Consider the following 57,671-nt stretch of genomic DNA (forward strand, 5'->3'; position numbering starts at 1 on the left):
CCGCATCACCGGCTGAACGGCTCAGGCCCTTGCCCGGTACGCTCGGCTGGCGGGGCCCAGTGCCCCGGCAGCCGTACATACCGCACGGGTGGGGAGCGAGGAACTGAGCAGCAACCGGCAGACGCCCGACACGACAGGAAGCCGGCGGCGCAGCGACGCCCAGCGCAACCGTAAGCGGCTCCTGGACGCGACCGGAGAGATGCTGCGCAGCGAGCCGGACAACGTGTCCGTCCCCGTGGTCGCCAAGCGCGCAGGGCTGTCTTCGGCCACCGCCTACCGCTACTTCCCCTCCCTGGACGAACTCCTCACCGCATACCTCCACGAGGTCATCGTGGCCCTGCGTGACTACAGCCACGACTGTCCCAAGACCGGCACCGCCCTCTTCGAGGACGTCGTCCGTGAATGGGGGCGGCTGCTGACCGTCTACGGCACCGCGATGATCCAGCTCCGTTCACGCGAGGGTTTCCTTCAGCGCCTGCGGTCCAATGACGCCGTGATCGGCGCGGTCCGGGATGCCTGGGAGCGTCCCGTACGCAGCGTTATGCGCAAACTCGGCATCCCCGACGAGCAGTTCGATCACGCCCTGTTCCTCTACAACGTCCTCTTCGATCCCCGCGAGGTCCTTGACCTCGTCGCCGAGGGGCTACCACTCGACGAGGCCCTCGACCGGCTCGTCGGCGCCTACTACGGAGCTCTGCGCGGATGGTCCCCGAACTGAGCCCTCGCATCTTGCGCGGCGACGGTCCGATGCGGGCGGCGGGGGCGATAGCTTGTAGGAGGCGCCGCTCGATGAGGCTTCTCGTTCCCGTGTTCCCGCCCCCCCGGAATGGCGACCTGGGGCGGCCTGACACGCGCTGGCTCAGTTGCCGATGCAGCCGTGGCAGCCAGCCACGACGTCACGTTCTGTGCCTCGAGCTGTCGCAGGCCGCTGGGTGGGAACCCGAGACGGTCAAGTAGCGACTCATTCCTTGGTCAGCCGTTGCGCGTCTTGATCTCCTCGGTGAGCTGCGGGACGACGGCGAACAGGTCGCCCACGACGCCGTAGTCGACCAGGTCGAAGATCGGGGCCTCGGAGTCCTTGTTGACGGCCACGATCGTCTTGGAGGTCTGCATGCCGGCGCGGTGCTGGATCGCGCCGGAGATGCCGTTGGCGATGTAGAGCTGCGGCGAGACGGACTTGCCGGTCTGGCCGACCTGGTTGGTGTGCGGGTACCAGCCGGCGTCGACGGCGGCACGCGAGGCACCCACGGCCGCGCCGAGGGAGTCGGCGAGGGCCTCGATGATCGCGAAGTTCTCGGCGCCGTTGACGCCACGGCCGCCGGAGACCACGATCGCGGCCTCGGTCAGCTCCGGGCGGCCCGTCGACTCACGCGGGGTGCGGGCGGTGACCTTGGTGCCCCTCGCCTTGTCCGAGAAGGTCACGGCGAGCGCCTCGACCGCACCGGCGGCCGGGGCGGCCTCCACGGCGGCCGAGTTCGGCTTGACCGTGATGACCGGGGCGCCCGTGATGACACGGGACTTGGTGGTGAAGGACGCGGCGAACACCGACTGGGTGGCCACCGGGCCCTCGTCGCTGGCCTCCAGGTCGACGGCGTCGGTGATGATGCCGGAGCCGAGGCGCAGCGCCAGACGGGCGGCGATCTCCTTGCCCTCGGCGGAGGACGGGACGAGCACGGCGGCCGGGGACACCGCGGCGACGGCGGCCTGCAGGGCGTCCACCTTCGGCACGACCAGGTACTTGGCGTACTCGGAGGCGTCGTGGGTGAGGACCTTCACCGCGCCGTGCTCGGCGAGGGTGGCGGCGGTGTCGGCGGCGCCGTTGCCGAGGGCGACGGCGACCGGCTCGCCGATGCGGCGGGCCAGGGTCAGCAGCTCCAGGGTGGGCTTGCGGACGGCACCGTCCACGTGGTCGACGTAGACGAGGACTTCAGCCATGGTTCCTTGCCCTTTCTCAGATGAACTTCTGGCTCGCGAGGAACTCGGCGAGCTGCTTGCCACCGACGCCCTCGTCCCAGATGATCGTGCCGACCGTGCGGGCCGGGCGCTCGTTCGCGGCCTCGACCTTGGTGAACGCACCGTTCAGGCCGACCTCCTCGGCCTTGATGTCCAGGTCGGACAGGTCCCAGGACTCCACCGGCTTCTTCTTCGCCGCCATGATGCCCTTGAAGGACGGGTAACGCGCCTCACCCGACTGGTCGGTGACGGAGACCACGGCCGGGAGGGACGCCTCCAGCTGCTCGCTCGCCGCGTCGCCGTCACGACGGCCCTTGACCACGCCGTCCTCGACGGAGACCTCGGAGAGCAGGGTGACCTGCGGGACGCCCAGACGCTCGGCGACCAGGGCCGGTACGACGCCCATGGTGCCGTCGGTGGAGGCCATGCCGGAGACGACCAGGTCGAAGCCGGCCTTCTCGATCACCTTGGCCAGCACCAGGGAGGTGCCGATGGCGTCGGTGCCGTGCAGGTCGTCGTCCTCGACGTGGACGGCCTTGTCGGCCCCCATCGACAGGGCCTTGCGGAGCGCGTCCCTGGCGTCCTCGGGGCCCACCGTCAACACGGTGACCTCGGCGTCGCCGTCCCCGTCGTAGTTCTCCGCGATCTGGAGGGCCTGCTCGACCGCGTACTCGTCCAGCTCGGAGAGCAGACCGTCCACGTCGTCGCGGTCGACGGTCAGGTCATCGGCGAAGTGCCGGTCGCCAGTGGCGTCGGGCACGTACTTCACACACACCACGATCTTCATGCGTCGACACCTCCGCGCTTGACGAGCTGGCTCGCGATGACGTTGCGCTGGATCTCGTTGGTGCCCTCACCGACGATCATCAATGGGGCGTCACGGAAGTACCGCTCGACGTCGAACTCGGTGGAGTAGCCGTAACCGCCGTGGATGCGGACCGCGTTGAGGGCGATCTGCATCGCGGTCTCGGAGGCGAACAGCTTCGCCATCCCGGCCTCCATGTCCACGCGACGCCCTGCCTCCGCTTCCCGGGCGGCGTACAGGGTGAGCTGTCGGGCCGCGGTCAGGGATGTCGCCATGTCCGCCAGGTAGTTGCCGATGGACTGGTGCTGCCAGATCGGCTTGCCGAACGACTCCCTGTCCTGCGCGTAGGCGAGCGCGTCCTCCAGCGCGGCACGGCCGACCCCGAGGGCGCGGGCTGCGACCTGCAACCGGCCCGTCTCCAAGCCCTTCATCATCTGCGCGAAGCCCTTGCCCTCGACGCCGCCGAGCACGGCGTCGGCCGGGGCACGGTAGTCCTCGAAGGACAGCTCGCAGCTCTCCACCCCCTTGTAACCGAGCTTGGGCAGATCACGCGAGACGGTCAGGCCGGGGCCGTGCTCGACCAGAAGGATGGAGATGCCCTTGTGCGCCGGGCTTGCCTCCGGGTCCGTCTTGCACAGCAGGGCGATCAGCTGGGAGCGGCGCGAGTTGGTGATCCACGTCTTGGCCCCGTTGATCACGTACCCGTCGGCATGCCCGCGGGCGACGGTCCGCATCGCCTGCAGATCCGAGCCGCCGCCAGGCTCGGTCAGGGCCATGGTCGCCCGGATCTCACCCGTGGCCATCCTCGGCAGGTAGAGGCGCTTCTGTTCCTCGGTGCCGAAGTGCAGCAGCAGCTTGGCGACGACCGTGTGGCCGCCCATCGCGCCGGCCAGGCTCATCCAGCCGCGCGCCAGTTCCTCGGTGACCAGGACGTAGCAGGGAACGGAGACGGGGGTGCCGCCGTACTCCTCGGGGACGGCAAGGCCGAAGATGCCGAGCTGCTTCATCTGCTCGATCAGGGCTTCGGGGTAGGTGTTGGTGTGCTCCAGCTCCTGGACGACGGGCTTGACCTCCTTGTCGACGAAGTCGTGCACGGTGCGGACGATGAACTGTTCGTCCTCGGACAGGATGTCGAGAATGCTCATGCGGTGATGCTCCCTGGGGTGGATCGTGGTCCGGGTGGGCCTGGTGTCACAGGAGGTGGTCGGCTCGGAGAGTGGCGATGTCGTCCCTGCTGTAACCCAGTTCGGTCAGAATCTGTTCGGTGTGTTCCCCGGCTGCGGGGACCGCGTCCATGCGCGGGGTGCTGCCGGTCAGGTCCGCCGGCGGCAGCAGTGCCGGGACCATCGCGCCTGACGGAATGCGGACGTCCCGCCACCGCTCACGCCCGGCGAGCACGGGGTGCGCCAGGAAGTCCTCGATGTCGTTCACACCGGCGTTGGCGATGCCGGTCTCGTCCAGCACCTTCATCACCTCGGCGCTGTCGGAGTCGGCGAACCGCTCGGCCACGATCGCGTTCAGTTCCTCGCGGTGGGCCACGCGGGCGGCGCCGGTGGCGAAGCGCGGGTCGTCGGCCAGGCCGGGGGCGTCGAGGAACCGCTCGCACAGGGCGGCCCATTCGCGTTCGTTCTGGACGGAGAGCAGCACGTCCTTGCCGTCGGCGCAGGTGAAGGCGCCGTAGGGGGCGATGGTGGCGTGCTGGGTGCCGACACGCGGGGGCTGCGTGCCACCGAAGCGGGTGTAGTACGCGGGCTGGCTCAGCCACTCCGCGAGCGCCTCGAACAGGGACACCTCGACGGCTCGTACGGCACCGGTGGTCGCCCGGGTGAGCAGGGCGGTGAGGATGCCCGAGTAGGCGTACATGCCGGCGGCGATGTCGGCGACGGAGATGCCCACCCGGGCGGGCTCGTCCGGACTGCCGGTCAGGGAGACCAGGCCGGTCTGGCACTGCACCAGCAGGTCGTATGCCTTGCGGTCGGCCCAGGGTCCGGTGGTGCCGTAGCCGGAGACGGTGCAGGAGATGAGCGAGGGGAAACGCTCCGCGAGGGAATCGGTACCGAAGCCCAGGCGGGCCGTCGCCCCCGGAGCCAGGTTCTGCACGAACACGTCGGCCTGGGTGAGCAACTGCTCCAGGACCTGCCGGCCGCGCTCGGACTTCAGATCGAGGGTGAGGGACTCCTTGGACCGGTTGAGCCAGACGAAGTAGCTGGACTCTCCGTGCACCGTGGTGTCGTACCTGCGGGCGAAGTCGCCGCCTCCCGGGCGCTCCACCTTGATGACCCTGGCCCCGAGGTCGGCCAGCTGACGGGTGGCGAAGGGGGCGGCCACCGCCTGTTCGAGGCTGACGACCGTGATGCCGGACAGCGGCAGGGCTTGAGGGGACGCGGCCATGGGGTGACCTCCAGGAGGGTTTCTGGTCCCGAACCGGGAGTACCATCATGGAGACTCATGTCATCCAGAGTGAAATAGCAATCTTTGATTCTGCCATGCCGGGTGGGGATGGTGCCGGAGGAAGAGACCGTGGACGTCAAACAGCTCAAGGCGCTCGTCACCGTCGCCGAGGTCGGCAGCGTCACCCGCGCCGCCGAACTGCTGCACCTGGTGCAACCCGCGGTCACCCGGCAGATCCGCACCCTGGAGCAGGAACTCGGCGTCCCCCTCTTCGAGCGCACCCGCCAGGGCATGCGCACCACGGACGCCGGGGCGATCATGGTGGACCGGGCCCGACGCGCCCTGAACGAACTGGAGAGGGCCCGCGCCGAAGTGCGGCCGGCCCCTGGCGCGGTGACCGGCATCGTCACGGTCGGCCTGCTGGAGAGCACCACCGACCTGCTGGCCGCAGCGCTCGTGACCGCCGTGGCCCGCGACCACCCGGGCATCGAACTGCGGCTCATGACGGCCTATTCCGGGCACCTCCAGCAGTGGCTCGACGACGGCGACCTGGACCTGAGCCTGCTGTACAACCTGGACAACACACCCTCGCTCAACGCCCGCCCGCTGGTGCGCGAACACCTGTGGGTGGTCGCTCCCGCCACGGACGGACTGCGCGCCGACCAGCCGGTCCCGTTCGCCGAGGCCGCCACCCGCCCCCTCGTCATGCCCGCCTCCGGTCACGCGCTGCGCGCCCTGATCGACGCGGCCGCGGGCCGCGCCGGGACCGAGCTGCACGTCGCCGTCCAGACCAACTCCATGCCGGTGCAGAAGCAGCTCGTCCTCGCCGGGCACGGCTGGACCGTCCTGCCCGGCGTCGGTATCGCCGAGGACGTCGCCGACGGCACGCTGAGCGCCGCACCGCTGGGCGAACCCGAGGTGCGGCGCTCGATCGTCCTCGCCACCCCCAGATACGGCCGGACACCGCCCGCCGTCGAGGTCGTCGCCCGCGAGCTGGTGCACCAGATCCATTCGGCGGTGGCCCAGGGCAGATGGCTCTCCGCGCAGCTCCTGGGTGCCGACGGCTCCGCCGAAGCCAAGTAACCCATCAGTACGGCCCGAGGAACTCACATGCCCGACACGAACTCACCGCGGCAGGGGTTCGCCCTCGCCGCAGACGGCACCGCACTCGCCTACCAGAGGCAGGGCACCGGCTTTCCGCTCGTGCTCCTCGCCGGGCAGGCCAACAACCACCACTGGTGGGACGGCATACGTGCGGACTTCCACGCCACACACAGCACGATCACCCTGGACTACCGGGGCACGGGTGCCAGCGACAAGCCCCAACACGGCTACTCCACCGAGCAGTTCGGGGACGACGTGATCGCCGTCCTGGACGACCTGGGCGTCGAGCGCGCCGATGTGTACGGCACCTCCATGGGCGGCCGGGTGGCGCAGTGGATCGCCGTACGCCACCCGGAGCGAGTCCGGCGCCTCGTACTCGGCTGCACCACACCGGGCGGACCGCACGCCGTCGAGCGGGACGCCTCGGTACGGCGGGCCCTGGCCCAGACCGACCCGGAAGCCGCCCGACAGGCCCTGATCGACCTCATGTACTCCCCCACCTGGCGCGCCACCCACCCGGCGCCCCTACACCACCCTCGGCGACCCCGGCATGCCACCGCACGCCCGCCACGGCCACCTGCTCGCCAGCAACCGGCACGACGCCTGGGACGCCCTGTCCGCCATCACCGCGCCGACGCTGATCCTCCACGGCGACCAGGACCGCATGGCACCGCCGGACAACCTTCCCCTGCTCGCCGCCCGGATCCCCGACACGCGCACCCACCTCTTCCGCAGAGCCCGGCACGCGTACTTCGAGGAGTGCCGGGATGAGGCGAGCGCGCTGGTCTCGGCGTTCCTCGGAGGTGAGGTGTAGCCATACCGGCACCGCATACCGGGATCACGTCTTTCTATTGTTCAGCATCATCCATCAGCACTCATGATGTGCCGCATGAACGAAACAGCCACTTCCGCGCCGCCCTCCTGGCAGGAGGACGTCTTCTCCGCGTTGAAGAAGCGCGGCGTCCAGCAGATCGCCTACGTACCGGACGCAGGCCACTCCCACACCATCCGCGAGGCCCAGCGCGACCCCGCCATCCATGACGTCGTGCTGACCACCGAGGAGGAGGGCGTCGCCGTCGTCAGCGGCGCCTGGCTGGGCGGGCAGCGCGCCGTGCTGCTGATGCAGAGCAGCGGCGTCGGCAACTGCGTGAACATGTTCTCGCTCCTGCAGATGTGCCAGTTCCCCTTCCTGACGCTGGTCACCATGCGGGGCGAATACGCCGAGTTCAACCCGTGGCAGGGCCCCATGGGCCGGACGACGCAGCAGGCCCTGGAGCTGATGGGGATCACCGTGCTGCGCGCCGACACCCCCGACGAGGTCCAGGAGACGGTCGAGGCCGCCCTGGACTCGGTGTTCGAGGCGGGCGAGCGCGTCGCCGTACTGCTCGGACAGAAGCTGATCGGCCGCAAGAAGTGGGAGCGCCACTGATGACCACCACCACTGAGGTACGTCTCGACCGGCGCCGCTTCGTCGCCGGCCTGATCGCCCGCCTCCCCGAGGACACCCTGGTCGTCACCGGGCTCGGCTCCCCGACCTACGACGTGTTCGCCGCCGGCGACCGCCGCACGAACTTCTACCTGTGGGGAGCGATGGGCGCCGCCGCGCCGCTCGCCCTCGGCCTGGCCCTCGCCCAGCCCGACCGGCCGGTCGTCGCCCTCACCGGGGACGGCGAACACCTCATGGGCATCGGCACGCTGGCCACCATCGGCGCCCAGCTTCCGCCCAACCTCACGCTCATCGTCCTGGACAACGCCCACTTCGGCGAGACCGGCATGCAGCCCAGCCACACCGGCCTCGGCACCGACCTCGTCGCCGTCGCGCAGGGCTTCGGCATCCGCGACGCCGTACGGATCACCGGCCTCGCCGAGACGGACGACCTGGCCGCACGCATCACCGCGCGTACGGCGACGACGTACGCACACGTCCTCATCGCCACCGACGAACCGCCCCGCGCCCTGCCGCCCCGCGATGGTGTGGCCAACAAGAACTCCTTCCGTGCCGCGCTCGGCCTGAGCACCTTCTGAACGGGCGGGATTCCCATGCAGCGCTACGAGTTGTTCATCGACGGCGAGCATCGCAAGGCCGACGGTGGCGCCTGCTTCCCCACCGACAACCCCTACCTCGGCAGCCCCTGGGCCGAGATCGCCCAGGGCACCGCACAGGACGTCGACGACGCCGTCCGGGCCGCCCACCGCGCCCTGCACACCGGACCCTGGGCGGAACTGACCGCCAGCGCCCGCGGCGCCCTGCTGCGCAGGCTCGGCGACACCATCGCCACTAACGCCCGCGAGCTCGCCGAGGTCGAAGTACGCGACAACGGCAAGCTGTTCACCGAGATGCACGGGCAAGTCGCCTACGTCCCCCAATGGTTCCACTACTACGGCGGGCTGGCCGACAAGGTCGAGGGCACCGTTCCACCACTGGACAAGAAGGGCTACTTCGCCTACACGAAGAAGGAGCCCGTCGGAGTCGTCGCCGTCATCACGCCGTGGAACTCCCCGCTGTTGCTGCTGGCCTGGAAACTCGCCCCCGCCCTGGCCGCGGGCTGCACGGTGGTGGTCAAGCCCTCGGAGTTCACCTCCGCCTCCACCCTGGAACTGGCCCGGCTCTTCCACGAGGCGGGTCTGCCGCCCGGCGTGTTCAACGTCGTCACCGGGTTCGGCCAGGACGTCGGTGCCACCCTCGTCGAGCATCCCCTGGTCCGCAAGGTCAGCTTCACCGGCTCGGACACCACCGGCCGGCACATCAACCAGGCAGCCGCCCGCGACTTCAAGCACGTCAGCCTCGAACTCGGCGGCAAGTCCCCCAACATCGTCTTCGCCGACGCCGACCTGGAGGCCGCCGTCAACGGCGCCGTCTCCGGCATCTTCGCCGCCACCGGCCAGACCTGATTGCCGGATCCCGGCTCCTGGTACAGCACGACGTGCACGACGAGGTCGTCAGCCGCCTGACGGACCTCGCGCGCACGGCCCGCATGGGCGATCCGATGGACGAGAACACCCAGGTCGGGCCGATCACCACACCCGCCCAGTACGCCAAGGTCCTCGACTACATCGACATCGCGCAGCAGGAAGGCGCCCGGCTCGCCCTCGGCGGCAAGGCCGCCGAGCGCGGAGGCTGGTTCGTCGAGCCCACCGTCTTCACCGGCGTCCGCAACAGCATGCGCATCGCCCAGGAGGAGGTCTTCGGGCCCGTCCTCGCCGTCATCCCCTTCCAGGACGAGGACGAGGCCGTCGGGATCGCCAACGACAGCCGCTACGGCCTCGGCGCGGGCGTGTGGACCGGCGACATGGGACGGGCCTTCCGCATGGCCGACCGCGTCCGCTCCGGCACCGTCTGGATCAACACCTACCGCGCGGTCAGCTGTCTGACCCCCTTCGGCGGCTTCAAGGACTCCGGCCTCGGCCGCGAGAACGGCATCGACGCCATCAACGACTACCTCGAGAACAAGACCGTCTGGATCAACACCGGCGCACCCACCGGCAACCCCTTCGTCCTGCGCTGAGAGGACCCGCACGACCCATTCCCACCGCGACACGAGCAACGGAGCTTCCCATGTCGCAGAGCCGCACCCCCTCCCTCCCCGCACGCTCCCACGTCACCGCCAACGTCATCCGCGGCTGTCTGGGCAACCTGATCGAGTGGTACGACTGGTTCGCCTACGCCACCTTCAGCATCTACTTCGCGGCCTCGTACTTTCCCGAGGGCAACCAGACAGCCCAACTCCTGTCCACGGCCGTCGTCTTCGCCGTCGGCTTCCTGATGCGCCCCCTCGGCGGCTGGCTGCTCGGCGCCTACGCCGACCGGTACGGCCGCCGCCGCGCCCTCACCCTGTCCGTCACCCTGATGAGCGCGGGCTCCCTCACCATCGCCCTCTCCCCCGGCCACACCACCATCGGCCTGTGGGCCCCCGTCCTCCTGGTCCTGGCCCGGTTGCTCCAAGGACTCTCCGTGGGCGGCGAGTTCGGCTCCAGCGCCTCCTACCTCGCCGAAATCGCGCCACCGGGCCGACGCGGCTTCTACTCCAGCTTCCAGTACGTGTCTATCGTGCTCGGACAACTCGCGGCCCTTCTCGTGGCGATCGTCCTGCAAAACACGCTCACCGACGACCAGCTGCAAAGCTGGGGCTGGCGCGTCCCCTTCGTGATCGGCGCGGTGGCCGGCCTGGCCGTGATGTACCTGCGCCGCAGCATGGAGGAGTCGCAGCACTTCCGGCAGGAGAAGGAAAGAGCGAAGGAGAGGGAGCAGACCGGCACAGCGCACGAACGCCTGGGCATCCACTCCCTGTTCACCGAGTACCCGCGTCAACTGCTGGCCGTCTTCGGGCTCGCCGTCGGCGGCACCGTCGCCTTCTACACGTACACCACCTATCTCCAGAAGTACCTGGTGAACACAGCGGGCATCCCGAAGTCGACCGTCTCCCTCATCGGCTTCGCCGCCCTGTTCGTCTACATGCTGCTCCAACCGGCCGCGGGTGCCCTCTCCGACCGTGTCGGCCGACGCCCGGTCATGTTCGCCTTCTCCATCGGCGGCATGATCCTGACCGTGCCGCTGATGACCGCACTCGGCCACATCAACAGCCCGTGGCTCGCCTTCCTGCTGATGACCCTGGCCCTCACCTTCGTGAGCGGGTACTCGGCACTGGCCGCCGTCATCAAGGCCGAGATGTTCCCCACCAAGGTCCGGGCCCTCGGCGTCGGCCTGCCGCACGCCCTGGTCACCGCCACCTTCGGCGGACTGACCGAACCCATCGCGCTGGCCCTGAAGAAGGGCGGCCACGAAACCGTCTTCTTCTGGTACGTCACCGCCTGCATAGCCCTGACCTTCCTGGCCACCCTCGCCGTACGCGAACCGTCCCGCACCTCCCTGCTGGAGGAGACGGGAACCGTCCCCGCGACACCCGCCTCGACCAAGACCGCTCCCCTGACCTGACCACCCTGCGACAAAGAGACGACGAAGCCCATGCCCTCCTCCCTCGCCTCCTACGTGGAGGCATGGCACCCCGAACCGGACACCTGCGCGGACGACCTGCCACCGGGTCCCACAGCAGCCCTGTCCGCACTACTGGACCTCCCCGGCACCGCCGCCGAGCCCGGCGACCCCCTGCCGCCGCTGTGGCACTGGCTGTACTTCCTGCACTGGGCGCCCCAGCAGGACCTCGGCCCCGACGGACACCCGCGCGACGCCCGCTTCCTACCGCCCATCCCCGCACGCCGGCGGATGTTCGCCGGCGGACGGTGCGAGATCATCCAGCCCCTGCGCCTCGCCGCGACCGCCGAGCGAGTCAGCAGCCTGGCGGCCGTCACACCCAAGCAGGGCCGCACCGGCGAGCTGCTGTTCGTCACCGAACGCCAGGAGTTCCGGCAGCACGGGCGCACCTGCCTGGTCGAAGAGCAGGACATCGTCTACAGGTCGGGCGAGGGCTCCACGCCCCAGCACCCGGGCATGCCCGAAGACTCGTCCGTTCCAAACGCCGAAGGCCCCTGGCAGTTGCGTCTTCAGCCGACCGAGACCCTGCTGTTCCGGTTCAGCGCGCTCACCGCCAACGCCCACCGCATCCACTACGACACCCCGTACTGCCGTGACGTCGAAGGCTATCCCGGCCTCGTCGTGCACGGCCCCCTGCTGGCCCTGCTCATGCTGGAACTGGTCCGCCGAGGCGCCCCCGAGCGGCAGGTGCGCTCGCTGTCCTACCGCCTGCACCGGCCGGCCTTCAAGGGCGAACACCTGCTGGCCGACGGCACACCGTCCGACGGCTGCCGGGCCCGGCTGCGCGTCGCCACCCACCGAGAGGGCCGCCACGCCACCGCCGAGGTGACCTTCGCATGAGCCACCCGGACAACGAGCGCATCGCCGCCGCACACACCCTGCTCTTCGTCCCCGGCGACCGCCCCGACCGCTTCGCCAAGGCAGCCGCCGCCGGCGCCGACCTCGTCATCATCGACCTGGAGGACGCCGTCGCCCCGGCCGACAAGGAAGCGGCCCGTACCCAGACCGGTGCGTGGCTCGCGCGCGGCAACCGCGCCGTCGTACGCGTCAACCCACCCGGCACGCCCTGGCACGAGGCCGACCTCGCGACGGCCGCCGAGCACGGCTGCCCGGTCATGGTGCCCAAGGCCGAGCAGCAGGAGACCCTCGCGAAAATCACTGCCCGCACATCCGGCCGTTGCCCGCTGATCCCGTTGGTCGAAACGGCCCTCGGCATCGAACGCTCCCCCGAACTGTGCGCCGCCCCCGGAACCGTCCGCGCCGCCTTCGGCAACGTCGACCTGGCCGCCCAACTCGGTGTGGCCCCCGACGACCACACGGCCCTGGCCCACGCCCGCTCCCGGCTGGTCCTGGCCTCCGTCGCCATGGGCGCCCACCCGCCGATCGACGGCGTCACCACCGCTGTAAGGGACCCCGACGCCCTGGGCGAAGACGCGGCACACGCACGGCGTCTGGGCTTCACCGGCAAGTTGTGCGTTCATCCGGACCAAGTCGCCCCTGCGGCTGCGGCGTTCGCGCCCGCACCGGGCGAACTGCGCTGGGCGCGCCGCGTCCTCGAAGCCGGTGAGTCGGTCACCACGCTCGACGGACAGATGATCGACCGGCCGGTCCTCGAACGCGCGCGTTCTGTTCTGGCCCGCGCTACAGATCCCCGTACCGCACGCTGACGCCGCTCCGCCGGCCCCGGAACCGCACCCGGGGTCCCGCGGAGCACCTGCGGTGCGGGAACCGGGGGTAGGCGATGGGTTGAGGGCACCGCCTGCCCCCGGACCAGCCGGGAACTCGGTCTTCGTGAACCGGTTCCCAGCCGAATAGGCCGTCGGCCGGTTGGCCGGATCCTCCTGGTGGAACGAGGCGGGACTGCCAGGCGGGTCGGTCAGACCAGGGCAGCGCGTCCGTGGGGCCCTCCCGCCCATCTGTGCCGTCAGGGGCACAGTCCCCTTTGCAGAGACAGATAAGCGGATGCGATCGCAAATCCACGAACCCCCAAAGCACCCCAGGAACCCGGACCGCATGAGGCGCCGACCGCATCGTCCGCGCAAGCGCACCCGATCTCACGACCAAGCCGCACTGGAGCGCTCCAGTGCGGCTTGGTCGTCTCACGGCTCCGTGCGGGTAGCGTCACGATCGGTCCCGCCGGGTCTTCGCCATATCACCGACGCCCCTATAACGCAGGGGTGCGGGAAGCCGGTCTGAACAGGTTGAAGACCTCGCGGGCCGCATATCGCTTGAGGCATCGGATGATCTCGCGTCGGGTCTTGCCTTCCTGGGTGCGGCGTTCGTAGTACGCCTGGGTGCGCGGGTCGTGGCGCAGCCGGGTGAAGACGATGCGGTGCAGGGCGGCGTTGGCCTGTCGGTCGCCGCCGTAGTTGAGCCGACGCGTGCGCCGCCGGCCGGAGGAGTACTCGATGGGGCTGACTCCGCAAAGGGCAGCAAAGGACGCCTCGGTGTTCAGCCGCTCGAGATTGTCCCCCATGGTGATCAGGAGAGTGACGGCGCTGTCCGGACCGATGCCCACTGGTACGAGCAGCTGTGGGGCGTGACGTTCGACGAGCCGGGTCAGGCGCTGGTTCAGCTCATCGATCTGCCCGGTGAGCTGCTCGATGCGCTCAGCGAGCATGCGTAACGTCATGTGGGTGACCTGGGTCACCGCGTCCGCGTCTCCCCCACCATCGGGTGGGCCGAGGCGTGCGCAGGTGCGGAACAGCTCACGGTTACCCAGGCTGGACAGCTGTTCCCGCAGGGCGGGGTCAGCGATGACCAGGACGGCCTTGAGCTGGTTGATCGCCTGGGTGCGGGCCTTGACCGCGGAGTCCTTGGCGAGTTTCAACAACCGGGCACTGTGCACCGGACCGTCGCCGGACTTGGCCCGGGCCCGGGCGCGGCCACTGAGCACCGCTCGAGCGGCGGCCTGTGCGTCGATCGGGTCCGACTTCCCCAGCAACCGACGGGCCGAGCGGTCGGGCCGGTTCACCTCGTATACCTCGACCTGCTGCGCCAGCAGGTAGCGAGACAGGCCCACGCCGAAGGTGCCGGTGCCCTCCACACCGGCCCGACGCACCGTCCCTCGCTTACGGGCCCACACGAGCAGCTGCCGGTAGCCGGCCACTGTCGCCGGAAAGGACTCGGTCCCCAAGATCTTCCCCAGCGAGGAGATCACGGCGGCGACGTGAACCTCGCCGTGCGTGTCCACGCCCAGGACGATCTCGCGCCGAACTGGCGGATCTGTGCTGGAAGAGGTGCTGCGTTGTCTGGTCGTCATGGTGTTCGCCTCCTGCCTGGTGATGTGACGTGTAGATAGCACCGGCCTGCTCGGGCGGTCTGAACCGTGATGGCGCCTGATCGTCGGCAAGGCCCCTGACTTGTTGAATCGACCCCAGACGCGCGGTCTGCAGCCGTAGCGTCCAGGGTGTCGGTCGGCACGGGCCCGCAGTGCTCCTTGCCGCCTTCGGGCTGGCTCACTAATAGCGTGCCGCCGCCGACCGACACCCGAGCGGTGTGGCTCGACAGAGGCATGAAGGTGACGCAGTGACTTCAAGTCAGGGTGCCCACCGCACTCTCCTTCCTGTCTCATCGAGTGCGAGGGCAGCAGCCTGTGATCCTGATCGGTGTCGATCCGCACAAGTCGTCCCACACCGCCGTCGCCGTCGACGCAGCAGGCCACCAGTTGGCCCAGCGCCGGTTCGTCGTCAACGCCGGAACCTTCCGCCAGCTGCTGCGCTGGTGCGAGCAGTGGCCTGAGCGTCGTTTCGCGGTCGAGGGCGCCGGCGGCCTGGGCCGCTCGCTCGCCCAGCAGCTGGCCGCCGCGGGCGAGAACGTGGTCGACGTGCCCTCCACCCTGTCCGCCCGGGCCCGGCTGCTGGCCACCGGCGGAGACCGCAAAACCGATGCCAAGGACGCCCTCCACGTCGCCCAGGTCGCCCTCTTCCGACACGACCTGCGCCCCGTGGTCCAGGAAGACCAGACCACGATCCTGCGGCTGCTGACCGAGCGGCGGGACGACCTGGTCCAGGAACGCACCCGCGTCCTCAACCGACTCCACGCCGTCCTGCGCGATCTCCTGCCCGGCGGAGCACCCACCGGCCTGTCGGCCGACAAGGCCGCCGCCTTGATGAAGGGCGTCCGGCCGATCACGGCCACCGACAACTGCCGCCGGGACATAGCCCGTGACCTGCTGGCCGACCTGCGCAGACTGGACCGGCAGGTCAAGGACAACGAAGCCGAAATGCGCGAGGCCATCGCTGCGACCCGCACCACGCTGACCACCCTGCCGGGCCTCGGCACCGTGCTCGCCGCGAAGGTCCTCGGGCATATCGGGGACATCAACCGCTTCCCCACCGAACATCACTTCGCCAGCTACACCGGCAGCGCACCCCTGGACGCCTCCAGCGGCAACAACGTCCGCCACCGGCTCAACACCGGCGGAAACCGCGCGCTCAACTCGGTCCTGCACACCATCGCCGTCTGCCAGATCCGCGATGGCGGGCGCGGGCAGGACTACTACCTCCGCAAGATCGCTGAGGGGAAGACACCTTCGGAGGCCCGGAGGGCTCTCAAGCGACGGCTGTCCAACGTGGTCTACCGGATCATGAAACGAGACCAACGGACCCGCCTCGCCCATGCCGCTTGACACACAGAGGCGCTATTGGGACACGCCCCGTGGCTCGGTACACAGCAGGCACCGTCCCGCAACGGCAGTCGACAAGCCTGTGACGGGACACTCTGGTCATAAATCTCATGAGTCAGACCCCCGTCCGGGACGGCACTGCGCAACCGTCCCATCGATCCCGGCATAACGGCCTGATCCGACTAGAGTCGGATGACTTCGTCGGAACAGATACTCAACCTGCCCTGAAGGGACCGACAATGAGACAACTTGCTCGTACCTCTTTCACCAGGTGGATGCCCTACGCGGTCCTGGCCGATGACCTGCGAGCACCGACGCGATCTCGTCTACTCGATGTGCGGCGGGATCGCGCCGAGGGGCCTGCCCCAGCAATACGGAATGAGTGCAGTGGACGGCTTGACGCAGGCCGCGTTGCGCGAGCAGCCAACACAGTGAGGCCGGTCAGCCAGCGTGTGCGTCCTCAATGGCCCGGTCGATGTGGTGGACGACGCGGACGAGTTCGACGTCCTGTCACTCGATGCGCAGACCGGCCCCTCCCATGCCTCTCTGATCAGGCAGGTAATGGCGCTAACTCACCCCGGAGCCGTTCCACTGCCCCCAGCCTCATACCAGCGAGGCACCCGCCACCAGGCGATATCACGCTACGTAACGAAGCACTAGCCCGCTGTGAACTGACCTCCGGTTTCCATCTGGTCGGCGGGCAGGAGGCTGTGTGTCGCGCCGGCGAGGGAGCCTTCAGGGAGCAGCGTCACGAAGCGTCGGCTCACCGTCTGCTCGTCCTCACCTTCGGCACCCGCCTTCCGCGCCGTGGCCTTCAGCACGACCTGGCCCTCATCGGACGGCAGATCGATGGCCACCGGGTAGGTCATCTGTCCGTTGGGCCCGACATCGAAGGGGAGCGATGACGACGCGAGCGCCTTCCCGTCCTCGTTCTCGATCGTGACGGTGATCGTCCCCGTGGCCCGCTTCTTCTCGTCGTTGACCAGCGAAACGTCGAACGTGCGGGAACTGTTCACTTCCAGCGCCCGCTGCCACAAGTTGACGTAGACACCCAACGGGTTGAACGCGTCGGCGACGTATTCCTCGTAGTACGGCTGGAAGGTCAGATTCTCGACGTCGCGGAAATTGTCGACGACCCAGCCGGCGGACAGGTAGGAGAGGTAGAGGATGCCCGCGTAGTTCCGGTACGACCTCCAGTATTCGATCTGCCCCGCCAGGAGGTACGCCTGAGTGCGGAAGCGTTCGTCAGCGGTCTCGTGCGGGTACGGCGTCTTCGTCCACAGGTCCTTCGTGTACGGAGTCGGTTCGCCGTCGCGGGTGAGCCAGATCCAGTCGAACTCGGTGATGAGCGCTGGGTGCCCCGTGGGCGGGTCGTACGGTGCGCGGCGGGCACCGCCCCCGGACTCGAGCTGGAGCATGTCGAATTTCGGGTCGCTCGACATGTATTGCTTGTACTCGTGAGGATCATCCGGGCCTTGCGGAGGATTCCAGCTGTTGCCCCACGGACGGTCGGAGAGATCCGCCTTGCGGACGGCCTCGATGATGTCGGTCGACTGCTCCTGCGGGAGCTTCGACTCCAGACTCGCGGCCCAGTAGACGATGCTGGGGTGGTTCCAGTTGTCGCTCAGCCAAGCCTCGTACTCCCGGCGCAGCGTGGCGGTGTCGAACTCCTTGCTCCACCCCTGTCTCACTTCTGGCATCAAGGTCCAGACCGGGAACTCGTAGAGGACGAGCAGCCCCTCCTCGTCCGCGATCTCGAGCCACTTCTCAGGCACCGGGCCGATGGTGAACTTCAGCGTGTTCCAGTTCATCCGTCGAGGGATGAGGCCGAGGAGCTTGCGTACCCAGTCCTCCTGCCACGGCAGCGTCCCGGCCTTCTCGTCGTCGAAGAATCGATGCAGGCATACCGTCGCACCACGGAGGAAGATGACCTCGCCATTGAGGTAGGCGCGCTTGGTCGCGGCATCGAACCTGAACTCGCGTACGCCGAAGCGGGTCGATGTGCTGTCACCGCCAGTGCCGGTGTCGAGCACGTAGAGGTTGGGCGACTCCTGCGACCAGAGTTGGGCATCGGGGAGCGGAATCGTCTCCGTGATCGTGCGTGATTCGCCGGCTTCGAGCGTGACGCTCTGTTCCGTTCGCGCCATCACGTCGTTGCCCTGCCAGGCGCGCACCGACTGGACGAGCGTGGTGGTGACGGATGTCGACGTGGTGTTCGTCAGCTGCGTCTGCACGGTGATCTGTTTCGGATCGATCCGCGGCGCGACCTGGGTCGAGGTGATCGAGACTCCGTCATGGAAGATCACCGCGACGGTGTCCCAGATGCCGGGAGTCCAGTGCGTCTTCTCGAAGTCGACGACCGCCGTGTTGCCGGGTGGCAGGACGCCGGGGTGTGCTCCGATGCGTATGGCGACTTCGTTCTCGGCCGACCAGTGGATGGCGCTCGTGATGTCGTAGCCGGCTGCGGTGAATCCACTGTCGTTGCCGCCGACGCGTACGCCGTTGACCCACGCTTCGGAGCCGAACTGCGCTTTGCTCACCCGCAGTGTGGCGACGTCGCGCGGCGCAGGGGCCTCGAAGGTCGTGCGGTACCAGAAGTAGTTCCGCGGGTGGCCCGGGGTGCCGGCGTCGGTGAAGCGGTGCGGGTCGGACGGGAGACCGATGAATCCCTTGACGACCTCGTATTCGGGGGTCTCGAACTCGTCGATTCCGGGGAACTCCGGCGTCGACGAATGAGTCAGGGCCGGCACGGGGACGCGATGCCGGTACGCAGTCGGCGGTTCGGTCGCGGAGACGGTGTCCGCCACGTCCCACACGCCGTCCAGGACGACGGTATGCCGTGCGGTGCGGTGTGTCATGTGAGTGCCGTTTCTCGGTTGAGTGACCTCAAGGGGCTGGGCCTACAGGGCCGGATCGAAGATGAACTTCAGTCCGGCTCCGGAGCGCGTCTGCTCGAAGACGGACTCCCAGTCGTCAAGTGCGGCGACCCGGCTGATGAGGGGACGGGCTGCGACCCCTCCGTCGGCCAGCAACAGCAGCGCCTTGTCGAGGGCATGCGGTGACGCGCCGTAGTACGTCTTGAGGGAGAGCCCCTTGAGGCAGAACTGGTCCATGTCGATGGGTGCGGGGGCTCCGAAGATGCCGAGCTGGACATAGGTTCCGGCTTTCGCGCAGGCGGCGAGGCACAGATTCGCCGCGACCACCGCGCCGGAACACTCGATGACGACGTCGAACTGCTCGCTGACCGCGCTCGCGTCGAGCGGCGCGGACTCCCCCACGACCGAGAATCCGAGATCCCGCGCCACCGCGAGTCGGCCGGCGTCCCGTGGGGTGCCGGCCACCGTCGGCGTGCCCCCCGCCAGGCGTGCCACCTGCGCGGCCAGCAGACCGACGGTTCCGGGACCGGTGACGAGTACACGGTCACCGGGCGCTACGACGGGTGGGAAGTCGAGCGCACCGAGCACGCAGGCAAGCGGTTCGGCGAGCGCCGCGTCCAGGAGGTCGAGGCCGTCGGGCACCCGGTGCAGGTTCTGCACGGGGATGGTGAGGTGCCTGGTGAACGCTCCATCGGCGAGGCGTCCGATGGCCCGGCGGTTCTCACAGAGGTTGCGCCTGCCTCGCAGGCAATTGCGGCAGGTGCCGTCCGCGATGATGACCTCCGCGACGACGCCCGCACCGAGCCACTCGTCGCCGACCCCGTCGCCGCACTCGACGACCGTGCCGCTCGTCTCATGGCCCATGACCACGGGGGGCTCAGTGGGCCATTCGCCCTCCATGATGTGCAGATCGGTCCCGCACACCCCAGCCGCGGCGACCTCGACCACGACCTCACCCGTCCCCGGCGGGCGCACGCAGACCTCACGGATTTCCACCCCGCCGGCGCCCTGGGTGGTCTTGACTATCGCCTTGGCCTTGTTCATACGCCGTTCCGGCGTGCCCGTGGTCACTTCGGCGGAAGGGGGACGCCGCCGAGGTTCACCGCGAGCTCGGTGACATGCCACCGGCCGAGGTTGCTCGACAACAGGCGATTGCCCTGGAAGGCAAGGTTCGTGGGGTGGGCGAGCGTGTGGGCCGAGTCGTCCTCGCCGACGACGGTGGCGGTGCCGTCCAGCGCGACGTTGAGGACCTTGCTCGGCTCGTAGCAGCCCACGAAGACCGACCCGTCCTCGCCCACAGCGAGCCCGTCGGGATAGATGCCCGGCAGGATGGCGAGGTCGCGCTTGTCGCCCGCCGAACCGTCGGCCTGCACCGTGATCGCGCTGATGGCGTTGCGGAACGTCTCGGCGACGTAGAGCGTCGATCCGTCCGGGCTGAACGCCAGCCCGTTGGCGAAGGTGAACGGCCCCTCGTGCCAGACCTCCCCGGATCCGTCGGGGTTGAAGACGAGGACGCCGGGTCCTGGTTCGTCGAACTTCCAGCTGTCGGAGACGAACAGGCGGCCCTGACGGTCGAAGGCCGGGTAGTTGGGCAGGAGGAACCGATGGCCCTCGACGCCGTCCGCGAAGAGAGTGAGCGTGCGGGTCGCGACCTCGAGGCGGAACACCGCGGCATGCTTCATGTCGCAGATGAAGAGGTCACCGTTGTGGTCGAAGGCCATGCCCAGGCAGAAGCCCTCGGTGTTCGCGACGATCTCCCAGCTGCTTCCGTCGGGGGCGATCCGGTAGATCTCGCCGCGATCTCCACCGCACCAGATGTTGCCCTCCTGGTCGACGGCGATCCCCTCGGGGTGGGAGATACGCACCTCGGTCGTCGCGCCTTCGCACAGGACGTTCATCGGAACGTCCTTGCCCCTGTACTTGTCCATGTTCTTCTTCCTCTGGTGATGTGATGTGTTGCCGACTGCCGTGTTGGACAGGTCAGTTGAAGGTCCAGCCGCCGTCGACGAGGAGCGTCTGGCCGGTGACGAAGGCGGAGGCGTCGCTCGCCAGGTAGATCGCCGTCGCGCCGATGTCGGAGACGGAGCCTCGCCGCTTGACCGACTGCTTCTCGATCACCGAGCGGTCGAACGCCGCCGGGTCCTCGTACAGGCCGAACTCGGCACGCGTGGGGAAAGCACCTGGTGCGAGCACGTTCGCCGTCACGCCGAGCGGGCTGACTTCGCGCGCGAGGGCCCGTGTGAGCCCGGCAACCGCGCCCTTCGTTGCGATGTAGGCGCCCAGGCCGTCCGGATTGCCGAGGAAGAAGGTCACCGACCCGAAGTTGATGATGCGGCCGCGGCCGCTCGCCTTCAGATGGGGGAGCGCGGCCTGAACCGTGCGCAGGTAGCCGACCACGTTGATATCGAGTGCGGTCGCAACGTCGTCGAGATCGATGTCCGCCAGGGGTGCGCTGGGGAAGATCGCGGCGTCGTTGACGAGGATGTCGATCCCGCCGAACTGTGCCGCGATCGCGCGAACCGCGGCCGTCACAGCGGCCGTGTCGCGAACGTCCACTGCGTGGGCGACTGCCTGTCCCCTCTTGTTGAGCATCGCCTCGACGTCGGCAAGCGCGTCGGCGTCGATGTCGATGAGCCCCACCTTCGCGCCCGCCCCGACGAAGGCAGTCGCGATCGCGAGCCCGAGGCCGTGGGCTGCGCCCGTGATGACAGCGGTGCGTCCTTCGATGCTGAAGAGATCAGAAGCGTCGAACGCGGTGGGCTCGGTGTATTGCGCTGAAGTCTGCATGCACTGCACCTTTCATGTGCGGGGAGCACACCCACCCGACCGGCATCGGCAACATGCCGGGGCAGGACAGGGCGGCCGGTCGGATGGGTGTGGGTCAGGTGAACGCTGCGGTACGCGCCGCGTCGTGCGTACCGCAGCCGTTCGAGGTCACGCCTTCGCAACGTCCAGGCGGCAGGCGGCGAGGCTGCCGGCTCGTACGACGTCGAGGTCGGCGCTGCCCATGGCAGGGCCGATGCACAGGAACAGGGTGTCCTCCTGGTCGCCGCCGAGAGCGACGGCGAACACCGCGCTGCCGTCCGGTGCCGGAACGCGGTCCAGGATCTCGCCGCCTTCTGCCACGCGCAGGGCACCCTTGCCGCCGGCGTCGGCGACCCAGAGGGCTCCTTCGCGGTCGATGCAGATGCCGTCGGGAAGGATCCCGCCGCTGCCGAGCGCCTCGGCCTGGTCGTATTCGTTCTTCAGCTCGTGGAACACGGCCCAGTTGCGGCGATTGCTGAGGGATCCGTCTTCCGCGATGTCGAATGCGAGGATCCGACAGCTGAAGGTCTCGGCAACCAGGAGCCTCGTGCCACCGCCGGTCACCACTGTTCCGTTGGGGAAGTTGATCGGCTCCCCCACCTGAGCGGCCACGCCCTCGGCGTTCACGTGCACGAGGCGGGTCGGGGTCATCACCGCTTCCGGTGCCTCGTCGTCGAACCCGAAGTTGCCGACGTAGAGCCCGCCGCGGCCGTCGTCGATCATGTCGTTGACGGGTCCGGGGCACAACTCTCGTAGTTCAGCGAATGTTTCCAGGCCACCGTCGTCGCGGACCCTGACGATCCGGCGGTCCAGCATCGACGAGACCAGCAGCTTCCCACTGGCGTCCCGGGCGAGGCCGGACGGCCGCATGGGGACCGTGGCCACGGACTCCACGCCAGTGCCCTCGCGGTAGCGGAACACCTCTCGCCCGTACATGTCGGAGAAGTACAGGTAGCCGTCGTACCAGCGGGGGCCTTCGGGGAATGCCAGGCCACTCGCGATGGTGGTGAGTTCACGCATGCCGATCACCCCAGGTTCGCGAGCATGCCCGCGTCCACGCCGTAGCACGATCCCGTAACCGCACTCGCGTCATCGCTGAGAAGGAATGCCGCGACCCGGGCGACCTCTTCAGCCTCGATGACACGGAGCATGGGATGCCCCTGCCCGAAGGAGTCGACGGTGGCGTCGATGTCGTCCGCGTCCTGCATCTGGGCCAGCTCGCGTGCCATGGGCGTACGTACTGTGCCCGGGGCGAAGCAGTTGACCCGGATGCGCTCGGCGGCCAGTTCGACCGCGAGCGAGTTGGTCATCGCGACGATCGCGCCCTTCGACGCCGAGTACAGGGCGGCCGTCGGGCTGCTCGCGAAGGCCATCGCCGAAGCCGCGAGCACGATGGATCCGCCTCCGGCGGCCCGCAGGTGCGGCACCGCGGCACGGATGAACTGGAACGGCCCCAGCACGTTGGTCTCGACGACCTCGCGCCATTGGGAGTCGGGGACGTCCGCGATCGGGGCGAGACGGAGTACACCCGCGAGGGCCGCGAGTCCGTCGATCCGCCCGAACTTCTCGACCACCGCGGCGACTGCGGAGCGCACGGTCGCATCGTCGCGCGCGTCGCCCTGGATGGCCAGCGCGCGTCCGCCGCCGGCATTGATCTTGGCTGCCTTCTCGGCCGCCGCGTCACCGTCGATGTCGAACACGGCCACGGCGCCGCCGCCCGCCGCGACTTCGTCCGCGAGCGCGGCGGCGATGCCTTTCCCGCCGCCGGTGATCAGATAGGTCCTGCCTTCGAAACGGCCCATCCCGGGTCCTCCTTGTCTATCTACTCTTGGTGTTGATGAAATGGGCCGCGTGCCTGATCGGCCTTGCACGGACGCCTCATGTCCTGGCACCTTCGATCCCTGGCCGTCCTGCCGGCGGCCTCGCGACAGCTGAGCAGCCGGGGCGACGCGGGCGGTCAGTTCTTTGCGATGGTCCAGGGCTGCACCGAGTAGCCCCAGACCTTCGGGGGCGTGTAGTCGACCGACTTGCTGTGCGCCCACAGGAAGGTGTTCGCGACGACCGGCGCGAACCACGCTTCGTCGACGAAGTACCGGTTGACGTCGGCGAACGCGTTCCCGGCGCCGGTCGCGTTGGCCTTGTCGAGCAGCTTCGTCAGCTCCGGAGTCGACGTCTTGAACGGGTTGAAGACCGGGCCGAGGGCCGACTCGACATCGAGAGCGTCGGAACCCGAGTACGTGGAGGGGAAGTAGAACATCGCGAACTTCTTCGATGAGAGGTTGGGGACGATGTCCTGCAATGACACGTTCTTCCACTTCACCTTGATGCCGATGTCGGCGAGGGACTGGGTCAGGAACGGTTCGTAATCGGTCGAGGCGAGCGTGCTCGGCATCGTCACCGAGAATCCGTTCGCGTAGCCGGCTTCCGCCATCAGCTTGCGAGCGGCCTTGACGTCATGCGGGTAGCGGCCCTTCAGGTCGGACTGGTACGCACCGCCGCCGGCCTGGAAGATCTGGTCGATGCCATGGGTCTGCCCGGGCGTCAGCTTGTCCACGTCGGAGCGGTCCAGGGCCATGTTGATGGCCTGGCGCACTCGCTTGTCGCCGAGTGCCGGCACCACGTCGCCTTCGCGGTCCGCGATCCAGATGTTGCCCCAGGTCGTGGGCTTGTCGACTCCGGTGGTGAACTGGCCCTTGAGGGACTTGGCCTGGTCCTGGCTGATGCCGACCGCATGGTCCAACTGACCGGACTGCAGGCCGTTGGCTGCTGCGGTGAGGTCCGGGATCACGGAGATCTCGATGCGGTCGAACGGGTACTTGTCGGCCCGCCACTCGCCTTTGACCTTGTCGAGCACGTACTTCTCACCGATCTGGGTCTTGGCGAGATTCAACTTGTACGGGCCCGAGCCGACCGGCTTGGTCGCTTCCGCAGCGGTACCGAGCGTGGACGGTGCGGCGACGAATCCCCCGACGCCGGCCAGGCTCGGCACGAGTGAGGCATTGGGCTTCGACAGTGTGATCACCACCCTGCCACCCGACTGCGCCTTGATCGTTTTCACGCCTGCAAAGCCGGCGCTGCTCCCGGATTTGAACGTCACCATCAGGTTGTCGACGACCGCCTTGGCGTCGACGACCTCACCATTGGAGAACTTGGCATCGTCCCGGATGGTCAGGGTGAGGACCGTGCGGTCTTCGTTGTACGCGAACTTCTTCGCGAGGCTCGGGACGATCGCCCCCTGCTGGTCGAAGGCGAGCAGGGTGTCGAAGATCGAGGTCTGGATCATGATTTCGCCACCGCCGTACTTGCCGATGGCGAAGCTCGCGGGCGCCGTCCTGGTGGAGAGGCTGAGAACGCGTTGCTCGCTCTTGGATTCGGAGGGAGCGGCGCCGGAACATCCGCTCAGAACAAGAACGGTGGCCGCTGCGGCGGCTGAAAGGCCGGTCCAGCGATGCCGGGTTGGACTGCGCATGTGCGACTCCTTTGTCATGGTCTGCGTTGCCGTCACCGCGACGGGGATTGCAAAGGGGGAGAGCGGCGTTCGTGCCCGAGTAGGACCAGATGCCCTGCGGTCTCGCAGCGCGTCCCGTCAACGGCCTCAGGCCGAGGCCGAGGCTCGGGTCCGTCCGAGGAATGCCTGCCTGGTCGCGCGGCGTTCGGCCTGCGCGTCCGGGTCGGCGGTCGGAGCGGCGAGCAGGAGTCGTTTGGTGTAGTCGTCCTGCGGGTGTGTCGTGACGGTGGCGGCCGGACCCGTCTCGACGATCTCGCCCTGGTACATCACGGCCACCCGGTGGCTGATGTGGCGTACGACCGCCAGATCGTGGGTGATGAAGAGATACGCGACCCCGGTGCTGCGCTGGAGCTCGATCAGCAGATCCAGCACGCGTGCCTGTGTCGTCAGATCCAGCGCTGAGACCGGCTCGTCGCACACGATGAGCCGAGGCTCGAGCGCCAGGGCTCGAGCGATCGCGATGCGCTGGCGCTGCCCGCCGGAGAACTCCCGGGCGAATCGGTCCGCACTGTCCTTCGGCAGGGCGACGCGGTCGAGGAGCGAGGCCACACGGCGCTCCGCCTCGGAGCGTTCGACGCCCTGGGCGATGAGAGGCTCACTGAGAATGCCCCGCACCTCCATCGCCGGAGTGAGTGAGGTGTAGGGGTCCTGGAACACCACCTGGATGTCTCGCGCACGTTGCCGCTTCCGGCCTGCGGGCAGGTGTGTGATGTCCTGGCCGTCGAAGGTGATCGCACCGCCCGTCGGTTCGGCCAGGCCGAGCACCGCGCGGCCGACGGTTGTCTTGCCCGACCCCGATTCACCTACCAGGCCGAGGGTTTCACCTGGTGCGATGTGCAGGGACACCCCCTTGAGCACCTCGGGCAAGCGCTGCCGGAACCTGGCACCGGGGTAGCGCAGCCTCAGGTCGTCGATCTGCAGGAGGCGGTTCATCTGGCCCCTTCCTTGGCCCTGGGAGCCGGCATGTCGGTGCGGAGGGTCTCCTCGTCGAGGATCGAGTCGATCAACGACTTCGTGTACTCGTGTGCCGGGTTGTGGAAGATCTGTCGCACCTCGCCCGTCTCCACGTCCCGGCCTTGCCGCATGACCACCACGCGGTCGCACAGGTCCGCAACGACACCGAAGTTGTGGGTGACCAGGAGCACGCCCATCTCCAGTTCGCGTTGCAGCTCTCGGAGAAGGTCGAGGATCTCGGCCTGGACGGTCACGTCGAGCGCGGTGGTGGGCTCGTCCGCTATCAGCAGCTTCGGTCGCGTGGCGACGGCTCCGGCTATGAGGACTCGCTGCGCCATGCCGCCGGAGATCTGATGCGGATACGAGGTGAACACGTGCTCGGGGTCGGGGATGCCTACCCGTGCCAGCAGCTCGAGTACGCGCTGTTTCGCCTGCGCCGACGGCATGGTGCGCCGCAAGGGCTCGACCAGTTGGGAGCCGACGGTGAACGAGGGGTCGAGATTCGACATCGGCTCCTGTGGGATGTACGCGATGTCGGGACCGCGCAGCTTGCGAAGCTCCGCCTGAGTCAGCTTCAGCAGGGGGCGGCCACCCAGCGACACCTCTTTGGCGGAAACGTCAGCGTGGCGGTTCAGCAGGCCCAGGATCGCGAACGCCGTCTGGGTCTTGCCGGAACCCGACTCGCCGACGAGGCCCACGACTTCGCCCCTCTTCACGGTCAGCGAGACCTGGTGCACGACATCGTTGAGCGTCCCGTCGGGGCGTGGATATCCGACGCGGAGATCCCGCACCCTCAACAACGCCTCGTCGCATGGTGCCTCCGTCGCGCAGGCGGCCTCATCCGCGTGTTGCGTAAGGTCCTTGACCACACGACGGTTTCGACGGCGCGCCGGAGCGGAACCACCGGCAAGGGCGTCACGGTAGGCGTTCGCGAAGAGGATCAAGGCCCCGGTGAGGACGACCAGACCGAGCGTCGGCCACACCATCTGGACGGGATATCCGTACAGCGTCTTGAAGGCCGCTGAAATCATGGTGCCGAAGCTCGGAGTGCTCGCGCCCACTCCGAGAAAGGCGAGGCCGGCCTGGACGTTGATGCAGACCGTGGCGAGGAACGCGGCCTGGATGACGATCGGACCCCGCACCGCGAAGAAGACGTGCCGTGCCAGGATCCGTCGCGTCGACAGCCCTGCGACCTTCGCGGCGTCGACATACAGCTCGCGACGGATGCCGATCACCATGTTCCGCACGAGGCGGTAGACGCCCGGAGCGAGCATGATGCCGAGGAGCACCATCGTCAGCTGGTACGACCCTCGGGTCACGGGCAGCAGTACGACGAGCATGAGCAGGGTCGGCAGAGCCATGAGCAGGTTGAACACCCACGACGTGACCGAGTCGGTGGTGCGTCCCGCGTAGCCGGCGAGGAGGCCGAAGACGACACCGAGGCCGACGGCGACTGCGGTTCCGATGAACGCTGCTGTGAGGGAGACGCCGATCGAGGCGAGCAGCCGGGACCAGATGTCGAGCCCCTGGGCGTCGCCGCCGAGCAGCCATCCCGGCGTGCCGGCCGGCGCATTGATGTGATCGGTCGAGCTGTACTGGGGGTCGTGGTGGGCGATGAGCGGGGCGAGCAGCCAGAGCAACGTCATGGCGGCCACCACGGCGACGGACCCGATCGCCATCGGGTTGCGCAGCAGCGCGCGCAGGACACGTCCCTTCCGGGGAGGAGGTGCGACGGTCGGCTGGTCTGGCGTGAGTGTTGCCATTTGCTGCGACATCACAGCCTCACCTTCGGGTTCAGCCATCCCTGCGCGATGTCCACGATCAGATTGACGACGACGACGAGCAGGACGCTGACGAGCGTGACGCCGAGAAGTGCGGGGAGGTCGCCTTGCACGGTGGCGTTCATGGCGTAGGCGCCGTAGCCGGGCAGGGCGAATATCCGCTCGATGAAGAGTGATGCCCCGAAGATGCCGATGAACTGGAGCGAGAACACGGTGAGCGCCGGCCCGGCCGCGTTGCGCAGGGCGTGCTTGCAGAGGATCGCAGGCTCGGAAACGCCTCGGCTGCGCAGTGTGCGGATGTAGTCCATGCCGAGTTCGTCCACGAGCGAGCCGCGGATCTGTGCCGCTAGGCCGGCGATTCCGCCGATGGCCAGCGTGATGGAGGGCAGGATGATCGATGCCAGCCATCGCCCCGGTGACTGCGCGATCGGTACGAACCCGATCGCTGGGACCCAGCGCAGCACGATGGCGAAAAGGTAGACGAGCCCGATCGCAAGGATTATGACCGGGAAGACGTACGAGATCGTCCCGATCGACTGCAGCACGCGGTCGACGACGCCGCCTCGTGCCGCCGCCACGACGCCCAACGCGAGGCTCACGCCCACAGTGATCAGCAGTGCGACGATCACCATCGAGAACGTGACCGGGAGGCGACTGGATATCGCCGAGTTGATGGGCTCGGACGTGAAGTAGGAAACGCCCAGGTCCCCGTGCAGGGCGTTCGTGATCCAGTCGAAGTACTGCTCGACCAGGGGCCTGTCCAGGCCGAGCTTCCCGTTGAGGATCTCGACCTGTGCATGGGAGGCGGACGGGCCCAGGATGTTGCGGGCGATGTCGGGGCTCGCGCCGTACGTCAGGAAGAACACCAGGGCGGTGACCACGATGATCACGATGATCCCGCTCACCAGCCGACGCAGCAGGAATGTGATCATCCTCCGGCCTCGCAACTCACTGGGCTCGGGCTGCAGCCACCCGGCATGAACATCACTACCTCCACGTCATCGTGCAGCTGACGTCATGTCAGCAATTGGGTAGGTCTTGGAACTTGGCGACCTGAGCGAGAGTTCGCCGGTGTGGTACTTCGGCACGGACCCGATGGGGGGTCCGGCACGGTGTCGGCAGCGCCGTCCCTCGTAGGGGAGGCGGCTGCCGCGCGGCTCGCGTCAGTTGCGGCGTGGCGGAGCGGTCGTCACGTATGGCGTCGGTGGCGTTCAGCCACCCACCGGTCGATCCGCGTCTTCACGTCGCCCAGGAGCGACGCGATCTGGCCCGAGGACAGCCGCGCTGACCGAGAGGCGACGTCGACGGTGACGAGCCTGCGGACCGCCATGACGTCGTCGCCACCATCGAATGACCTGGCCACGACACGCGGCGCGACGGGGCCGATGTGAATGTCGAGATCGTGGTCGTCGCGCTCGCTGCGGATCTCGACACCGTCGTGGCACCCGGAGTGGGCCAGGCCGATCACGATCGCGTCATCCGATGACCGGCGGGCGTCGGGAAGCACCTGGCCGCTGACGCAGGCGAATTCGGACGACGCGACGCACGTGGCGGGCAACGAGCGCGCGGCGGCACTGATGCACTGCACGATCGCCGGTACGGCGTCCTCGCACTCGCCCGCCGACGTGACATCGACCTCGATGCGTCCTGTGATCCGCTCAACGGTGTCGACATGCCGCCCGGTACTCGCAGCCGCCGGCAGCGCCGTGCGCCGCTCGCCCCGCGTGCGAACCGGCAGCACAGGGAGCGCCGCCAGCTCGGTGCGCCCTCTTGGCACACTGCCACCGCGTGTCCGCGGGCTCAGCGATGGCAGCGGATCGAGCGGAATCCGACCGCGTGCCGGCTTCGCCGTCGTATCGCCCTTGCGCGCGAGCCTGGGATCACTCGGGTGCTCGGCGAGTTGGGCCCACTCGATCCGCATGTACGGCCGCAATGGAAGGCTGTCGAGCTTGTGCAGGAGCGCTTTCTCATCGGGTGCGCGCCAAATCCCCGCGTTCGCCCATCGTCCCTGGATCCGCCAGAGCGCATCGATGCTGCCGTCGGCCGCCAGTTCCTGGGCACGCCGGGCTTCAGCGGCGCGGAGCTGGTCCACCGTGGCGGTGTCGAGATCGCCGGTGTCGATCTCGACATGGACGAGGAACTCGACGAGGCCGGTCATTTTCCCACTGCCTTGCGAGCGGCGGCCGCAATCGACTCCGCGTTGGGCAGGAGAAGCTCCTGCAGGGCGGGGGCGGACGGCATCCGCACATCGGGCGTACCCACGCGTACGACGGGATGCCGCAGCTGATCGAAGTGGTTTTCGGTGATCATCGCCGAGACTTCGGCCCCGAACCCCCCATGAAGGAATGCCTCGTGCGCGACCACGACCCGACCACCGGCCTGGCTGACGGCGCGAGCGATCGCCGCCTCGTCCAGCGGGCGCACCCAGCGCAGGTCCAGGACCGTCGCCTGCACCCCCTCGGCCTGAAGCCGCTCGGCGGCACTGAGCGCCGGCGCGACCATCGAACCCCACGTGATGATGGCGACGTCGTCACCGTCGCGGCGGAACCGGGCCCCTGCGGCGATCTCCGACGGCCCCTCGAACCGTACGGGCCCTGAGTCCTGGTACATCGACCGGTGTTCGATGAGTACGACCGGGTCAGGATCCTCGATCGCCGCGAGCGTCATCGCGTAGGCGTCCTGAGGCGTGGCGGGAAGGCCGACCTTGATGCCCGGCACGTGCGCGAGGATCGCCTCAATGCTCTGGGAGTGCTGCGCACAAGACCCTGGCGTGACCCCCTGCTGCATCCGGATCACCAGCGGCGCCGACACCTTGCCGCGGTTGATGTATCGCACGTTGGACGCCTGGTTGACGATCTGATCGAGCGCGACGAAGACGAAGTCCGCCCACATGATCTCGACCACGGGGCGCATGCCCTCCATGGCCGCACCGACCGCCGAGCCGAGGATGGCTGCCTCGGCGATCGGCGTGTCGAAGACACGTTCTTCACCGAACTCCTTCTGGAGTTTGCGGGTCACCCCGAAGATGCCGCCGGCGACACCGACGTCCTCGCCGTACACCAGCACCTCGGAGCGGCGCGTCATGGCGTCCTTCAACGCCTCGTTGACCGCCCTGTGGTACGGAACTTCCTTGGGTTCGACAGCGGCCCGCGTGGCGGGTTTCGGCAGGTCGGGTGCGTAGAGATGCTCCAGGGCGTCTTCGCCGGTCGGCGCCGGTGCCTTCCGGGTACGCTCGGCCAGCTCGGCGATCTGCTCGGACACTTCGGCCTCGACCTGTCCGACCTCGGCGTCCGAGAGCCCCTCGAGTTCACGGAACCGCTTCAGCGGGTCGGCAGCTTCCGCCGTCTCGATGTCCTGGGCGGGACGGTAGTGCTGCACGTCCTTGTTGTAGTGGCCGGACAGCCTCGCCGTCTTGAACTCGACGAAGACCGGACCGCGACCGTCCCGGCACACGGCTGCGGCTTCCGCCACGGCCTCGCGTACGGCGACGGGGTCGTTGCCGTCCACGATGTGGGCCTCGATGCCGAGCCCCTGAGCCCTGGTCGCGAGGTGCTCGCCGCGCGTCGTAGTGGTGATCGGGGTCATCTCCGACCAGCCGTTGTTCTCGCAGACGAAGATCACCGGAAGGCTCTTCGCCGCCGCGAACACCATCGCCTCGGTGGTCGCGCCTTGGTTCATGGCTCCGTCGCCGAGCGAGGTGAGGACGACCTTTCCGTCGCCGCGGATCTGTGAGGCCATCGCGACACCGTCGGCGATGGGCAGGCCCGCTCCGATGATGGAGTTCTCACCCAGGAAGCCGACCTCGGGTGCGCTCAGCAGTGGCGAACCCGAACGACCGCCGTTGGTGCCCTCGGCCCGCTGGGCGATCTCGGCCATGACCGCGAAGGGGTCGGCCCCCGCTGCGAGCGCCCAGCCGTGTCCGCGGTAGGTCGACAACACGCGGTCGCCCGGCTTCAGCGCCGCCATGGCTCCGACCGGGATCGCCTCCTGCCCCAGGCAGAGGTGGATGGATCCGGCAACGTGCCCTTCCCGCCCCAGCTCGAGGACCTTTTCCTCGAACCTCCGGATGAAGGCCATACGCCGATACAGCTCGAGCGGCTTGGTCACAATCGCCCCTTCTTTCACTTGCTCACGGACGCGGCGTACCGCACGCGATCCGCTTAGATTTCAAGACTATGAACGTGCTCTTCATTTAGTTCAAGTAGCTGGTGTCCGGATTCGCATCCTTTACCGTTCCGCGGTGGCCCGCGTAAGCCGGAACAGGCCAGCTCCGGCACGCTCGATGGCCGTCCCGAGTGCCCTGGCAGCAATGGGGATGCTCCGGGGCCGGCGGGTGCTGCCATCCGCGCCGCGGACGCCACGAGGCATCAGACCTGTTCCGGCACGGCCGGCGAACAGCCCTCGGCCTCAGTCCGAAGTAATGCGGACGTCGCGCACGCTGCGTACCGAGTAGCCCTCGCCGTCGGTGAGTTCAGCGATGATCTGGTGCTCGCCGTCGGGGATCACCGTCGTCAGGCCGAAGTGCTGCCGCTCCTGGCCCAGGGCCGGGATGCGGATGGTGCGCCGTTGCTCGCTGACCAACTCGCCCGAATCAGCGGCCTGCACGCGTACGACCAGGTCGCCGTTCCAGTCGTCGGGCAGGTCGTTGATGGCGGTCACCGGGATCTCGTGGAGGACGCCGCCCCGGAGTTGGCGTTCCCACACATCGACCATGAGAGCGACCGGCGCGAACGCGTCGCGTACGTATCGGAGGAAGTGGGGCTCGTAGTCCAGGGATTCGACGTCGGTGAAGGCATCGGCGGTCGAAACACGGTCATGGGAACTGGTCAGTGCACAGAACAGCAGCAGACCTGCCAGGGTGCGGTTGCACCGGAAGAACTCGGTCTCCGCTGCCGTGAGGCGCGCCCGCGTGTAGCGGCGTTCGTCGGCGGTCGCGGCGGGCCAGCCGTCCAGCGTTTTGTAGATCGGCTCGGTGAGGCGGGTGGGCTTGCCGTCGCGGGTGAGCCACAGCCAGCCGTACTCCTCCAGCAGTACGGCGTTGCCGCCGGTGTTGACCGGGACACCGTCGAAGTCCTTGTTCGGTGTGCGCAGATGCGGCAGCAGCTCCTGCGGTGCGCCGCCGAGCGGATAACCGATCGCGGTCTTGCGCATCCCCGACAGCATGCCGATGCCGGCGGGCTCTCCGCGCATCGCGGCGTTCCATTGCAGGTACCAGTGCGCGACGTAGGGGTCCGCGTCGGTGGGCGGCCCGCTCCACCCGTCGCCCCAGGGCCGATGCTGCGGGTCGAGCTTGCGAATGCGCTCGACGAGGATCGCGGTCTCGGGGGACCTCCCCTCGCAGTTGCTCCCCCACATCACGACCGACGGGTGATTGCAGTGTCCCTCGACCCACTCCGAAAACTCGGCCTCCATCGCGTCAGCGGTCAGCACCTGCGGCCACGGCACCCTCGCCGGTTCGCTCGTACGCGGCTGCCCTTCGGTGATGCTGCGCAGACCATGGCCTCGCACGCTCGGGTCGAGGGCGCGAGCGGCCTCGACCGCAGGCGCGTCGTCGGAGAGGTCGATATAGAAGAGCGGGAACTCGTCGACGACGAGCAGGCCCTCCTCGTCGGCGATGTCGTACCAGAAGGCGGGCGGGAACCCGATGGCGTACCGGATGGTGTTCCAGTGCATGGCCTTGAACTGGCGATGCAGCTTACGCACCCACGCGGGATCCCACGGGCGGCCGGCCCGGTCCGGGTCTTCGAAGAATCGGAACAGCGCGGCTGCCGATCCACGCATGGGGTACCGCTGCCCGTTCAGCAGCGCATAGCCCGAAGCCTTGTCGAAGGCGAACGATCGCATGCCGAACCTGACACTGCACGCATCGGCGGGGGTGCTGAGACCCAGGACGTACAGGAACGGATCCTCGGGACTCCACAGGCGAGGCGACTCCAGCGCCACCTCCAACTCGACCTCGCGGCTCTCGTGCGGTGCGAGGGTGAGTTCATGGCTGTTCGCGGTGCCGCACCTGTCACCGGAGGTCGCCTCTCGGACCACGGCAGCCAGCGTGAACGCGGCCGGCTCGTCGCCGGCGCGGAGCCGGGCGAGCACTCGCACCGACCCGGCGTCCAGGTCCGGCGCGGTCTTGACCACGTCGATGTAGGGGTACTCGGCGAGGACCAGTTCCACCGAGTCGTAGACCCCGGGAACAGCGAGGTACGCCTCGATGTCGCGTCCGTCGGGCACCGATGTCGGTTCCTCGTCGCGCCACGGTCCGAGCCGCACGAGCAGTTCGTTGCGACCCCGCTGAAGCGCGCCACCGAGGTCGAACTCGCCCACGGTGTGGTTGGGGCGGTGTTCGCCGATCTCCACGCCGTTGAGGATGACCTTCGTGCCGTAGCGCGCCTTGCCGATGCGCAGAAGGTTCAGCGGTGCGGGGTCGCGGTCGAGATCGAACTCGCGACGCATCCAGAACGCCTCGCGCAGACTGCTCTGCAGCCCGACCTCCGCGAAGGCGGGGGCGGCCATGTCGAGCAGACCAGGCACCGGCACGGTGTGGTCGAACGCCTCCGGGACCTTCTGGAGGCTGCCTTCGGCCGCCGTCCAGGCGCCGTCAAGATTGATGATGCTGCGCATACCTCACGGACTCCTCTCCGCACGAGCTGGGCGCAGCGATGCTGCGCGCGGTCTCGCGATCTGTCGTTGACGCCATGTGGTTCGCGGTCATACGGCTCGGCCGAGTCCGCAGTCCGGCGCAAGGGCCGGCCGTCGGCGGCGCGGAGACCGCAGGGAGCGTGTGGCTGTGCCGGAAGGTCCGCCTGCACGCTCTCGCCGCACGATCAGTGCCAGCGCTCAAACCATAACCGGTGAAACAAGATAGTGATAGTGCATTTCAAATCTTGAAACACATGTCTTCCGTAGGAAGCGTGGAGGCCCCCGAGCTCATCAGCGGGAACATCCGGTACCACCGACAGCAAAGGGCCGCCCGGGCAGCACGGCCGGGCGGCCCTCAACGAGGCACAGGAGCCTTAGACAGCCGAAACCGCCTCCCGTAGCGCGGCGATCAAATCCCCCTCAGTGGCGTCGAATCGCTGGCTAGGAGCAGACAGTGTGATGCAGGCGGCGACCGTATCGTCGCGCCACAACGGGATGCTGACGCACTTGACGCCCAGCTGGAACTCTTCGCGGTCGTACGCAAGACCCGCCTGCCGGATGGCCTCGAACTCGGCGAGCAGGTCAGCCTTCCTTGTGATCGTGTACTCGGTCACCTGCCGGAGCCGGATCCTGTCGAGCACGGCGGCCCGGACCTCCTCCGGCGCGAACGCGAGGAGCAGTTTGCCGCTCGCTCGGGCATGCACGTCCTTGCTGAACCCGACGTCCAGTCCGACTACTCGAACGGCATGCGCGCCCTCGACCTTGTCGAGCACCTGGACCCCGCCGTGGCGCCAGACGCCCAGGTACGCGGCTTCTCCGGTCTTTTGCGCCACCGAGTGCAGCGCCTTGCGGTACTCCGGCGGCACCCAGCCGGACCTTTGGTAGGCATCGGCGATGACGGCAGCCTTCGGGCCGAGACGGAACACGCGGGACTCATCCTTGGCAAGCATGCCTTCGGCCCACAGCGTGGTGAGCAAATGATGGGTCGTCGCCGGCGACAGTCCGGCGCGGTCGGCCAGGCGCTTGGCCGTCTCGCCGTCCGGGCTCTCGGCGATGGCCAGCAACAGCCCGACCGCCCGGCTGACGGACTGGATACGTGTCTGGCTCCGCGGCTCGTCGAGCGGTCCTTGGTCAGTCATACTCTCAAATCTAGCGTTCACCATTTGACATCGGCGATGTCGGTTCGTGAACTTGGCCGCATCCCTTCACCTGCGATCAGGCGGCTGGGCCGGGGTACGCGGAGGCTGGACCAGCTCGACGATGTGTTCGTCCGGGTCGCGGAGATACACCACGAGGGCGCCGGCGTTGATTCCGCGGTCGAGTTCGACGGGGTCGCTGAATCGCCGTCCGCCGGCGGCTTCGAGTCGCGCGAGGAGAGACGGCAGGTCGTCGCAGGTCACCGCGACGTGGCCGCCGCCGGGATCGCGCGGCAGCAGCTTCTTGGGTTCACCGTACGGGGAAACGTATTGCAGCAGCTCGATGAAGTCGTCGCTGCCGGGGAATCGCAGGTGCGCCTGATGTACGTGGGCGCCAGGTTCCTGCGTGACCACTTCGATGTAGCCGCGGTCCTGTGACTGCCGGGCCACGAGTTCGAGCCCGAGGGCGTCCTGCCAGAACTCGAGCGACCGGCCGATGTCGCTCACGGTGAGCCCGCAGTGGCGGAATGTCGCTGTCATGACCGTGCACTCCCTTCGCGGCTCATGCCGCATCGATACGGACGACGGAGGTGGCATCGCGGCGGAGCCGCTCCCAGTCCAAGTGGATGCCGACACCGGGCCTGGGGTCCACTATCGCCTCGCCTCCTTCGATCTTGATCTCCGCGTCGAAGTAGCGGTCGATGGGGTCCGAGCCGCTCTCCGACGAGATGTGCTCGACACTCGTGACGATCGGGTACGCGGCTGCCAGTTGAGCGGCAACGGCGGTGAACACATGCGGAATGACGTCGACTCCGCGCAGGCTCGCCGCCTCGATCCCGCTGAGCGCCGCGCGGATGCCGCCGCATGTCGTCGGGTCGACACGCAGCACGGAGACGCTCTCCAAAAGATCGCGGAACTGCACCGGATCGACGACATCCTCACCGGCAGCCAACTCGATCCTGGTGCCGCGGTGCAGCTCGCGAAGTCTGCGCCACTGCGTGGGTACGAAGGGGTCCTCGAGCAAGGCAACGCCTACGTCCTCCAGCACCCGGGCGGTCCGGACGGCCTCGGGCAGGGTCGCGAAACTGTAATGCGCATCCACCGCCAGCCGTGTCTGCGGCCCGAGGGCGTCGCGGGCACGACTGAGGAAAGCCATCGCCTTCGGTGAACTCAGATCACCCACCATGAGTTTGATCTGCCGGTGGCCACGCCGTTCCAGCTCGGCCACCTCCTCGATGACGGACTCGTCACCACGGACGTCGCGGAAGTACCCGGCGACCGGCATCACCGGCACCCGATCACGTGTGGCGCCGAGCAGATCGCCCAACGGGGCGCCGGCGTGCTTCGCGGCGAGGTCCCAGAGCGCGATGTCGGCGAGGCTTGCCGCGCGGACGAGCAGCGGCCGCACGGCCGGGCTCGCCGACAGGATGCGTTGGAGGGTTCCCTGCCGGTCACCGACCCTCGTGCCGACCACCGGGCGGAGTACGGACTCCAGCGTGGCCGCGAGGGGTGTGCCTCGCGTGTACCCGAAGGCGAAGCCCTCTGTGCCCATGTCGTCGACAAGCCTCAGGGCTACGTAGTCGCGACTGGCGTAGACGGCGTCACCGAGACGTACTGGCGCGGGGAGCGAAAGTGAGCAGTCGACGATCTCCGCGAGCACCACGCGCTGACCGACGCCCCCATTGATACCCGTTACTTCGCTCTCGCCTCGCGCGGGCTGCAGCGTCATAGCTTGGCTCCATTGTTGAGAGGAAGCGAGGGGGCCAGGACCGGTTCTGGCCCACCCCCTTCAGACCCGAGCCAGCTCAGCCGTTCGAAGCGCCCAGCTTCTGGAACGTCTCGGCGACTCGGTGGAAGGACTCCTTGCGTTCCCAAGGCTGGGTGTCCTGCGCTCGGGGATCTTCGGGCGGAAAGTGCCGCACGAGCGCGTAGGAACCGAGGTCGAGGTCACGTTCCCCTTCGCCGCCGGGGCGGCTGATCTGGGAGAAGAGGAAGACGAACGCGGCGTACACGTCGTGCTCCTCGAAGAAGGTGAGCTGGCGCTCGATGTAGTCGGCCTGCTCGCGCTCGCTGCGCGTCGGCACGGTGCCGTTCTGCCACACGGCGGAGCCGTCGGGGAGCACGTCCTCCACGACCCGCCAGCCCCGGGCGCCCAGGTCCGCCGCGCCGACGTAGGTGCAGCTCCCGAACTCCGGCACGATCACCGGGTTTCCGAAGGAGCGGTAGTACTCGAGCCCGGCGAGGTACTCCTCATCGTTCTGGCGCTCCCGGTAGAAGTTCGGACCGGTGAGATCGAAGATCGTCCAGTCGACGTCTTCGTAGGAAGCGGAGGAGTACGTGACCGGTCCGCGGAACGACTCCCGTACGGTGGCCGCGAGTTCGCGGAGATCGTCGTTGAGTCGACGGTGCGGCTCGCGGAGATCGTCGTGCAGCCCCTGCGGTGTCAGCGGCAGTGCACCGTTCTCGAAGTAGCTCTTCGCCCACGCACTGCGCTCGAAGATGTTCGATCCCGGATACACGCCGTCGCAGAAGATCGAGTACTCGCAGTTGGTGATGAACACGATGTCCGCGCCGTCCTGGCGAAGTTGCTCCGCCAGCGCCGCAGCCTCGGCGATGTACTGCTTGGAGGTTTCGAGGTCCACGTTCATCTTCCACGGCGAGAAGAAGACGGCGAGTCCCGCATCGATCGCCGCCCGGCTCGCGAGCATCAGCCGGTCGAGGTCCTCGCCCTCGATGCGCACCGCGTTGGCGTGCAACTCTTCCGCGATGACTCGCATGTCATTGCGGACCACGTCCGGGACGAAGGGTTCGACGGACGAAGGGCCCTCTCCGAACACCCGAAAGCCGATGTCGTAGACGACTCCGTAGTACTTCATCCTCTGGCCTTTCTCTGTGGTGGACATTCTTTTCAGCTTCGGTGTCCGCGGACGGGAGGCGGGACGACCCCCTGCGGCCACGGACCGCGTACGGTGAGTGCGCCGTCGACGAGCAGCGTGGTGCCGCTGACGTAACTGGCGGCCGGCGAGGCGAGGAAGGCGATCGCCCGCGCGACCTCCACGGGCTCGGCCAACCGCTCGAACGGGCTGAGCTTCTCGAGCGTGCTGGCATCGAGCCGGCCGGCATCGATCGCTGTGGCGATCATGGGCGTCTTCACCCAGCCGGGAGCGACGGCATTGATACGGATCCCGGACGGAGCCCACTCCACTGCCAGGGTCCGCACGACCGACTCGACACCGCCCTTGGCCGCGGCGTAGGAGAGGCGGTGCGGAGTGCCGATGTGCGCTGCCACCGAAGAGATGGCGACGATCGCCGGCTCTGCGGCCTCGCGAAGATATGGAAAGGCCGCACGCAGACAGCGGATCGTGCCGACCAGGTGGATGTCGAGCATCCGGAGCAGCGCATCGTCCTCAAGTGCGTCTGACGGCGACGGGTCGATGACGCCGGCGCACGGGATCACGGCGTCGAGTCGATTCCAGCGCTCGGCCGCGTCGCGCGTCGCGGCCTCCACCGATGAGGTGCTGGTGACATCCACGCCAACCCAATGGGCTGCCGGTCCGGTCTTCCCTATTCGAGTGGCGACACGCTCGGCGCCTTCGGTGTCCCGGTCGGCCACGACCACGCGCCACCCCTGCTGCGCCAGCTCATCGGCGGTCGCTTCACCGATCCCGCTCGCGCCGCCGATGACCAGGGCAACAGGCCCTTCGTCTTCTCCTGCCATGTCTCCGTCCTCTGTTGAAGTTCAAGCTGGGCTTGCAGGCGGATCAGGTGGGGCCGCGGCCCACCGCCTGCTGATGTCGCAGCCGTCGGTGGCGGCTCAGGCCATGACGCCGAGGGAAGCTCCCGCGCCGACGACTTCTGCGGCGTACCGTCCGGCGGTCCAGCCGCCGTCGACGGTGATCTCGGTGCCGGTGAGATAGGAAGCGCGGTCCGAGGCGGCGAACGCGATGGCGTCCGCGATGTCGGAGGCATAGCCGATCCGGCCAAGGGCGAGGACCCGGTTGAAGGGGGCTTCCGGCGCTTCCGGACCACTCATCGGCGTCGCGATGGTGCCGGGCCGTACCACGCACACGCGTACGCCCTTGGGTCCCAGCTCCATCGCCGCGACCTTCGACATCGCCGCGATACCACCCTTGGTCGCCGCGTAGACGCCGAGCGTCTCGACGGGGGTCGTCGCCACGACGGAGCCCACGTTGACGATCACGCCGCCCCCGGTCTCGGGCATCTCGCGGCCTGCCGTACGCATGCCGAGGAATGGGCCGCGGAAGTTGACGTCGACGACACGCTCGAAGTCCTCGTCCGTGGTGTCGGCGATCGACGCGCAGGGCATCACCCCGGCGTTGTTCACCAGAATGTTCACGGGGCCGAAGGCGCTCCGCGCGGCGGCGAAGGCCCCGTTCCACTGCGCTTGCTCGGTCACGTCGAGGTTGATCGCGATGGCCGCGTCGCCGATTTCCGAGGCGACCACCGCTGCCTCAGCGAAGCGGACGTCGGCACAGACGACCTGCGCGCCCAGTGCGGCCAGTCGGCGAGCGGTGGCCTCGCCGATGCCTCCCGCGGCTCCGGTGACGAGAGCGACCCGTCCCGCCAGCTCTCCATCCATGGCTAGCTCCTGTTCCTTGGTTCAGTGGATCAGCCACGGCATCTCCGGGACTCCCTTTGGTGCGTGGCAGTCCCACGGTCGCGGGTGTCCGTGGTGCGGTCAGTTCGCCGGCTCGGCGGTTTGGGCCTCGCGCCTGAAGAACTCGGCGGCCCGGTGAAACGCCTCCTTCGGCTCCCAGGGCGGCATGGCCTTCGACCTCGGGTCGTCCTCCGGGTAGGTCTTGACCAGGGCGAAGTTTGCTCGGTCGAGGTCCCTGTCCCCCTCACCTGTGCGCATCGCGGGGAAGGAGAAGCAGAAGACGAACACGGCGTCGACGCCTGCTGCGTTCAGGAGTTCGAGCTGGCGCCCGACGTAGTCGGCCTGCTCGCGTTCACTGCGTACGGGAGCGACTCCGTCGCGCCAGATGGCAGTGCCGTCGGGGTTCGCTCCTTGCAGAACGGCGAAGCCACCGTCGCCGAAGGCGCCTGCACCCTCGTACGCGCAGCAGCCGACCTCCATGACGGCGAGCGGCTTGCCGTGGCGGTGGAAGTCCAGACCGCCGACGTAGTCCTCATCCGTCTCGCCGCGGCGGTAGTAGTCGACTCCTACGAGGTCGAACAGGCTCCAGTCGACGTCCTCCCACGCCCCTGCGGAATAGGTGACCGGTCCGTGGAAGCCGGCCCGGACCGTCTCAGCGAAGGACTTGAGGGCCTTGTTGAGCAGCTTCGCCTTCTCCGGCATCGGATCGGGGAAGGACGCCGGCGGGCCCGAGGGGGCGCCTCCCAGCTGGGTGGCCATCCACATACCGCGCTCGGCCCACGACGAGCCGGGGTAGATCCCCTCGCTGAAGATCGTGTACTCGCAGCCCGTGACAAAGACGAGGTCGACACCGTCGCTCCTGAGCTGCTCGGCTGCCTTGGCGGCCTCCGCGAGGTATGCGACGGTGGCGTCGACGTTCGCGTTCATCTTCCACGGGTTGAAGAAGACCGTGAGGCCGCACGCGTGCGCAATCTGCGTCGCGGTCACCAGCCGGTCGATGTCCTCCCCTTCGATGCGCACGGCGTTGGCGTGCAGCGTGTCGGCGATCGCACGCATGTCGTGCTCGACAAGCTCACGAGAGAAGGGGTCAACTGACAGCGCCTCCGGGGTGAACCGCAGACCAACGTCGTATACAACACCGCGGTACTTCATGGGACTTACTCCTTGATGGGTTGGGGTGATGGCGCACTCAGCCCTGAGCGTGCGTGGGGATCTCGCTCATAGCTGCAGCCCGGATGCGCGCAGCACGGGGCCTGGGGCATGGATGCGGCGATCGCGGGCGACCGCCGTCGAATGCCGGAGGGCGCCTCACGGCCGGGGCGCCGTGGGCTGGACGCGCGGTTCACGCAGCCCTGCTGCCGTCTCCGCGTGGCTTCGCCGTCCGGTTCACGTGGTCGTTGTCGCCGCGGGGCGCAACGCCGCAGCCCGCTCGGCGCCGTATTCCATGAGTTCGAGCGTGTGACCGTCGGGATCATGCAGGTAGCAGGCCCGGCTCCCGCGGTTGACGCCTGCTGTTACTTCGGTCGGCGGGTTCCGCAGGACTCCACCGGAGGCCGTGATCCGCGCGCAGATGGCTTCGATGTCGTCCACGACGAACGCGAGGTGGCTCGCACCGACATCGTTGGGGAGCGGCGCCACCCGACCGCCGGGCTCCCTGACGTATTCAATGAGCTCGATCGTGTGGCTCGACGGCCACACTGCCCCTTGGTCAGGCATCGCCAGTTGGGCGACCCGCAGCGCGGCCCCGGGGATGCCCACCAGGGTGCGGGTGTAGTCGTTGTCCCCCGTCTGCCGGTGCACTTCCTTCAGACCGAACGCGTGGCAGTACCAGTCAGACGACCGGTCCAGGTCGGACACCGTGAGTCCGACGTGCAGCACTCCGAGAACCGCCATCACTCAGCTCCATTGCTCATGGGAAATCATGCGAAGACCGCGGCCTGGCCGGGTGACGAAACACCGGGAAGGCGGAACCCGCCCCGCCCGGAGTCGATGGCCGCTGTCAGCTGGGTCTTGCGGCGGTTGACGTGTGTCACGACCGCCGCGGCGGCCCGTTCCGCGTCGCGCTCCCGCAGCAGGTCCAGCAGCAGTCGCCGATCCCGGTAGGAGTCAGCGATCTCTCTCTCGTTGGGGTAAGTGCCGGCCAGCTGCACCTGGTTGAGGAGAGCCCACGTCTTGATCCATACGTTCACCAGGAAGGCATGGAGCTGGGGCATCCCGGCGGCCTCGGCCACGATTTCGTGGAAGCGGAAATCGGGGGCCGCGTCGTACTTGCCCGGGTCCGGCGCACCGTGGCGGAGCCTGCCTTCCAGCTCGGCCTGCACTCGCTCCAGGTCGGCGAGTTGCTCATCCGTGATCCGGGAGCACGCGGCGCGGAAGCTCACTGATTCCAGCGCCGCGCGGATCGAATAGATCTCCGTGATGTGCCGCTTTTCGAACACGACGACTGCACGAGCACCGTTGCCGGCCGCCTCCTCGATCAGGCCGTCGCTCTCCAGTTGGCGCAAGGCTTCACGGATCGGCTGCCGGCTGACTCCGACACGCTGTGCGAGGTCCGTCTCCGACAAGGGGACCCCAGGTTTGATGTCACCGCTGAAGATCCACTCGTAGAGCTGACGCAGCACCCAGTCGCGAGTCGCTCGCCGGTCGCGCGGCGCCGAGGCGCCGGTGCCGACTTGTCGAAGCATGCTCACTGCGACAGACATGTCACTCCTGTGGAAATTCCCGGATCCAGGATCCGACTGATCTCTGGCCAGCGTGGATGCCGCCCCACCGAAAGTCAACCCTTCACATAGGGCACCCAGGTTGCACGGGAGGTACACGCAGGCGACGCCCGGGTTACGTTCGGCAGCCGACACGTCAGGAGCCACGCACCTAGAAATCACCTGGTCAGAGCCAATCGCGCTCCGCCAGACCGATGCGCCCCCTCGGCATGCACAGCCCCCGATGCGCCGTTGAAGGCCAGCCTCGAGGCGCACAGGCCAGATCGCACACGGGATCACCTCCCTCCCGGATCCTGGATCCCAAACAGCAGGACTGTGCGCTTGGACGGGTCGGCCCGCAAGCGTTGGCCGACATGCCTCCACCCGCGAACCTCCCCGCCAAGATTTAATTATTTGAAACCCAATCTCACAGTATTGCAATACTCGGTGACGGTTGCTTTGCTAGCGGCCACGGCATCGTCGACCTGCCCGATCCCGGTCCGACAGCGGACGCGACCATGTGGAAGCCCGCCAGACCACTACGGGCACGGCCGAAGCCCTTGCCCGTCACGCCAGCACGTATGTCACGAGCGGAGGCAAGCATGACTTCATCCCCGATCGCCCGAAGAGAACTGCTGCGGTACTCGGCCGGCGGTGTCGCCGCCCTACCGTTTGCGCTCAACGCCATCAGCGGATCGACGCCCGCGCAGAGCCCTGCTCCCAGTCAGGCATCGCAGCGCTCGATCCCACATCGGCCGCGGCACTACGGCGTCGTCTACGACGTCGGCCTGAGGTACGGTCCCGAGGGCCTGTCCGTCGAACCCTTCGATGAGGATCTGGCCCGATACGACATCCACTCGATCGCGAGCGAGCTCCACGCCAATGCCATCCGTATCGAAGGCGAAGTGATCGACCGCCTCGTGACCGCGACGCGAATCGCCCACGCTGCCGGCCTGACCGTCTACTTCAACCCGTGGAAGATGAACGCGGGCCTCGACGAGACGCGGAGCTACGTCGCGCAGGCGGCGCAGGCAGCCGAGCGACTGCGGCGCGAGGGAGTGGACATCGTCTTCCTCGTCGGGTGCGAGCTCACGATCTTCACCGACGGTATCTACCCCGGTGCTTCATACGCGGAGAGGGGTGCGTGGCTGGGCGAACAAGCGCGCCTCGCGTATACGCCGCCGGGCTCGCCCGAGGCGCTGAAGACCCTCGCCGAGAAGGCCGAGTTGCTCAACGAGACTCTCCGCTCCTACGTAGTGGCAGTCCGCAGGAACTTCCACGGCGCCGTGTCGTACGCGGCGGGGCTTTGGGAGGACGTCGACTGGAGCCCCTTCGACATCGTCGGACTCGACGCGTACCGGGACAGCCAGACGGAGAAGGAGTACCGCGCGATATTCAAGCGCCACCACAAGCACGGCAAACGGATCGCCACCACGGAGTTCGGATGCTGCAAGTACGTGGGGGCCGGCGCGCGGGGCGCCGGCGGCTTCGCCGTACTCCAGGGTGCGAACCCTGACGGCACAGGAATATGGGCGGACGGCATGGTCCCGAAGCGAGACGAAGCCGAGCAGGCCGAGTACATCGAAACGCAGATCAACCTGATGACGGACGCGAAGGTTGACGCCCTGTTCGTGTTCGAGTTCTCCAAGCCGGCGCTCCCGACTGGTGAGGGCGCGAAGGATCTGGACATGGCGAGCTTCGCGATCGTCAGCTCCTATCCAGCAAGCGACCCGCGCTCACAGCAGATGCCGCCGTGGAAGCGGACCGAGGGTTTCCGGCGGGTATCGGAGATCTTTGCCCGCTTCGCCGCGGAAACAACCTCTGGGCGATGACCGACGAGGAGAGCTTGGGCGTCACCCCCGCCCCGCCCTCGCATGACCCCGGTCACCTCGGCCGAGGCGAAGTCGAATGGCGTCCCTCGCCGCGTCCTGGGGATCAAATGACTGTGCGGGGTTTTCATCTGCCGCGACCGCAAGGTGAGGGACGAGGACGGTCTCGGCGAGTGCGGTGATGCGGTTGGTGCTGCAGCGCTGTTTGTGCAGGCGGCGGCAGCCTTGAGCCTGGCCATGGACTGTTCGCCGACGCACCGGATATTCGCGTGTGCCGTGTTCTGGCGTCGTTGACATCGCTTGAGGCGGGACCCCCGAACGGGACCCGGACATTGCGGTCGGCGTCGCCACCCGCAGCGCCGCCGCATGGAAGAACGCCCGCGCGGCCGACGTCACTCTCACCGAGACGGACTCGGTGCCCGCTACGCCGCAAAGCACGCCCCCAACGGGGTGTGGCCCCGGCCCAGTTGGCGCACTACCTACCTGGGCGTCGCATCCCCGGCCGTTCGAGCAGGCTGCGGCGCAGGGCCGGATGGCCGCCGACCCATCCGGCTAGCGCGTGTGACCTGACCAGTCAGCAGCAGGCGGTTGGCGGTGGAGTCGAGCGACAGGGCGAGCGCGGCGGCGGCGTGGTCCTCCTTTACTTCCAGGGAACAGCCGGGAGTGGCCCAGTAGCCTCCGCCCTCGTGGTAGCGCAGCAGGAGGACCCGCTGGGTATCGTCAAGGGCGATGACGCGTGCGGCTTCCCGCAGGGGTGAGATCGTCATGCCGCCCATTGTGTCGGTTCAGCCCCGTTCGACGAGGCGGCTCCGACCCAAGCGGTGTCCTGGTCTTATCCCTAGGGTGACGAGTGCGTGGGCTGGGGGGAGTCAGACCGGCCGCTCGGCGGACGTCAACGGCTGGCGCTGCCGCATAGCCGAGGCGGCTGCCCATCTCGGGATTCGGCCCCTGCGTGCTTGCTACGGTCCCGCATATGACGCTGCCTGTGCCTCGTGCTGTTGATCTACGCCGGGAACCGCTTGACAGGGTGCTGGAGCGTGTGGAGCGGTCGCTGCAGGTACGTCTCGACCGCGAGACAGCGGTGCGCAAGCGCCGGACGATTGGGGCACGGACGGACCGCAATACATGGGTGCGCATCGAGCGGCGAGGGTTCGACCGGATCGGCGCCCAGGGGTGGAACGGCCCCGAATCGGCTGCTGTCCTGAGCGGAGTCGTCATGCTCGGGTGGTACACAGGGCTCGCTTGGCGCAAGCCGGGTGAGCCGGTGATGTGGCGGGCGGACGAGATGGAACTGGTCAATGCCGCGCCGGTCGGTCGAGCCGCTCTCGTGATCGAAGACCCTCGTCTTGCGGATGCGTGGTCCGCTCTGAACGCCTCGCTGGACGCGCTCGCTGCCCAGTCCGCACCCCGTGTCGCCACGCCGGACACCGAAACCATCAGGCAGGAGCTGGTGACAGCAAGCCTCGGGGAAGTCTTTCCCGAGACTGGGGCATGGCGCCACGAGGGCTGGACGCGGCAACACTATGGGGCCAGTCCCTCGCCGTCCCGGCCTTGGCGGAGTTACAAGACCCAAAGGAGCGATCCGGTCGCGCGGTGAGGCGGGCAAAGTCCTCCGCCGTGACGCATGGCAGGCTGGCGACCGTCCCCTCCGGCAATGCCGTCGCGAGCGCTCCACGCAGGTCGCGCAACATCGGAGGGAAAGGACAGTGCCGCGGACGCCTCCACAGTGCCGCGGACGCCTCCGCAGGCGCCGACAGGCTGGGCTTTGCAGACGTGAAGGATACGACCCGATTGGGCACGAAGAGTTCCCGGGTCGGATGCTGCGTGTCGGCCGTAAAACACGTGTCGGCACCGCGTCCTTGCTTCGGTGCTCAAGAGAGGAGAACCCGAGTGCAACGGTGCCCGCGACGGACATGGAATCCCGCCTACTCAGCAGCCCCGCAGAGCCGCACCCGCGGGGCTTTTCGTCGCACAGACGCCCCTATAACGCGGGGACGCGAGAAACTGGTCTGACCAGGTTGAAGACCTCGCGGGCCGCATATCGCTTGAGGCATCGGATGATCTCGCGTCGGGTCTTGCCTTCCTGGGTGCGGCGTTCGTAGTACGCCTGGGTACGGGGGTCGTGGCGCAGCCGGGTGAACACGATGCGGTGCAGGGCGGCGTTGGCCTGACGGTCGCCGCCGTAGTTGAGCCGACGCGTTCTCCGACGGCCAGAGGAGTACTCGATGGGGCTAACTCCGCAAAGGGCAGCAAAGGACGCCTCCGTATTCAGCCGCTCGGGGTTGTCCCCCATGGTGATCAGGAGAGTGACGGCGCTGTCCGGACCGATGCCCACCGGTACGAGTAGCTGTGGGCCGTGGGCTTCGACGAGCCGGGTCAGGCGCTGGTTCAGCTCATCGATCTGCCCGGTGAACTGTTCGATGCGCTCGGCGAGCATGCGCAACGTCAGGTGGGTGGCCTGGGTCACCGCGTCCTCGTCTCCCCCACCGCCGGATAGGCCGAGGCGTGCGCACGTGCGGAACAGCTCGCGGTTGCCCAGGCTGGACAGCCGTTCCCGCAGGGCGGGATCGGCGATGACCAGGACGGCTTTGAGCTGGTTGATCGCCTGGGTACGGGCCTTGACCGCGGAGTCCTTGGCGAGCTTGAAGATCCGGGCGCTGTGCACCGGACCGTCGCCGGACTTGGCCCGAGCCCGGGCGCGGCCACTGAGCACCGCTCGAGCGGCGGCCTGCGCGTCGAGCGGGTCCGACTTCCCCAGCAACCGACGGGCCGAGCGGTCGGGCCGGTTCACCTCGTACACCTCGACCTGCTGCGCCAGCAGGTAGCGAGACAGGCCCACGCCGAAGGTGCCGGTGCCCTCCACACCGGCCCGACGCACCGTCCCTCGCTTACGGGCCCACACGAGCAGCTGCCGGTAGCCGGCCGCTGTCGCCGGAAAGGACTCGGTCCCCAAGATCTTCCCCAGCGAGGAGATCACGGCGGCGACGTGAACCTCGCCGTGCGTGTCCACGCCCAGGACGATCTCGCGCCGAACCGGCGGATCTGTGCTGGAAGAGGTGCTGCGTTGTCTGGTCGTCATGGTGTTCGCCTCCTGCCTGGTGATGTGACGGCAGTCGACAGGTCTGTGACTGGACACTTCGGTCATAGATCTCATGAGTCAGACCCCCGTCCGGGACGGCGCTGCCCCAACCGTCCCATCGATCCCGGCACAGCGACATGACTCGATCGCTGACGGGTGCCTTCGAACGAACCGGCGCTCAATCTGGCGTCGGCGGACTGACAATGCATTGACTCTTCGGCCAGTTGTGACCGGCGTTGACGGACATCGCGTGCGGCTCGCTGTACCGGCTGTCTTACGTCGGCTGCGGCACGGACGGTCGGCCGACGGACGACCCTCTATCGGTGAGTGGCTGGCCAGAAGTGTTCAGCTGCTGCGCGAGATGCTCGCCGCGCCGACGCACGAGCAGCCGGCCGCCGAGCGGCCGGTTCGTCCGGCTCGGGCCGCATCCGAGGCTCCGGAGCAGCCCCCTCTCACGCCGTGGCCACTCGCTCGGGCTCCTCCGGGCGACGCCCGGGTGCCGTCGGCAGGGTGAGGACCATGGTTAGGCCGCCGCCGGGGGTGTCCTCGGCGTTGAGGGTGCCGCCGATGGCCTCCGCGAAGCCGCGGGCCACCGCGAGACCTAGGCCGACGCCGGCACCGCGGGGGGAGTCGCCGTAGCGCTGGAACGGTTCGAAGATGCGGGACTTGGCCTCGTCCGGGACGCCGGGGCCGCGGTCCACGACGCGGACTTCAACCCGGTCGGCGATCGCGCTGGCCGAGACCAGGACCCGCTCACCCGGCGGGCTGTACTTGACCGCGTTCTCCACGACGTTGGCGACCGAGCGTTCCAGCAGGCCGCGGTCGACGTCGACCATCGGGAGGGTCTCCGGAACGTCGAGGTCGACGCTGTCCTCCGGTACGCCGCCCAGCGCCATCGGGATCACCTCGTCCAGGTCGGTCTCGCGGATGATCGGCGTGACCGTGCCGGTCTGGAGGCGGGACATGTCCAGGAGGTTGCCGACGAGGTGGTCCAGGCGGTCGGCGCCCTCCTCGATGGCCTCCAGGAGGTCGGCCTGGTCCTGGGGCGACCATTCGACGTCGTCCGAGCGGAGGGAGGTGACGGCGGCCTTGATGCCGGCGAGCGGGGTGCGCAGGTCGTGGCTGACGGCGGCGAGCAGGGCGGTGCGGATGCGGTTGCCCTCGGCCAGCTCCTTGGCCTCGTCGGCCTTCTGCTGAAGGCGCTGGCGGTCCAGGACCACGGCGGCCTGCGCGGCGAACGCCGCGAGCACCCGGCGGTCCTCGGCGGCCAGAACACGGCCGGAGAGGGCGAGTGACATGTGGTCGCCGACCGGGACGTCGACGTCCGCGTCGTCGGGCGTGGTGCAGGGGCGGGGGCCGACGCTGCCGGCACAGGTCCAGGGCGCAATGTCGCTCTCCCGTTCCAGGAGGGCCGCCGACTCCATGCCGAAGGTCTCGCGGACCCGGTCCAGGAGGGCTTCCAGGGTGGTCTCGCCGCGCAGGACGTTGCCCGCGAGGAAAGAGAGGATCTCCGACTCGGCGCGGAGCCGGGCCGCCTGGTGGGTGCGGCGGGCCGCCAGGTCCACCACGGACGCGACGGACACGGCGACGCCGAAGAACACGGCGATGGCGACGATGTTCTTCGGGTCGGCGATCGTCCAGGTGTGGACCGGTGGGGTGAAGTACCAGTTCAGCAGGAGGGATCCGGCCACCGCCGAGGCCAGTGCGGGGAAGAGGCCGCCGAGCAGGGCTGCCGCCACCGTCATGGTCAGGAACAGCAGCATGTCGTTGGCGAGCCCCACCTCGGGGACGAGGCTGCTCAGGAGCCAGGTCAGCAGCAGCGGGCCGCCGAGGCCGGTCAGCCAGCCCCAGATGAGCCTGGCCCGGCCGAGCCGCGCGCCCCTGCCGGGGGCGGGCAGACCGCGGCCCTTGCCCGCCTCGTCGTGGGTGATGAGGTGGACGTCCAGGTCAGGGCCGGATTCCCGGGCCACGGTGGCGCCGACGCCGGGTCCGAAGACATACTGCCAGCCCTTGCGGCGGGAGACACCGAGGACGATCTGGGTGGCGTTGACGCCTCGGGCGAAGTCCAGCAGAGCGTTCGATATGTCGTCGCCGACGACATGGTGGAAGGTGCCGCCCAGGTCCTCTACCAGGGTGCGCTGGACGGCCAGTTCCTTCGGGGAGGCCGAGGTCAGGCCGTCGCTGCGGGAGATGTAGACCGCCAGTACCTCACCGCCGGCGCCCTTCTCCGCCAGGCGCGCGGCCCGGCGGATGAGGGTGCGGCCCTCCGGTCCGCCGGTCAGGCCGACGACGATCCGCTCGCGCGAGCCCCAGATCGTGGAGACGCGGTGCTCGGCACGGTACTCGGTCAGGTACGCGTCGACCCGGTCGGCCACCCACAGCAGCGCCAACTCGCGCAGGGCGGTGAGGTTGCCGGGGCGGAAGTAGTTGGACAGGGCCGCGTCGACCTTGTCCGGCTTGTAGATGTTGCCGTGCGCCATGCGGCGGCGCAGCGCCTCCGGGGACATGTCGACCAGCTCTATCTGGTCGGCGCGCCGTACGACCTCGTCCGGCACGGTTTCGCGCTGCCGTACGCCCGTGATCGACTCCACGACGTCACCCAGCGATTCGAGGTGCTGGATGTTGACCGTCGAGATCACGTCGATGCCGGCGGCGAGCAGCTCCTCCACGTCCTGCCAGCGCTTGGCGTTGCGCGAGCCGGGGACGTTGGTGTGGGCGAGTTCGTCGACCAGGGCCACCTGTGGGCGGCGGGCCAGGACGGCGTCGACGTCCATCTCGGTGAAGGTGCTGTCCCGGTACTCGATCTCCTTGCGCGGCACCTGTTCCAGGCCGCGCAGCATCACCTCGGTGCGCGGCCGCCTGTGGTGCTCGAGGAAGGCGACGACGCAGTCGGTGCCCCGCTCCACCCGGCGGTGCGCCTCGGAAAGCATGGCGTAGGTCTTGCCGACCCCGGGTGCCGCGCCGAGGTAGATCCGGAGCTTGCCGCGTGCCATGTTCACCCTTCGAAGCGGTAGCCCATGCCGGGCTCGGTGATGAGATAGCGGGGGTGGGAGGGGTCCGATTCCAGTTTGCGTCGCAGCTGGGCCATGTAGACGCGCAGGTAGTTGGTCTTGTTGCTCTGCGAAACCCCCCAGACCTCCTGGAGCAGCTGCTTCTGGGTGATGAGCCGGCCCGGGTTGGTGACCAGGATCTCCAGCAGGTGCCATTCGGTCGGGGTCAGGCGGACGTCCCGCCCGTCCCGTACGGCCTTCTTCGCGAGGAGGTCGAGGGTGAAGTCCTCCGTCTCCACCAGCGTCGTCTCGGGGACCAGCGGGGTGTCCTCGGTGCGGCGGACTGCGGCGCGCAACCGGGCGAGTAGTTCGTTCATGCTGAACGGCTTGGTGACGTAGTCGTCGGCGCCGGCGTCGAGGGCCGCGACCTTCTCGTCGGACGCCTGGCGGGCGGAGAGGACCAGGATGGGGACACGGGTCCAGCCGCGCAGGGCCTTGATGACGTCGACGCCGTCCATGTCGGGCAGGCCGAGGTCGAGCATCACCACGTCCGGCTGGCGGGCGGCGGCCAGGCGGAGCGCGGTGGCTCCGTCGGGGGCGGCGTCCACGCCGTAGTGACGTGCCTGCAGGTTGATCACGAGGGCCCGTACGAGCTGCGGGTCGTCCTCCACCACGAGCACCCTGGTCATGGGTGTGTGCCTCTCCTGTCATGCCTGCGGGAGTCGGCACCCCGAGGTGCCGACTCCCGTCGCGGATCGCGTAAGGCGGTCACTTCTTCGCCACAAGGTCCTTGAGCGCGATGTTCAGCTCCAGGACGTTCACCCGGGGCTCGCCCATGAAGCCCAGGGTCCGGCCCTCGGTGTGGTCCTTGACCAACCTCTCCACCGCGGAGACGGACAGGCCGTTCTTCGCGGCGACCCGGTGGACCTGGAGGTCGGCGTAGGCCGGGGAGATGTCCGGGTCCAGGCCAGAACCGGAGGAGGTGACCGCGTCGGCGGGCACGTCCGAGGGCTTGACGGCGTAGCCGGGCACCGAGTTGTCCTTGACGACCGCGGCCTTGGCGTCCTCGACCTGCTTGATCAGCACCTTGCTGTCGGCGGACAGGTTGGTGGCACCGGACAGGATCAGCTTGTACTGCGTGTTGACGCTGTTGGCGCCTAGCCCGTTCGACGGGCGGCCCTGGAACCACTTCAGGTCCGCGTCCGGGGTGTCCTGCCCTTTCTTCAGCGGGAGGCTGTACGACTGCCCGATCAGGGACGAGCCGACGACCTTGCCGTCCGCCTTGATCTCGGAGCCGTTCGCCTTGTCGTGGAACAGCCCCTGGGCGATGCCGGTGACAACCAGCGGGTAGATGACGCCCGTCACCAGGGTCAGCACGAGGAGGGCGCGCAGGCCCGCCCCGAGCAACCGGACGGTGTTGGTTACGGAGTTGTTCATGGCGATCAGCCGATCCCGGGGATGAGGGAGATGAGCATGTCGATGATCTTGATGCCGATGAAGGGCGCGACCAGTCCGCCGATGCCGTAGATCCCGAGGTTGCGCCGCAGCATCTTGTCGGCGCTCATCGGCCGGTAGCGCACGCCCTTCAGGGACAGCGGCACCAGCGCGATGATGATCAGCGCGTTGAAGACGACCGCGGACAGGATCGCGGAGTTCGGCGAGGACAGGTGCATGATGTTCAGCTTGTCCAGGCCCGGATAGACCGCCGCGAACAGCGCCGGGATGATCGCGAAGTACTTCGCCACGTCGTTGGCGATGGAGAAGGTGGTCAGCGCACCGCGCGTGATCAGCAACTGCTTGCCGATCTCGACGATCTCGATCAGCTTGGTCGGGTTGGAGTCGAGGTCAACCATGTTGCCGGCCTCCTTCGCGGCCGACGTACCGGTGTTCATCGCCACTCCGACGTCCGCCTGCGCAAGGGCCGGGGCGTCGTTCGTGCCGTCACCGGTCATCGCGACCAGCTTGCCGCCCGCCTGCTCCCGCTTGATGAGGGCCATCTTGTCCTCGGGAGTGGCCTCGGCAAGGAAGTCGTCGACGCCCGCCTCCTCGGCGATCGCCTTGGCGGTCAGCGGGTTGTCACCCGTGATCATGACCGTCTTGATGCCCATGCGGCGCAGTTCCACGAACCGCTCCCGCATGCCTTCCTTGACGACGTCCTTGAGGTAGATGACGCCTAGGACGCGGGCGCCCTTGTCGTCGTGGACGGCGACCAGCAGCGGGGTGCCGCCAGCCTCGGAGATGCGGTTGGCTGTCGCGTCCGCGTCCTTGGCGACCGTGCCGCCCTGCTCCTCGACCCAGGCGATGACCGAGGCCGTGGCACCCTTGCGAATCTTCCGGCCGTCGACGTCCACGCCCGACATACGGGTCTGGGCGGTGAACTCGATCCACTCGGCGCCGACCAGCTCGCCCTGGTGGCGCTCGCGCAGCCCGTACTTCTCCTTCGCCAGTACGACGATGGAGCGGCCCTCGGGCGTCTCGTCGGCCAGCGAGGACAGCTGGGCCGCGTCAGCGACCTCCGCCTCGGTGGTGCCCTTCACCGGCACGAACTCGGCGGCCTGGCGGTTGCCGAGGGTGATGGTGCCCGTCTTGTCCAGCAGCAGAGTCGACACGTCACCGGCGGCCTCGACAGCACGACCGGACATGGCCAGCACATTGCGCTGGACCAGGCGGTCCATTCCCGCGATGCCGATCGCGGAGAGCAGGGCGCCGATCGTGGTCGGGATCAGGCAGACCAGCAGGGCGACGAGGACCACCATCGTCAGGTGGGTGCCCGCGAAGTTCGCGAACGGCGGCAGGGTGGCCACCGCCAGCAGGAACACGATGGTCAGCGACGCCAGCAGGATGTTCAGCGCGATCTCGTTCGGCGTCTTCTGCCGGGCCGCGCCCTCGACCAGGTTGATCATCCGGTCGATGAAGGTCTCACCGGGCTTCGTCGTGATCTTGATGACGATCCGGTCGGACAGGACCTTCGTACCGCCCGTGACGGCACAACGGTCACCACCGGACTCACGGATCACCGGGGCGGACTCACCCGTGATCGCCGACTCGTCCACCGACGCGACACCCTCGACGACGTCACCGTCACCGGGGATCACGTCACCGGCCTCGCAGACGACCAGGTCACCGATCTTCAGCTCGGTGCCCGCAACCTGCTCCTCGGACGTGCCGTCCGCGAGCAGCCGGCGCGCGACCGTGTCGGTCTTGGCCTTGCGCAGGGTGTCCGCCTGTGCCTTGCCACGGCCCTCGGCGACCGCCTCCGCCAGGTTGGCGAAGACCACGGTCAGCCACAGCCAGGCGCTGATGGTCCAGCCGAACCAATCGGTCGGGTCCTTGAGGGAGAACACCGTGGTCAGCACCGAGCCGATCCACACCACGGACATCACGGGCGACTTGACCATCACCCGCGGGTCCAGCTTGCGGAAGGCGTCCGGCAGCGACTTGACCAGCGCCTTGGGGTCGAACAGACCCGCTCCGACACGGCTCTCGGCCGGCTTGTGCCCGGTGGGGACGTCGCTGTGCGGCGCCCTGGTGGGTGTGGCTGTGGACATGGAGTCCTCTGGGTTCTCTGTCTTCTCTGTACGGGTGGTCATCACGCCAGTCCTTCCGCGAGCGGGCCCAGGGCGAGGGCCGGGAAGTACGTGAGACCGGTGATGATCAGGATCGCGCCCACCAGCAGGCCGGTGAACAGCGGCTTCTCGGTGCGCAGGGTGCCCGCGGTGACCGGCACCGGCGTCTGCTCGGCGAGCGAGCCGGCCAGCGCCAAGACGAACACCATCGGCAGGAAGCGGCCGAGCAGCATCGCGAGCCCGGTCATGGTGTTGAACCAGTCCGTGTTCGCGTTCAGACCGGCGAAGGCCGAACCGTTGTTGTTCGACGCCGACGTGAACGCGTACAGCACCTCGGAGAATCCGTGCGCACCGGAGTTGAGCATCGAGTGCGGCGGCGTCGGCAGCGCCATGGAGGCCGCCGTGAAGACCAGCACGAGCGCCGGGGTGATCAGGATGTAGGCCGCGGCTAGCTTCATCTCGCGGCCGCCGATCTTCTTGCCCAGGTACTCCGGCGTACGGCCCACCATCAGACCGGCGATGAACACCGCGATCACGGCCATGATCAGCATGCCGTACAGGCCGGAGCCGGTACCGCCGGGCGCGATCTCGCCCAGCATCATGCCGAGCATGGCGATACCGCCGCCGAGGCCGCTGAAGGAGGAGTGGAAGGAGTCCACCGCACCGGTCGAGGTGAGCGTGGTCGAGGTCGCGAAGATCGACGACGAGCCGACGCCGAAGCGGATCTCCTTGCCCTCCATCGCACCACCGGCCGCCTGCAGCGCCGGGCCGTGGTGGGCGAACTCGGTCCACATCATCAGGACCGTGAAGCCCAGCCAGATGGTGACCATCGTGGCGAGGATGGCGTACCCCTGCTTCACGTTGCCGACCATCACGCCGAAGGTGCGGGTCAGCGAGAAGGGGATGACGAGGATGAGGAAGACCTCGAAGAGGTTGGTGAAGGGGGTCGGGTTCTCGAAGGGGTGGGCGGAGTTCGCGTTGAAGTAGCCGCCGCCGTTCGTACCGAACTCCTTGATCGCTTCCTGCGAGGCGACCGCGCCGCCGTTCCACTGTTGCGAGCCGCCCATGAACTGACCGACCTCGTGGATGCCGGAGAAGTTCTGGATCGCACCGCACGCCACGAGGATGATCGCGGCGATGGCGGCACCCGGCACCAGGATGCGCAGCGTGCCCCGGACCAGGTCGCTCCAGAAGTTGCCCAGCTCACCGGTGCGTGAGCGGGCGAAGCCGCGCACCAGCGCCACCGCGACGGCGATGCCGACGGCGGCGGAGACGAAGTTCTGCACGGCGAGACCCGCGGTCTGCACGACGTGACCCATGGTCTGTTCGCCGTAGTACGACTGCCAGTTGGTGTTGGTCACGAACGAGACAGCAGTGTTGAACGACTGCGCCGGGTTGACCGAGGAGAAGCCCATCGAGCCGGGCAGGACGCCCTGGAGCCGCTGGAGCAGGTAGAGGAAGAGGACACTGACGGCGGAGAAGGCCAGGACACCGCGCAGATACGCGGGCCAGGTCATCTCGGCGTCGGGGTTGGCACCGATGGCCTTGTAGATCCACTTCTCCACCCGCAGGTGCTTCTTCGAGGAGTAGACCTTGGCCATGTAGTTGCCAAGGGGGATGTAGGCGAGCGCCAGTGCGCCTATGAGGGCGAGCAGCTGGAGGAAGCCTGCGAGTTCTGGACTCATGTCTGTGCTCAGAACCTCTCCGGGAAGATCAGGGCGAGGGCGAGATAGCCCAGCAGGGCGACGGCCACGACCAGGCCGACGACGTTCTCGACGGTCACAGCTTCGTCACCCCCCGGGCGACGAGAGCCACCAGCGCGAAGCCCGCGAGCACGGTGACGACGAAGGCCAGATCGGCCATCGTGAACTCCTGAAGAGGTTCGGGGGTGGAACAGGGACGGTTAGAGGAAACCGCGTCCCTGGCCGGATCCGGACCCTCGTTGACGGCCCTCTTACGGCCTCGCCCACGGCTTTGACGGAACTCTTACGGCTGCCGAGCCGTACCGCCGGTAACAGGCCGTTTCTGTTCAGAGCAGCCGGAAGCGGAGGCGGCAGATCACCGCGTCCGTCTCCCGTCGCACCGCGTGCGCGACGACCGCGCCCCGCTGGTTATGCAGCAGCCGCTGCCACAGCCTCTCCGGCTCGGTCTCCGGAATCAGCACGGTGACCCGGGTGCCGGGCTCGGCTGCGGCCACCTCACGGACGTATGCCGCAATGGGACGGCCCAGGCTGCGCCGCTCGCAGGAAAGCCCCACCAGGGGCACACCCGGGTCCCACTCGGCCCAGGCCCGCTCCAGGGCGTGCAGGTGGGCGCGGTCCTCGGGGTCGGAGTGGCAGACCGTGACGGCACGGACCTCGTCGCCGAGGGAGGCTGCGGCCGTCAGTGCCTCGGAGGTGAGCCGGGACAGCGAGGACACCGGCACGATCACCAGGGAGCGGTTGCGGTGCGGGGGCTCGGGGATGCGGCCCAGGCCGAGTCGCTCGCCGATGCGGCCGTAGGCACGGTGGACGATGACGAACGCGGCGACGAGCAGGGGCAGCGCCACCACGATCAGCCAGGCACCCTCCGCGAACTTGCTCGCCGTGACGACGACCGTCGAGACACCGGTGAGCAGCGCGCCGAAGCCGTTGAGCAGCACCTTTCCGCGCCGGCCACGGCCCCGCTCGCGACGCCAGTGCCGGACCATGCCGACCTGCGCGATCGTGAAGCCGACGAACACACCGATGGCGAACATCGGCACCAGGGTGTTGGTGTCCCCTCCGGAGAAGACCAGCAGCGCGGCGGAGACGACGGCGAGGGCGAGCACACCGTGCCGGTGCACCTGACGGTCGGCCTTCAGGGCGAAGACGTGCGGTGCGTAGTTGTCGCGGGCGAGCAGCTTCAGCAGCACGGGCAACCCGCCGAAGGACGTGTTCGCCGACAGCGCCAGCAGGATCATTGTCGCGAACTGGATGACGTAGAAAGCCCAGTTGTGGCCCAGCGAGGCATCCGCGAGTTGGGCCAGCACCGTGACGCCCGCGACCGGCTGGAGGTGGAAGCGCCCGATCAGCACCGCCAGACCGATCAGCATCAGGCCGAGTACGGCGCCGAGCGCGACCTCCGCCCGCTGGGCCCGCCGCACGCGCGGGACGCGGAAGGAGGGGACGGCGTTGGCGAGGCCTCGACGCCGGTCAGGGCGGAACACCCGGAAGCGAAAGCCTTCAGCAGGAGCAGGACACCCACGCCGGTGGCGTTGCCCGCGACGACCGAGGCATGCCCGGCGGCCGTCGCCGTAGTGACCGGCTCGGAGCGGAACAGACCAGCCCCGATCAGCACGAAGAT

At 68.2% G+C, this 57,671-nt stretch carries 47 protein-coding genes and 3 pseudogenes (2 of these 50 cut by a window edge); 14 read left to right on the forward strand and 36 right to left on the reverse strand.

The window, feature by feature from the left end:
• Together ABZ865_RS09745 and ABZ865_RS09750 are read left to right on the forward strand one after the other, a co-directional pair.
• Window positions 1-16, forward strand: the 3' end of a protein-coding gene (locus ABZ865_RS09745; RefSeq protein ID WP_361226486.1) for an aminotransferase class I/II-fold pyridoxal phosphate-dependent enzyme. 1,130 nt of this gene lie to the left of the window's left edge; the window shows 16 of its 1,146 coding nt (coding positions 1,131-1,146); its start codon lies off the left edge, out of view; its stop codon occupies window positions 14-16.
• Window positions 17-88: 72 nt separating this feature from the next.
• Window positions 89-718, forward strand: coding sequence for a TetR/AcrR family transcriptional regulator (locus ABZ865_RS09750; RefSeq protein ID WP_361226489.1), 630 nt, complete (start codon window positions 89-91; stop codon window positions 716-718).
• 254 nt (window positions 719-972) lie between these two features.
• Here ABZ865_RS09750 and ABZ865_RS09755 read toward each other — a convergent pair whose 3' ends face one another.
• Genes ABZ865_RS09755 through ABZ865_RS09770 form a run of 4 tightly spaced genes read right to left on the reverse strand, consistent with a single transcriptional unit; the run spans window position 973 to window position 5,149 of the window.
• The gene (locus ABZ865_RS09755; protein WP_361226491.1) at window positions 973-1,935 is read right to left on the reverse strand and encodes an electron transfer flavoprotein subunit alpha/FixB family protein; all 963 of its coding nucleotides are present in this window, start codon (window positions 1,933-1,935) and stop codon (window positions 973-975) included.
• Window positions 1,936-1,951: 16 nt separating this feature from the next.
• Window positions 1,952-2,740, reverse strand: a complete 789-nt coding sequence (locus tag ABZ865_RS09760; RefSeq protein ID WP_361226494.1) for an electron transfer flavoprotein subunit beta/FixA family protein — start codon at window positions 2,738-2,740, stop codon at window positions 1,952-1,954.
• Complete coding sequence (locus ABZ865_RS09765) at window positions 2,737-3,903, reverse strand: acyl-CoA dehydrogenase family protein (protein ID WP_361226497.1); 1,167 nt, start codon at window positions 3,901-3,903, stop codon at window positions 2,737-2,739. Before ABZ865_RS09765 ends, ABZ865_RS09760 begins: the two co-directional genes overlap by 4 nt.
• A gap of 46 nt (window positions 3,904-3,949) precedes the next feature.
• Window positions 3,950-5,149 carry a CaiB/BaiF CoA-transferase family protein gene (locus ABZ865_RS09770; RefSeq protein WP_361226500.1) on the reverse strand — a complete coding sequence of 400 codons (1,200 nt, stop codon included), beginning with the start codon at window positions 5,147-5,149 and terminating at the stop codon, window positions 3,950-3,952.
• Between the two features lie 129 nt (window positions 5,150-5,278).
• On the opposite strand from ABZ865_RS09770, the gene ABZ865_RS09775 reads away from it, so the two are divergent.
• The 9 genes and pseudogenes from ABZ865_RS09775 (at window position 5,279) to ABZ865_RS09815 (ending at window position 12,910) form a co-directional block, all read left to right on the forward strand.
• On the forward strand, window positions 5,279-6,232 hold the full coding sequence (locus ABZ865_RS09775; RefSeq protein WP_361226503.1) for a LysR family transcriptional regulator: 954 nt from the start codon (window positions 5,279-5,281) through the stop codon (window positions 6,230-6,232).
• Between the two features lie 27 nt (window positions 6,233-6,259).
• Window positions 6,260-7,067: pseudogene (locus ABZ865_RS09780) on the forward strand (alpha/beta fold hydrolase).
• 75 nt (window positions 7,068-7,142) lie between these two features.
• Entirely contained in the window at window positions 7,143-7,682 is a 540-nt protein-coding gene (locus ABZ865_RS09785; RefSeq protein ID WP_361226506.1) for a phosphonopyruvate decarboxylase, read from the forward strand.
• The gene (locus ABZ865_RS09790; protein ID WP_361226509.1) at window positions 7,682-8,278 is read left to right on the forward strand and encodes a thiamine pyrophosphate-dependent enzyme; all 597 of its coding nucleotides are present in this window, start codon (window positions 7,682-7,684) and stop codon (window positions 8,276-8,278) included. The genes ABZ865_RS09785 and ABZ865_RS09790 overlap by 1 nt, the downstream gene beginning before the upstream one ends.
• A 15-nt stretch (window positions 8,279-8,293) precedes the next feature.
• Complete coding sequence (locus ABZ865_RS09795; protein ID WP_361226512.1) at window positions 8,294-9,145, forward strand: aldehyde dehydrogenase family protein; 852 nt, start codon at window positions 8,294-8,296, stop codon at window positions 9,143-9,145.
• A gap of 32 nt (window positions 9,146-9,177) precedes the next feature.
• Window positions 9,178-9,759 carry an aldehyde dehydrogenase family protein gene (locus tag ABZ865_RS09800; RefSeq protein ID WP_361226515.1) on the forward strand — a complete coding sequence of 194 codons (582 nt, stop codon included), beginning with the start codon at window positions 9,178-9,180 and terminating at the stop codon, window positions 9,757-9,759.
• A 50-nt stretch (window positions 9,760-9,809) separates the two neighbouring features.
• Window positions 9,810-11,186, forward strand: coding sequence for an MFS transporter (locus ABZ865_RS09805; protein WP_361226517.1), 1,377 nt, complete (start codon window positions 9,810-9,812; stop codon window positions 11,184-11,186).
• Between the two features lie 30 nt (window positions 11,187-11,216).
• Window positions 11,217-12,083 carry a hypothetical protein gene (locus tag ABZ865_RS09810; protein WP_361226520.1) on the forward strand — a complete coding sequence of 289 codons (867 nt, stop codon included), beginning with the start codon at window positions 11,217-11,219 and terminating at the stop codon, window positions 12,081-12,083.
• Window positions 12,080-12,910 (forward strand): CoA ester lyase, encoded by an 831-nt coding sequence (locus tag ABZ865_RS09815; protein WP_361226523.1) that lies wholly within the window; start codon window positions 12,080-12,082, stop codon window positions 12,908-12,910. Before ABZ865_RS09810 ends, ABZ865_RS09815 begins: the two co-directional genes overlap by 4 nt.
• A gap of 497 nt (window positions 12,911-13,407) precedes the next feature.
• Here the strand turns inward: ABZ865_RS09815 and ABZ865_RS09820 are convergent, their stop codons facing one another.
• Window positions 13,408-14,505 (reverse strand): IS110 family transposase, encoded by a 1,098-nt coding sequence (locus ABZ865_RS09820; protein ID WP_361226526.1) that lies wholly within the window; start codon window positions 14,503-14,505, stop codon window positions 13,408-13,410.
• 333 nt (window positions 14,506-14,838) lie between these two features.
• Here ABZ865_RS09820 and ABZ865_RS09825 point away from each other — a divergent pair, with 333 nt between their 5' ends.
• The gene (locus ABZ865_RS09825; RefSeq protein WP_361226529.1) at window positions 14,839-15,873 is read left to right on the forward strand and encodes an IS110 family transposase; all 1,035 of its coding nucleotides are present in this window, start codon (window positions 14,839-14,841) and stop codon (window positions 15,871-15,873) included.
• A 653-nt stretch (window positions 15,874-16,526) separates the two neighbouring features.
• Here ABZ865_RS09825 and ABZ865_RS09830 read toward each other — a convergent pair.
• The 22 genes from ABZ865_RS09830 to ABZ865_RS09935 form a co-directional block, all read right to left on the reverse strand.
• Window positions 16,527-18,677 carry a glycoside hydrolase family 2 TIM barrel-domain containing protein gene (locus ABZ865_RS09830; RefSeq protein ID WP_361226532.1) on the reverse strand — a complete coding sequence of 717 codons (2,151 nt, stop codon included), beginning with the start codon at window positions 18,675-18,677 and terminating at the stop codon, window positions 16,527-16,529.
• Between the two features lie 93 nt (window positions 18,678-18,770).
• Entirely contained in the window at window positions 18,771-19,790 is a 1,020-nt protein-coding gene (locus tag ABZ865_RS09835; RefSeq protein ID WP_361226534.1) for an alcohol dehydrogenase catalytic domain-containing protein, read from the reverse strand.
• A gap of 23 nt (window positions 19,791-19,813) precedes the next feature.
• A complete protein-coding gene (locus ABZ865_RS09840) occupies window positions 19,814-20,674 on the reverse strand; it encodes an SMP-30/gluconolactonase/LRE family protein (RefSeq protein WP_361226537.1) in 861 nt (286 codons plus the stop codon).
• Between the two features lie 52 nt (window positions 20,675-20,726).
• Entirely contained in the window at window positions 20,727-21,533 is an 807-nt protein-coding gene (locus ABZ865_RS09845; RefSeq protein WP_361226540.1) for an SDR family oxidoreductase, read from the reverse strand.
• Between the two features lie 147 nt (window positions 21,534-21,680).
• Window positions 21,681-22,571 (reverse strand): SMP-30/gluconolactonase/LRE family protein, encoded by an 891-nt coding sequence (locus ABZ865_RS09850; RefSeq protein WP_361226543.1) that lies wholly within the window; start codon window positions 22,569-22,571, stop codon window positions 21,681-21,683.
• Between the two features lie 5 nt (window positions 22,572-22,576).
• A complete protein-coding gene (locus tag ABZ865_RS09855; protein WP_361226545.1) occupies window positions 22,577-23,353 on the reverse strand; it encodes an SDR family NAD(P)-dependent oxidoreductase in 777 nt (258 codons plus the stop codon).
• A 155-nt stretch (window positions 23,354-23,508) separates the two neighbouring features.
• Window positions 23,509-25,056 (reverse strand): ABC transporter substrate-binding protein, encoded by a 1,548-nt coding sequence (locus ABZ865_RS09860; RefSeq protein ID WP_361226549.1) that lies wholly within the window; start codon window positions 25,054-25,056, stop codon window positions 23,509-23,511.
• Window positions 25,057-25,146: 90 nt separating this feature from the next.
• Window positions 25,147-25,992, reverse strand: a complete 846-nt coding sequence (locus ABZ865_RS09865; protein ID WP_361226552.1) for an ATP-binding cassette domain-containing protein — start codon at window positions 25,990-25,992, stop codon at window positions 25,147-25,149.
• Window positions 25,989-27,776, reverse strand: a complete 1,788-nt coding sequence (locus ABZ865_RS09870; RefSeq protein ID WP_361226555.1) for a dipeptide/oligopeptide/nickel ABC transporter permease/ATP-binding protein — start codon at window positions 27,774-27,776, stop codon at window positions 25,989-25,991. Before ABZ865_RS09870 ends, ABZ865_RS09865 begins: the two co-directional genes overlap by 4 nt.
• Window positions 27,777-27,787: 11 nt before the next feature.
• Window positions 27,788-28,726, reverse strand: a complete 939-nt coding sequence (locus ABZ865_RS09875; RefSeq protein ID WP_361226558.1) for an ABC transporter permease — start codon at window positions 28,724-28,726, stop codon at window positions 27,788-27,790.
• A gap of 257 nt (window positions 28,727-28,983) precedes the next feature.
• The gene (locus ABZ865_RS09880) at window positions 28,984-29,952 is read right to left on the reverse strand and encodes a muconolactone Delta-isomerase family protein (protein ID WP_361226561.1); all 969 of its coding nucleotides are present in this window, start codon (window positions 29,950-29,952) and stop codon (window positions 28,984-28,986) included.
• Window positions 29,949-31,901, reverse strand: coding sequence for a thiamine pyrophosphate-dependent enzyme (locus ABZ865_RS09885; RefSeq protein WP_361226563.1), 1,953 nt, complete (start codon window positions 31,899-31,901; stop codon window positions 29,949-29,951). The genes ABZ865_RS09880 and ABZ865_RS09885 overlap by 4 nt, the downstream gene beginning before the upstream one ends.
• A gap of 300 nt (window positions 31,902-32,201) precedes the next feature.
• The gene (locus ABZ865_RS09890) at window positions 32,202-34,412 is read right to left on the reverse strand and encodes a glycoside hydrolase family 2 TIM barrel-domain containing protein (RefSeq protein ID WP_361226566.1); all 2,211 of its coding nucleotides are present in this window, start codon (window positions 34,410-34,412) and stop codon (window positions 32,202-32,204) included.
• A gap of 392 nt (window positions 34,413-34,804) precedes the next feature.
• Window positions 34,805-35,569: an IclR family transcriptional regulator gene (locus tag ABZ865_RS09895; protein WP_361226569.1), complete on the reverse strand. Its 765-nt coding sequence runs from the start codon at window positions 35,567-35,569 to the stop codon at window positions 34,805-34,807.
• Window positions 35,570-35,635: 66 nt separating this feature from the next.
• A complete protein-coding gene (locus tag ABZ865_RS09900) occupies window positions 35,636-36,163 on the reverse strand; it encodes a VOC family protein (RefSeq protein ID WP_361226572.1) in 528 nt (175 codons plus the stop codon).
• Window positions 36,129-37,295 (reverse strand): enolase C-terminal domain-like protein, encoded by a 1,167-nt coding sequence (locus tag ABZ865_RS09905; protein WP_361226575.1) that lies wholly within the window; start codon window positions 37,293-37,295, stop codon window positions 36,129-36,131. Before ABZ865_RS09905 ends, ABZ865_RS09900 begins: the two co-directional genes overlap by 35 nt.
• Before the next feature lie 76 nt (window positions 37,296-37,371).
• Window positions 37,372-38,469, reverse strand: coding sequence for a hypothetical protein (locus ABZ865_RS09910; protein ID WP_361226578.1), 1,098 nt, complete (start codon window positions 38,467-38,469; stop codon window positions 37,372-37,374).
• A gap of 5 nt (window positions 38,470-38,474) precedes the next feature.
• On the reverse strand, window positions 38,475-39,284 hold the full coding sequence (locus ABZ865_RS09915) for an SDR family oxidoreductase (RefSeq protein WP_361226581.1): 810 nt from the start codon (window positions 39,282-39,284) through the stop codon (window positions 38,475-38,477).
• A gap of 96 nt (window positions 39,285-39,380) precedes the next feature.
• Window positions 39,381-40,166 carry a glucose 1-dehydrogenase gene (locus ABZ865_RS09920; RefSeq protein ID WP_361226583.1) on the reverse strand — a complete coding sequence of 262 codons (786 nt, stop codon included), beginning with the start codon at window positions 40,164-40,166 and terminating at the stop codon, window positions 39,381-39,383.
• Window positions 40,167-40,265: 99 nt separating this feature from the next.
• Entirely contained in the window at window positions 40,266-41,336 is a 1,071-nt protein-coding gene (locus tag ABZ865_RS09925; RefSeq protein WP_361226586.1) for a hypothetical protein, read from the reverse strand.
• A 234-nt stretch (window positions 41,337-41,570) separates the two neighbouring features.
• Window positions 41,571-42,077 carry a VOC family protein gene (locus ABZ865_RS09930; RefSeq protein ID WP_361227293.1) on the reverse strand — a complete coding sequence of 169 codons (507 nt, stop codon included), beginning with the start codon at window positions 42,075-42,077 and terminating at the stop codon, window positions 41,571-41,573.
• Window positions 42,078-42,103: 26 nt separating this feature from the next.
• Window positions 42,104-42,886, reverse strand: a complete 783-nt coding sequence (locus ABZ865_RS09935) for a GntR family transcriptional regulator (RefSeq protein WP_361226589.1) — start codon at window positions 42,884-42,886, stop codon at window positions 42,104-42,106.
• Between the two features lie 599 nt (window positions 42,887-43,485).
• On the opposite strand from ABZ865_RS09935, the gene ABZ865_RS09940 reads away from it, so the two are divergent.
• Window positions 43,486-44,715: a hypothetical protein gene (locus ABZ865_RS09940; RefSeq protein WP_361226591.1), complete on the forward strand. Its 1,230-nt coding sequence runs from the start codon at window positions 43,486-43,488 to the stop codon at window positions 44,713-44,715.
• A 476-nt stretch (window positions 44,716-45,191) separates the two neighbouring features.
• Here ABZ865_RS09940 and ABZ865_RS09945 read toward each other — a convergent pair whose 3' ends face one another.
• Window positions 45,192-45,479 carry a hypothetical protein gene (locus tag ABZ865_RS09945; protein WP_361226594.1) on the reverse strand — a complete coding sequence of 96 codons (288 nt, stop codon included), beginning with the start codon at window positions 45,477-45,479 and terminating at the stop codon, window positions 45,192-45,194.
• Between the two features lie 206 nt (window positions 45,480-45,685).
• Here ABZ865_RS09945 and ABZ865_RS09950 point away from each other — a divergent pair.
• A pseudogene (locus ABZ865_RS09950) lies at window positions 45,686-46,272 on the forward strand (hypothetical protein); the annotation flags it as partial.
• Between the two features lie 421 nt (window positions 46,273-46,693).
• Here the strand turns inward: ABZ865_RS09950 and ABZ865_RS09955 are convergent.
• The 8 genes and pseudogenes from ABZ865_RS09955 to ABZ865_RS09990 all read right to left on the reverse strand — a co-directional run.
• Entirely contained in the window at window positions 46,694-47,791 is a 1,098-nt protein-coding gene (locus ABZ865_RS09955) for an IS110 family transposase (RefSeq protein WP_361226597.1), read from the reverse strand.
• 452 nt (window positions 47,792-48,243) lie between these two features.
• On the reverse strand, window positions 48,244-50,784 hold the full coding sequence (locus ABZ865_RS09960; protein WP_361226600.1) for a sensor histidine kinase KdpD: 2,541 nt from the start codon (window positions 50,782-50,784) through the stop codon (window positions 48,244-48,246).
• A 2-nt stretch (window positions 50,785-50,786) separates the two neighbouring features.
• Window positions 50,787-51,470, reverse strand: a complete 684-nt coding sequence (locus ABZ865_RS09965; RefSeq protein ID WP_361226603.1) for a response regulator — start codon at window positions 51,468-51,470, stop codon at window positions 50,787-50,789.
• A gap of 79 nt (window positions 51,471-51,549) precedes the next feature.
• Window positions 51,550-52,218: a potassium-transporting ATPase subunit C gene (locus ABZ865_RS09970; protein WP_361226606.1), complete on the reverse strand. Its 669-nt coding sequence runs from the start codon at window positions 52,216-52,218 to the stop codon at window positions 51,550-51,552.
• Between the two features lie 5 nt (window positions 52,219-52,223).
• A complete protein-coding gene (gene kdpB, locus ABZ865_RS09975) occupies window positions 52,224-54,371 on the reverse strand; it encodes a potassium-transporting ATPase subunit KdpB (RefSeq protein ID WP_361226609.1) in 2,148 nt (715 codons plus the stop codon).
• Window positions 54,371-56,032, reverse strand: a complete 1,662-nt coding sequence (gene kdpA / locus ABZ865_RS09980; RefSeq protein WP_361226612.1) for a potassium-transporting ATPase subunit KdpA — start codon at window positions 56,030-56,032, stop codon at window positions 54,371-54,373. Before kdpA ends, kdpB begins: the two co-directional genes overlap by 1 nt.
• Window positions 56,033-56,040: 8 nt before the next feature.
• Window positions 56,041-56,130, reverse strand: coding sequence for a K(+)-transporting ATPase subunit F (gene kdpF, locus ABZ865_RS09985; RefSeq protein WP_361226615.1), 90 nt, complete (start codon window positions 56,128-56,130; stop codon window positions 56,041-56,043).
• A gap of 246 nt (window positions 56,131-56,376) precedes the next feature.
• Window positions 56,377-57,671 (reverse strand): annotated as a pseudogene (locus ABZ865_RS09990) (APC family permease) (it continues 546 nt past the right edge of the window).

The sequence above is a fragment of the Streptomyces sp. NPDC047085 genome, assembly GCF_040643735.1.
Lineage (GTDB): Bacteria > Actinomycetota > Actinomycetes > Streptomycetales > Streptomycetaceae > Streptomyces.

Bases quoted from the DNA above. Each gene is read 5' to 3' on its own strand.
- ABZ865_RS09755 (WP_361226491.1), bottom strand. From the start codon at position 1,935: ATGGCTGAAGTCCTCGTCTACGTCGACCACGTGGACGGTGCCGTCCGC.
- ABZ865_RS09760 (WP_361226494.1), bottom strand. From the start codon at position 2,740: ATGAAGATCGTGGTGTGTGTGAAGTACGTGCCCGACGCCACTGGCGAC.
- ABZ865_RS09765 (WP_361226497.1), bottom strand. From the start codon at position 3,903: ATGAGCATTCTCGACATCCTGTCCGAGGACGAACAGTTCATCGTCCGC.
- ABZ865_RS09770 (WP_361226500.1), bottom strand. From the start codon at position 5,149: ATGGCCGCGTCCCCTCAAGCCCTGCCGCTGTCCGGCATCACGGTCGTC.
- ABZ865_RS09785 (WP_361226506.1), top strand. From the start codon at position 7,143: ATGAACGAAACAGCCACTTCCGCGCCGCCCTCCTGGCAGGAGGACGTC.
- ABZ865_RS09790 (WP_361226509.1), top strand. From the start codon at position 7,682: ATGACCACCACCACTGAGGTACGTCTCGACCGGCGCCGCTTCGTCGCC.
- ABZ865_RS09795 (WP_361226512.1), top strand. From the start codon at position 8,294: ATGCAGCGCTACGAGTTGTTCATCGACGGCGAGCATCGCAAGGCCGAC.
- ABZ865_RS09805 (WP_361226517.1), top strand. From the start codon at position 9,810: ATGTCGCAGAGCCGCACCCCCTCCCTCCCCGCACGCTCCCACGTCACC.
- ABZ865_RS09810 (WP_361226520.1), top strand. From the start codon at position 11,217: ATGCCCTCCTCCCTCGCCTCCTACGTGGAGGCATGGCACCCCGAACCG.
- ABZ865_RS09815 (WP_361226523.1), top strand. From the start codon at position 12,080: ATGAGCCACCCGGACAACGAGCGCATCGCCGCCGCACACACCCTGCTC.
- ABZ865_RS09820 (WP_361226526.1), bottom strand. From the start codon at position 14,505: ATGACGACCAGACAACGCAGCACCTCTTCCAGCACAGATCCGCCAGTT.
- ABZ865_RS09835 (WP_361226534.1), bottom strand. From the start codon at position 19,790: ATGAACAAGGCCAAGGCGATAGTCAAGACCACCCAGGGCGCCGGCGGG.
- ABZ865_RS09840 (WP_361226537.1), bottom strand. From the start codon at position 20,674: ATGGACAAGTACAGGGGCAAGGACGTTCCGATGAACGTCCTGTGCGAA.
- ABZ865_RS09845 (WP_361226540.1), bottom strand. From the start codon at position 21,533: ATGCAGACTTCAGCGCAATACACCGAGCCCACCGCGTTCGACGCTTCT.
- ABZ865_RS09850 (WP_361226543.1), bottom strand. From the start codon at position 22,571: ATGCGTGAACTCACCACCATCGCGAGTGGCCTGGCATTCCCCGAAGGC.
- ABZ865_RS09855 (WP_361226545.1), bottom strand. From the start codon at position 23,353: ATGGGCCGTTTCGAAGGCAGGACCTATCTGATCACCGGCGGCGGGAAA.
- ABZ865_RS09865 (WP_361226552.1), bottom strand. From the start codon at position 25,992: ATGAACCGCCTCCTGCAGATCGACGACCTGAGGCTGCGCTACCCCGGT.
- ABZ865_RS09870 (WP_361226555.1), bottom strand. From the start codon at position 27,776: ATGGCAACACTCACGCCAGACCAGCCGACCGTCGCACCTCCTCCCCGG.
- ABZ865_RS09875 (WP_361226558.1), bottom strand. From the start codon at position 28,726: ATGATCACATTCCTGCTGCGTCGGCTGGTGAGCGGGATCATCGTGATC.
- ABZ865_RS09880 (WP_361226561.1), bottom strand. From the start codon at position 29,952: ATGACCGGCCTCGTCGAGTTCCTCGTCCATGTCGAGATCGACACCGGC.
- ABZ865_RS09890 (WP_361226566.1), bottom strand. From the start codon at position 34,412: ATGCGCAGCATCATCAATCTTGACGGCGCCTGGACGGCGGCCGAAGGC.
- ABZ865_RS09895 (WP_361226569.1), bottom strand. From the start codon at position 35,569: ATGACTGACCAAGGACCGCTCGACGAGCCGCGGAGCCAGACACGTATC.
- ABZ865_RS09900 (WP_361226572.1), bottom strand. From the start codon at position 36,163: ATGCCACCTCCGTCGTCCGTATCGATGCGGCATGAGCCGCGAAGGGAG.
- ABZ865_RS09905 (WP_361226575.1), bottom strand. From the start codon at position 37,295: ATGACGCTGCAGCCCGCGCGAGGCGAGAGCGAAGTAACGGGTATCAAT.
- ABZ865_RS09910 (WP_361226578.1), bottom strand. From the start codon at position 38,469: ATGTCCACCACAGAGAAAGGCCAGAGGATGAAGTACTACGGAGTCGTC.
- ABZ865_RS09915 (WP_361226581.1), bottom strand. From the start codon at position 39,284: ATGGCAGGAGAAGACGAAGGGCCTGTTGCCCTGGTCATCGGCGGCGCG.
- ABZ865_RS09920 (WP_361226583.1), bottom strand. From the start codon at position 40,166: ATGGATGGAGAGCTGGCGGGACGGGTCGCTCTCGTCACCGGAGCCGCG.
- ABZ865_RS09925 (WP_361226586.1), bottom strand. From the start codon at position 41,336: ATGAAGTACCGCGGTGTTGTATACGACGTTGGTCTGCGGTTCACCCCG.
- ABZ865_RS09930 (WP_361227293.1), bottom strand. From the start codon at position 42,077: ATGGCGGTTCTCGGAGTGCTGCACGTCGGACTCACGGTGTCCGACCTG.
- ABZ865_RS09935 (WP_361226589.1), bottom strand. From the start codon at position 42,886: ATGTCTGTCGCAGTGAGCATGCTTCGACAAGTCGGCACCGGCGCCTCG.
- ABZ865_RS09940 (WP_361226591.1), top strand. From the start codon at position 43,486: ATGACTTCATCCCCGATCGCCCGAAGAGAACTGCTGCGGTACTCGGCC.
- ABZ865_RS09945 (WP_361226594.1), bottom strand. From the start codon at position 45,479: ATGACGATCTCACCCCTGCGGGAAGCCGCACGCGTCATCGCCCTTGAC.
- ABZ865_RS09955 (WP_361226597.1), bottom strand. From the start codon at position 47,791: ATGACGACCAGACAACGCAGCACCTCTTCCAGCACAGATCCGCCGGTT.
- ABZ865_RS09960 (WP_361226600.1), bottom strand. From the start codon at position 50,784: ATGGCACGCGGCAAGCTCCGGATCTACCTCGGCGCGGCACCCGGGGTC.
- ABZ865_RS09965 (WP_361226603.1), bottom strand. From the start codon at position 51,470: ATGACCAGGGTGCTCGTGGTGGAGGACGACCCGCAGCTCGTACGGGCC.
- ABZ865_RS09970 (WP_361226606.1), bottom strand. From the start codon at position 52,218: ATGAACAACTCCGTAACCAACACCGTCCGGTTGCTCGGGGCGGGCCTG.
- kdpB (WP_361226609.1), bottom strand. From the start codon at position 54,371: ATGACCACCCGTACAGAGAAGACAGAGAACCCAGAGGACTCCATGTCC.
- kdpA (WP_361226612.1), bottom strand. From the start codon at position 56,032: ATGAGTCCAGAACTCGCAGGCTTCCTCCAGCTGCTCGCCCTCATAGGC.